Raw genomic sequence first — 57,671 nt, 5'->3', positions numbered from 1 at the left:
GCGGACCCTGAGGGCGAAGCGCCCGCCGCCGCGGACGCGGAAGCCGAAGCCCCGGCGGTCGCGGAGCCGGCGGTGGCTGCCCCCGGCCGTGATGCACGTGGTGCACGTGATGGTAGTGATGGTCGTGACGGTAGTGATGGTCGTGACGCGCGGGCCGACGCGGCCTACCGGCACGGTCTGCGCCGCTCCGTCCTCGCCGAAGTGACCGTCGGTGTCGTGGTGCTGGTGCTGAGCACCGTGCTGAGCGGCACGCTGCCAGGCCGGGCGCAGGCCGAGGCGGCCGAGGCGGGTCCGGCCACGGGCGGACTGCCCACCGCATCCGTGACCAACATCCCGTTCACCGTGGCCGGCGCCTCGGGCAAGGTGCAGATCACCCTCGACCCGGGCCGCACCGGCCAGAACTCCGTGCAGGCCCTCGTCTACGCGGTCGACGGCGGCCTCGCCACGGTCCCCGAACTACGGTTGTCCTTCACGCTGCCGGCCAAGCAGATCGGTCCGATCGACGCCGGGCTCAAGAACAAGGGCGGCTACTGGGGCACGAACGACCTCACCCTGCCGCTGGCCGGCGACTGGCAGATGAAGGCCACGGTCCGGGTGTCCGACATCGACCAGATCAGTGTGACGAAGACGGTGCGGATCGCGGGCTGAGCAGGTCGTCCATGGTCTCGGCGGCGTGTACGGCGGCTGCCGCGCAGCAGTTGTTGAACAGGACGTGCACCTGGTCGACCCGTTCGGCCAGGGCGCGCACCCGCGGTACCCACTCGGCGAGTTCGGCGCGCGAGTAGTCGTAGCGGAAACGCTCCTCCTTGCTACCGCGGCCCCAGGAGGAGCTGCGCCCGTGGAAGCGGACGACGGCCAGCCGGTCGGAGGTGACGGGGGTGACCGGCGGCAGGGAGGCGGGCAGTCCCTGGCGCATGTCGACGGCGACGGCGGCGAAGCCGTACTTGGTCAGCAGCGCACAGGTGAGGTCCTCCTGCTCCTCCTGCCACCAGGACGGATGCCGGAACTCGACCTGGACGGGCCACCCGGCCGTCCGTTCGGCGGTCTCCTCCAGGAGCCGCTCGGCCCGCGCCCCCGGCCGGAACCACGGCGGGAACTGGAACAGCACCCCGCCGAGCCGCCCGGCCTCCCGCAACGGCTCGATCCCGGTGGCGAACCGCGCCCACACCTCGCCCGGAGGGACGTCGGCGAGTGCGGCCTGCCGGGCCGGGTGCCCGGTGAGCACGGCGTACGCCTTCACGTCGAACACGAACTCCGGGGGCGTCCGCTCCACCCAGAGCCGGCTGTTGCGCTCACTGGGCAGGGCGTAGAAGGTGCCGTCCACCTCGACGACGGGAAACCGCCCGGCGTAGAACCGCAACCGCTTCTCCGCGTCCCGCCACCCCGGCGGGTACCAGCCACTGCGGACGAGCGCGGGGTCGGTCCAGGAGCACGTGCCGACAAGGATGTTGGTCATGGACGTCGGGTACCGACTTAGGGTGCGGCCATGACTTCCCAGGCGTATCTCTCCCAACTGTTCTCGCTGGAAGGCCGCGTGGCCCTGGTGACGGGCGGAAGCTCGGGCATCGGCAGGGCGATCGCGGGAGCGTTGGCGCGGGCGGGAGCGAGCGTGGTGATCGTGGCGCGCAGAGAACCCGAACTGGCAGCGGTGGTGGACGAACTGGGCGCGGCGGGCTGCCGATCGGCATGGGTGAGCGGTGACTTGAGCACGAGGGACGGGATCCGTACGGCGGCGGAGGCGGCCGCGGCCGTGTTCGGCGAGCCGGACATCCTGGTCAACTCGGCGGGGGTGAACCTGCGTCCACCGATGAACGAGCTCACGGACGAGGTCTGGGACACGACGATGGCCGTCAACCTGGAGGCCCCTTACCTCCTGGGCCAACGCTTCGGCCCCGGCATGGCGGAGCGAGGCTTCGGCCGCATCATCCACATCACCTCCCAGCAGGCCCATCGCGCCTTCGTCCAGAGCGGCGCGTACGGCGTCTCCAAGGGCGCCCTGGAATCCCTGTCCCGCTCCCAGGCCGAGGCATGGTCCCCCCACGGAGTCACCTGCAACACCCTGGTCCCCGGCTTCGTCCTCACTCCCCTGAACGCCCGCCTGGCAGACGACCCGAACCAGGTGGCCCACCTGGCCACCCGCACCATGACAGGCCGCAACGGCCTCCCGGAGGACTTCGCGGGCGCGGCGGTGTTCCTGGCGAGCGGGGCGGCGGGGTATGTGACGGGGCAGTCGATCTTTGTGGACGGGGGGTTGTCGGTGCACTGAGGCGGGGGCGGTGACGACCGCCGAAACTCGCTGGACTGCGTCTGCCGTGATCGGGCTCTGGGCACCTGGGTGTACCTCGCCTACGAGGTGGTCGACGGACACATGGTGAAACAGGACACCCTTGCGACCGAGTCCTGGGCGGAGCCGCTCGCCACGAAAGACAGCACACCGGGTTGATACTCCGGGGAATCCGACAGATCAGACTGAGACGGAAACGCCGAAGGGCCCCGCTGCGAACAGCGGGGCCCTTCGACATCGTGCCCGGTGAGGCACTGGCGGAGGATACGAGATTCGAACTCGTGAGGGGTTGCCCCCAACACGCTTTCCAAGCGTGCGCCCTAGGCCTCTAGGCGAATCCTCCGCGGCAAACAATACAAGACGTTGAGGAGTGCTCGCGAACTCGTTCCCACCCCCCGCCATCGGGTACTGTTTGGGCAGCCCCTCACGCGGCGCTATCTGACTGAACTCCCCCAGGGCCGGAAGGCAGCAAGGGTAGGTTGGCTCTGGCGGGTGCGTGGGGGGCGTCTGCGTTTCCAGGCCGGGCCCATGGGCGGGCCGAGCAGAGCGGGTCCTGGCGGAGAGCTCGCGAGGGGCTCGTTGTCAGTGGGCGCCTATAACCTCGTATGCGTGTCGTCTCTCGCGCTGTACCGCCGTTATCGCCCGGAGTCGTTCGCCGAGGTCATCGGGCAGGAGCATGTCACTGACCCGTTGCAGCAGGCGCTGCGGAACAACCGGGTCAATCACGCGTACCTGTTCAGCGGTCCGCGCGGGTGCGGCAAGACGACCAGCGCACGCATCCTGGCCCGCTGCCTGAACTGCGAGCAGGGCCCCACGCCGACCCCGTGCGGCGAGTGCCAGTCCTGTCAGGACCTGGCCAGGAACGGGCCGGGTTCCATCGACGTCATCGAGATCGACGCCGCGTCCCACGGTGGCGTGGACGACGCACGTGAGCTGCGGGAGAAGGCCTTCTTCGGGCCGGCGAGCAGTCGTTACAAGATCTACATCATCGACGAGGCCCACATGGTCACGTCGGCCGGCTTCAACGCGCTGCTCAAGGTCGTCGAGGAGCCCCCGGAGCACCTCAAGTTCATCTTCGCCACCACCGAGCCCGAGAAGGTCATCGGGACGATCCGCTCGCGGACCCACCACTACCCCTTCCGGCTCGTGCCGCCCGGCACCCTGCGCGAGTACCTCGGTGAGGTGTGCGGCAAGGAGAACATTCCAGTCGAGGACGGGGTGCTGCCGCTCGTCGTGCGAGCCGGGCAGGGATCCGTGCGTGACTCCATGTCCGTCATGGACCAGCTCCTCGCCGGTGCGCGTGAGGAGGGTGTGACATATGCCATGGCCACCTCCCTCCTCGGCTACACCGACGGCTCCCTCCTCGACTCCGTCGTCGAAGCCTTCGCCACCGGGGACGGCGCCGCCGCCTTCGAGGTCGTCGACCGTGTCATCGAGGGCGGCAACGACCCGCGCCGTTTCGTCGCCGACCTGCTGGAGCGGCTGCGGGACCTAGTCATCCTTGCCGCCGTTCCCGACGCCGCCGAGAAGGGGCTCATCGACGCCCCCGCCGACGTCATCGAGCGGATGCAGGCCCAGGCAGGCATCTTCGGCGCCGCCGAGCTCAGCCGCGCCGCCGACCTCGTCAACGAGGGTCTGACCGAGATGCGCGGTGCCACCTCGCCCCGCCTCCAGCTCGAACTCATCTGTGCGCGCGTGCTGCTCCCCGCCGCCTACGGCGACGAACGCTCCGTGATGGCCCGCCTCGACCGCATCGAGCGCGGCGTGAACTTCTCCACCGGCGCCGGCACCCCCGCGATGGGCATGGGAGCGGGAGTGGGAGCAGGAGTGGGGATGGGGTACGTGCCGGGGCCCGAGGCACATGGGGGAGTGGCTCCCGGCGGCCACGGTGCCCATGGCCCCGCCGGTGCTCCGACGGCTCCGGTCCCGCCCGGCGGCGGCCCGGCTGCGGCCCGCGCGGCGGTGCGAGCCGCAGGGACGGCTTCGGGGGCCCCCGGAGGGCCCGGAGGGTTCCGTGCTGGAGCTGGCACCACCGGTGGACACCCCGGCGCTACGGCCGACTCGGTGCCGCCCGCCGTTCCGTCCACGGCCACCGGCTCGCCCTCGGGGGCGCCCACCGCCCTGGCGCAGAGCTCTCCCGCGGATCAAGGCCCCGCCCCCCAATCGCCGCAAGCCCCGCAAAACCCGCAGTCCAACCAGCCCAGCCCGCCCACTCCGAGTGAGCCCCAGCAGCAGCCGCCCGCCTCCACCTCGCCCCCGGCCCCCGGCGCCTGGCCCGCCGCCGCCCCCGCCGGTGGCGGCCGGCGTCCCGGAGGCTGGCCCACCGCCGCTCAGGCCGGCGGCGGTCAGGCCCCGGCGCCCGCCGCGCAGCGCCCCTCGGCCACCCCTGCGGCACCGGCTCAGCCCGCCCCCGCGGCTCCCGCCTCCAGCGCCTACGCGCCCCCGGCCGGAGGACTCGACCCCCGCCAGCTCTGGCCCAACATCCTCGAAGCGGTCAAGAACCGCCGCCGCTTCACCTGGATCCTGCTCAGCCAGAACGCCCAGGTCACCGGTTTCGACGGCACCACCCTCCAGCTCGGCTTCGTCAACGCTGGCGCCCGCGACAACTTCGCGAGCAGCGGCAGCGAAGAGGTGCTGCGCCAGGCCCTCACCGAGCAGTTCGGCGTCCAGTGGAAGGTCGAGGCGCTGGTCGACCCGTCGGGCGGCGGAGCCTCGGGCCCGGCATCCGGCGGCTTCAGCAGCCCCGGCGGTTACGGCGGAGGCGCAACCCCGGGCAACAGCGGCACCCCCAGCGCCCCCGGCGGCTACGGCACGGGCGGTTACAACTCCGGCGCCGGCCAGGGCCCCAGCAGCCCGGGAGGCTACGCCGCCCCCGCCCCCCAGGCCTCGCCGTCCCCCACGCCCACGGCCCAGCCCACCCCGCCCCCAGCTCCCACCCCGGCCCCCGCGCCCCGTCCCGCCGCCCCGGAACCCCCGCCTGTCTCCATCGAGGACGACATCCCGGAGGACGACGACCCCGACCTCAACGAGTCGGCCCTCTCCGGCTACGAACTGATCGTGCGTGAACTCGGAGCGACGGTCGTCGAGGAATTCACCAACGAGTAGGTCCAGGGGCCGGGGGGGGGGAGCGCCAGTAGCCGCCCCCGCTCGGTGGAGGGCGTGGAGTCGCACAGACCTCGGCCGACCTTGGCAGCCCCCGACCAACCTCGGCGGACCCCAGCGCACCTCGGCGGACCCCAGCGCACCTCGGCGGACCCCAGCGCACCTCGGCAGACCTCAACCGACATTGGCACCCCCGGCCGACCCCCGCGCGCCTCGGCAGACCCCGACCGACTTGGCAGACCCCGGCCGACGCCAGACCCCAGTCCCCGGCCGACGCCAGACCCCAGTCCCCGGCCGCCCTCGCCAGACCCCAGTCCCCGGCCGCCCTCGCCAGACCCCAGTCCCCGGCCGCCCTCGCCAGACCCCAGCTACCCCCGGCCGACCTCGGCAGAACCAGGACACGGCTCACGGCAGTTCACCCCCGCCCGAGGCACAGCACAGCCCCCGACAGCACCCCCTGCCTTGGGTGAACCTACGAGTCCCGACTCCTCCCCCCTTAGGAACCCCCCACAAAAACCCCGTTAGGCTGACCCCCGTGAAGGTCCTCGTCATCGGTACCGGCGCCCGCGAACACGCCCTGTGCCGCTCCCTGTCCCTCGACCCCGACGTCAGCGCTCTGCACTGCGCCCCCGGCAACGCCGGCATCGCCGAGGTCGCCGAGCTGCACCCGGTCGACGCCCTCGACGGTGCCGCCGTGACCGCGCTCGCGCAGCGACTCGGCGTCGACCTCGTCGTCGTAGGCCCGGAGGCCCCGCTCGTCGCGGGCGTCGCCGACGCCGTGCGCGACGCGGGCATCCCGGTCTTCGGCCCGTCCGGGGAGGCCGCGCAGCTCGAGGGCTCCAAGGCGTTCGCCAAGGACGTCATGGCCGCGGCCGGTGTCCCGACCGCCCGCTCCTACGTCTGCACGAACGCCGAGGAGGTCGCCGAGGCCCTCGACGCCTTCGGCGCCCCGTACGTCGTCAAGGACGACGGTCTCGCCGCGGGCAAGGGCGTGGTCGTGACCAGTGACCTAGACGAGGCCAAGGCGCACGCGGCCGGCTGCGAGCGGGTCGTCATCGAGGAGTTCCTCGACGGCCCCGAGGTCTCCCTGTTCGCCATCACGGACGGCGACACCGTTCTGCCCCTCCAGCCCGCCCAGGACTTCAAGCGCGCGCTCGACGGGGACGAGGGCCCGAACACCGGCGGAATGGGCGCGTACTCCCCGCTGCCCTGGGCCGATCCCAAGCTGGTCGACGAGGTCCTCCAGACCGTTCTCCAGCCGACTGTCGACGAGATGCGGCACCGCGGCACCCCCTTCTCGGGCCTGCTCTACGCCGGTCTCGCGATCACCTCCCGGGGCGTCAGGGTGATCGAGTTCAACGCCCGCTTCGGCGACCCCGAGACCCAGGTCGTCCTGGCCCGTCTCAAGACCCCGCTGGCCGGCGTCCTGCTCGCCGCCGCGAGCGGCAACCTCGAGGACCTGCCGCCCCTGCGCTGGAGCGAGGACGCCGCGGTCACCGTGGTCGTCGCCTCGCACAACTACCCCGGCACCCCGCGCACCGGCGACCCGATCACCGGCCTCGACGAGGTGGCCGCCCAGGACGCCCCGCACGCCTACGTCCTGCACGCCGGCACCAAGCGGGACGGCGACGCCGTCGTCAGCGCCGGCGGTCGCGTCCTGTCGGTCACGGCGTCCGGCAAGGACCTCACCGAGGCCCGTGAGCGCGCGTACCGGGCGGTGGCCCGTATCGGCCTCGACGGTTCCCAGCACCGGACGGACATCGCGGCGAAAGCGGCGTCCGAACCCCGGTAAGGCGTCCGAAGCCTGGTAAGGCGTCCGAAGCCTGGTAAGGCGTCCGCATCCCGGTAAGTCGTACGGCCCCGGAAACCGGGGCGAAGCGCCGTCCCCCCGAACAACCCGATCGGCCCCGGATCCGTCTAAGGATTCGGGGCCTGATCTTTGCTGTACGTCATCCACCTTTCCCCAAAGCCATTCCATCGAGTGACCGGGGCGCCATACGGCTGACGGGGGCGCGGGGCCCAACTAGGGTGCGGCGCAAGCGGTCCGGCACTTGGCCCACCGGCATTGCGATGTCAGTGGCGGCTGCCACAGTGGGGGAGTGAGCAACGCCAGGACAGCCGGGCATTCAGGATCGCAGGGAGGGGGTGAGGTCCGGTCGTGACCGGAATCGGTGTGGAGGCAGGCGCGCAGGCCGCGCGCTCCCGGGCCCTCGCCGTGCTGCGCATCCGCAGCCGTGCGCTGGCCGTGGCGCTGCTGCCCGCGGCGGTCGCCGTGGTGCTGCTCGCCGGAGGTTCCACGGGGCATCTCGTGGGTGGGGTCTGGGACGCCGCCCGGCTGGTCATGAGCGTGCTCGGTGTGATCGTGCTGCTCGCGGCCGGGGTCATCGCCCTGGTCGTCGCCCGGGCCCGGCCGGCCGTCAGCCCGACCGTCGCCATCGCCGAGGAGGCCGCGCCCGACCTGTACCGCATGGTGCGCGACCTCGCCGACCGGCTGGACGTCCCCGCCCCCTCCGCGATAGCGCTCACCCCGGACTGCGACAGCTGGCTGGAGGACCGCACCCACCCCGCCCACGGCCCGCCCCCGCAGGAGGGCCGGGACGACGAGATCGCGGGCGCCGGCGGCTCCCACCGCCGGGTCCCGGCGGCGCCGGTGCTGGTCATCGGGTCGCCGTTCCTGTGGTGGATGCGCGTCGGAGAGCTGCGCGCGGTGCTCGCCCCGGTCGTCGCCGGTACGGGACCCTCGGCGCACCCGGACATAGCGGCCGCCCGCCGTTTCGTACGGGGTCTGGACGCCGCGGTGGCCGTCGGCTCCACCCCCGGGCGCTGCCCGCTCACCCGTGTGCTGTGCGCGGGCGTCGCCTCGGTGGCCCGCCTCATGCTGCGCGGCTGCCGGGAGCATGCGGCTCTCATGGAGCGCGGGGTCGCCGCGGCGGCCGCCGAGCGTGCACAGGCTGTGGACTACGGGCTGAGGATCGTCGCGCAGGAGCAGGTGGGTCTCGCGTACGCGGGCTGGGACCGCCTTCTCACCCGGGTCGCGCTGCCCGCCTGGCGGATGGGGCGCTGGCCGTCCCGTCTGGACGCGGGCGTGGTGGCCGCCCTCACCGAGCTGTCCCGGCGCGACCGCCTGGCCGAGGGGTTCGCCTCCCGCCTGGGCGAGCGTCCGGCGTGCGACCTGCTGGAGGAGCCCGGCACGATCGACGAGGCCGCCTCCCTCCTCGCCGCCCGCCTCTTCCACGGCGGGCCCGCGGAGACCGGTCCGGACTGGGCCCCGGTGGACTGGCAGGAGTACCCGGAGGAGGTCGTGGACCGCAAGTGGCGCCTGGACGCGGCCCGTCTCCACCGGGTCCTCGACGCCCAGGGCGTGACCCACACCCCGGGCACCACCGCGCCGGACTCCCACGTGCCCACTCTCGCCCGCGTCCTCACCCACCTGTCGGCCTCCCGCCACACGGTCCCGGAACCCCCCTCGACCCCACAGACGGGCCCGGCCCTCGATGCCTCCCCGCCTGCCGCAACCCCCTCGAACGCCCCCGCAGCCGCCGACGGCGAAACCGCCCCGCAGGGGTCACAACCCGCACCAGACGACGAAAGCGTCACGGGTGGTGCGGGCAGGCACACAGCGGTCGAAGGCGAAGCCGAGACACTCGCCGCCGCACTCACCGCCGAGCTCGCCCGCGAGGAAGCCGGCGCCTCTCACCCCCGCAGCACGCCCGAGGCCACCCCCTGGGACGACACCGCGCTGCCCCTCTTCCCCCTCCAGCCACCCCGCACCGCCCGGGAGCTCCTCACCGACCACGTCACAGCGATGGTCTGCTGCGCCGCGATCGACACCGCGGGCGCCACCCCCGGCCTGGACTGGCTCGACGGGCCGTCCCTCCTCATCAACGGCGAACGCGCGGCGGACCTCATCCCCCGAGTCCTCAGCCTCGTCGAGGACGGCGACCCCGCACCCCTGCGCGCCTGGCTGGTCAAGTCGGGGATACGTCCCGAGAAGCCGGTCCGCCTCGTCTGACCGAGCCGGAACCCCTGCTTCCACTTTCGGTCAATTCGCAACGAATAGTGATAGTCCGCGTGCGGTATGTGATGTGCTGGGACCGATCGCGCACATGGCATGGGCACACGCCATAGGACAGACGCACAAAGCACCGGCACAGCACCAGCACCGCACGACCGAGCCACAGGCACACGCACAGGCACCGCACCGGCCAAGACGGACAACGGGGGCACAGGGAGGGGAGCCACCATGGGCCCAGGACCGGAGCACATCCGCCGTTGGGAGTCAGGAGCACTCGCGCATGCCGTGACGGATCCCTTTGGCCAGGGCCCCGTCCCCTGGCTCCGCGGCACCGAGACCTACTTCGACGACACCGGCCAGGTGGTCCCCTGGTACGTCGAGACGGACCCGGCCCACACCCCCAAGAAGGGCGCCCGAGTCCCCTCCCCCCGCACCGCGCCCACCGGCGGCGCCCCCCGTTCCGCGGACGACGTCCGGCGCCAGATCAAGGGCTTCACCTCCACCGGCGCGGTGGCCCCCGGCGAGGCCGTCGACTTCCACATCACCGTCGATCCGCCCCAGGAGTTCGCGGTCGACATCTACCGCATCGGCCACTACGGCGGTGACGGCGCGGCGAAGATCACCACCAGCCCCCGGCTCTCCGGCATCGTCCAGCCCCCGCCACTGACGGCGGACCGCACGGTCTCCTGTCACCACTGGTGGCTGAGCTGGCGCCTCCAGATCCCGTCGTACTGGAGCATCGGGGCGTACGTGGCGGTGCTCACCACCGCCGACGGCTACCGCTCCCACATCCCCTTCACGGTCCGCGACAACCACCCGGCGGACCTGCTGCTCCTGCTGCCCGACGTGACGTGGCAGGCGTACAACCTCTACCCGGAGGACGGCCGCACCGGCGCCAGCCTCTACCACGCCTGGGACGAGAACGGCCGGCTTCTCGGCGAGGCCGACGCCGCGACCACGGTCTCCTTCGACCGGCCGTACGCGGGCGCGGGCCTGCCCCTGCACGTCGGCCACGCCTACGACTTCATCCGCTTCGCCGAGCGCTACGGCTACGACCTCGCCTACGCCGACGCCCGAGACCTGCACGCGGGACACCTCGACCTCACCCGCTACCGGGGCCTGGTCTTCCCCGGCCACGACGAGTACTGGTCGACGGCCATGCGCCGCGCGGTCGAGGGGGCCCGGGACAGCGGCACCTCCCTCGTCTTCCTGTCCGCCAACACCATGTACTGGCAGGTCGAGTTGGGCCCCTCGCCCTCGGGCGTCCCCGACCGCCTGCTCACCTGCCGCAAACGCAAGGGCCCGGGCAGGCCGGTGCTCTGGCGTGAAGTCGACCGCCCCGAGCAGCAGTTGGTCGGCATCCAGTACGCCGGACGGGTGCCCGAGCCGCACCCCCTGATCGTCCGCAACGCCGGCCACTGGCTGTGGGACGCCACCGGCGCCCACGAGGGCGACGAGATCGCGGGCCTGGTCGCGGGCGAGGCCGACCGCTACTTCCCGCGCACGCCGCTCCCCGAGCACGACGACCGCATCCTGCTCGCCCACTCGCCGTACGCCGACAGCGAGGGCGCCCTGCGCCACCAGGAGACGTCCCTCTACCGCGCCCCCTCCGGCGCCCTGGTCTTCGCCGCCGGCACCTTCGCCTGGTCCCCGGCGCTGGACCGCCCGGGCCATGTCGACCCCCGCGTCCAGCGCGCCACCTCCAACCTCCTGGACCGCATCTGCAAGCGTGACTGACCCCACACCCACGCCCACCTCACGCCCACCCCGCCCACGCCCGCAGCCGCCTGCCACCCCTCCGACCCACCCCGAGTCCAAGGTCGGACCCATATACGGGACAATCGACCCGTTGGACATACCCACGGGGAGGAACCGTGTCCGGATTCGTAGAAAAGCCCGAGCCGCTCGAGGTTCCGGGCCTGGTGCACCTCCACACCGGCAAGGTGCGCGAGCTGTACCAGAACGAGGCGGGCGACCTCGTGATGGTCGCCAGTGACCGCATCTCCGCCTTCGACTGGGTGCTGCCGACGGAGATCCCCGACAAGGGCCGCGTCCTCACCCAGCTGTCCCTGTGGTGGTTCGACCAGATCGCCGACCTGCTGCCGAACCACGTCCTGAGCACGGACGTGCCGGAAGGCGCCCCCGCCGAATGGGCCGGCCGGACCCTGGTCTGCAAGTCGCTCCGGATGGTCCCCGTGGAGGCCGTCGCCCGCGGCTACCTCACCGGCTCCGGCCTGGTGGAGTACAACGACTCCCGCACGGTCTGCGGCCTCGCCCTCCCCGAGGGTCTCACCGACGGCAGCGAGCTGCCCGCCCCGATCTTCACCCCGGCCACCAAGGCCGCCGTCGGCGAGCACGACGAGAACGTCTCCTACGAGGAGGTCGCCCGCCAGGTCGGCGCCGACACCGCGGCCCAGCTGCGCCAGGCGACCCTCGCCGTCTACAGCCGGGGCCGGGACATCGCCCGGGACCGGGGGATCATCCTCGCGGACACCAAGTTCGAGTTCGGCTTCGACGGCGACACCCTCGTCATCGCGGACGAGGTCCTCACCCCGGACTCCTCCCGCTTCTGGCCGGCCGACCAGTGGGAGCCAGGGCACGCGCAGCCGTCGTACGACAAGCAATTCGTGCGCGACTGGCTGACCTCGCCGGAGTCCGGCTGGAACAGGAAGAGCGAGCAGCCTCCGCCGGCGCTCCCGCAGGAGGTCGTGGACCGTACCCGCGCCAAGTACGTCGAGGCGTTCGAGCGACTGACAGGCACCAGCTGGTCGTAACGTGAAAAGCCCCGGCGGAAGCCGGGGCTCAGCACGAAACGCGAAACGCGAAACACACAACGCGAGACGCACCACGCGAAAGCCCCCCGACCAGAGCCGGGGGGCTTTCGAACTGGAGCGAACGACGAGGTTCGAACTCGCGACCTCAACCTTGGCAAGGTTGCGCTCTACCAACTGAGCTACGTTCGCATGCGCCGTGGCGCGGGAACCACTATACCCAACCTCGCTCGCGTGCGAGCCGCACGGCCGCATGACGGTTCTCCGCCCCGAGCTTGGAGACGGCCGACGACAGGTAGTTCCGTACGGTGCCCTGCGACAGCGCGGCCCGTTCGGCGATCTCCGCGACGGGCGCCCCGTCGGCGGCGAACTCCAGCACCTCGGCCTCCCGCGCGGTCAGGGGCGAGTCCCCGGCGGAGATCGCGTCGGCGGCCAACTCCGGGTCGACGTAACGGTTTCCGGCATGCACCGTGCGGATGATCTCGGCGAGTCGCTGCGCGCTGACGGTCTTGGGGACGAATCCGCGCACACCCGCCGCGAGAGCCCGCTTGAGATGTCCCGGCCGCCCGTGACTGGTGACGATCAGCACCTTGCACGACGGCAGCTCGGCGCGCAGCGATGTGGCGACCTTCACACCGTCCGCCCCGGGCATCTGCAAGTCGAGTACGGCGACGTCGGGCCCGTGCGCCCGGGCCATCGCCAGCGCCTCGGGACCGGTGGCCGCCTCCGCGACGACGGCCAGATCGTCCTCCAGGGACAGCAGCGCGGCGAGCGCGCCCCGGATCAGATGCTCGTCGTCGGCGAGCAGCAGACGCACGGTCACGCGACCACCCCGCCGTCGACGACCCCGCCGTCGACGACCCCGCCGTCGACCACCCTGCCGTCGACCACGCCACCGCCGTCGACCACCCTGCCGTCGACGACGGCTGCCGCCACCGGCACCCGCGCCACCAGCCGGAACACGCCCTTGCCCGCCGGTCCTGCCTCCAGCGTCCCGGCCACCGCGGCGAGCCGCTCCCGCAGGCCGGCGAGTCCGGACCCGCCGGAGCCCGACGCCGTCAGCGCCCCGTCGTTCTCCACGGTCAGCACCACACGCCCTGCTTCCTTCCGTACGACCACCTCGCACCGCTTGGCGTCCCCGTGCCGCAGGACGTTGGTGGTGGCCTCCCGCACCACCCAGCCGAGCGCCGACTGCACCTCGGCGGGCAGCCCGGCCGGTTCCCCGGTGATCCGGCAGTCGATCCCCGCCGCGGTCAACACTCCTCGCGCTCCCGCCAGTTCGGCCCCGAGGTCGGCCTCCCGGTAGCCCCGTACGACATCCCGCACCTCGCGCTGGGTCTCCTGGGCGATCCGCTGCACCTCGGTCATCTGGTCCACGGCCTCCTCCCGCCCGCGCCGAGCCAGCTGCACGGCCAGCTCGCTCTTCAGCGCGATCACGGCGAGATTCCGGCCCATCACGTCGTGCAGGTCCCGCCCGAACCGCAGCCGCTCCTCGGCGACGGCGAGCCGGGCCCGGGTCTCGCGGGCCTCGTCGAGTTCGTAGACGGCGGTGAGCAGCCACACCGAGAAGATGGAGGTGAAGGCGAGGAACCCGGCGCCGAGCAGCACGCCCACCATCGCCGCAAGGGTCGCAGGGGCGGGCATCCCGAGCGGGAAGGCGATGACCCCCGCGCCCGCGGCGAACCCCGAGACGATGGCGAGGACCCGATTCCGGGCCCGCACCCCCAGCGCGGTCACTCCGGCACCGAAGATCAGCACGACCGCGAAGATCCCGCCCGCCGCGGTGTCGACGTTCTCCCCGCCGGGTCCGTGTTCGGTGATCGCGACGGCCGTCACCGCGACCGCGAAGGTGAGCGTGCCGAGTATCCACAGCATGTGGACGGGCTGCTCGCGGCGGCCGCGCGTCCAGTCCAGTGCCCGGGACGCGGTCACGGCACAGGTCCCCGCGTGTCCGACCACCATCACCAGCATCAGGACGGTCAGCCAGCCGGGCATCGCCCCGAACAGCGGCAGCCCGACCGAGGCGACCTCGGTCAGCGCGAAGAAGTGGAACGACCACCGCGTGTACGTCTCGACCTTCGCCGGCGTGCTCTTCCGCCGCCACCAGCCCCCCGGCTTGCGCATGCTCACCCCGTACGTCAGCGCCTCGGCTCCCAGCGGAACCACCGTCCCACAGCAAACACCGCGAGCACGGTCCAGGCCAGTGCCGTCCCGAGGGCGCCGAAGGCCTCGTAGACCGACAGCGTGCCCGACCAGCCGCCGCGGATCAGGGTGATCACGGGGGAGAGCGGCAGCAGCTCGCACACCGACGCGAGCCGGTCCGGCAGCATCTCCAGCGGGACGGTGACGCCCGAGACGGCCATCGATACCAGGACGAACGGCAGGGTGGTGACCTGCGCGCTCTCCACGGTCCGGGTCACCGCCGCCGTCACGGCCGCGAGGGCCGCACACATCACCAGGCCCAGCAGCAGCCCCAGGACGGCGAACTGGGGTGCACGCGGCGCGGGCAGGTCGAGCAGCACCGCGCTTCCCGCCGCCACCACCAGGGACTGCACCACCGCGGTCGCGCCGATCGGCAGCGCGGTCCCGCACAGGATCTCGGCGTCCCGCGGCTCCCCCGTGCGCAGCCGCTTCAGCACCAGCTCCTCGCGCCGGGTGGTGTAGATCGCGACGAGGGCGCTGTAGACCCCGAACAGCAGGGAGAAGCCGATCGCGGCGGGCAGCAGCACGAGCCCGACGCTCAGTCCCTCCTTCTGGACGTCCATGTCGTCCACCACGGACCGCAGCGTGAACGGCAGCGCGAGCGGCACCAGCACAGCCGTCAGGAGCGTGGCCCTGCTGCGTCCGAGCAGCGTGAACTCGGCCCGGGCGAGGGCGCCGAGCCGCTCGGCGGGAGTGGTGAGGGCGCTCACGCGGCGACCGCCTCGCGCGATGGGGACGCTCGTGCCGCCATCGGCCCTCGTGCCGCCATCGGCCCTCGTGCCGCCATCGGCCCTCGTGCCGCCATCGCCCCTCGTGCCGCGCTCCGCGTTCACGCCGCCATCCGCACGCATGCCGCGATTCGCGCTCACGCCGCCACCCCCTCACGCGCCGCGATCCCCAGGAACGCCTCCTCCAGCGACGCCGACCGCACATCGAGCCGGCGCAGCTCGACCCCGGCCCGATCGGCCCAGGTCAGCAGCCCGGTGGCGGCCCGCTGGAGCTCGTGCGTGCGGAGCCGTACGACCCTTCCGTCGACCTCGTGCCCGGATACGCCGAGGTCCCCGAGCGGCGGCAGATCCCCCACGAACCAGCCCTCCGGCAGTTCGAACGAGATCCGCGACGGCTGCGCGGCGGTCACCTCGTCCGGTGTCCCCTCGGCCGCGACCCGCCCCTCGTGCAGGATCGCCAGCCGGTCGGCGAGACCCTCGGCCTCCTCCAGATAGTGCGTGGTGAGCAGTACGGTCGTGCCGCCCTCCCGCAGCGCCCGCACCAACTCCCAGGTGTCCCGGCGCCCTTCGGCGTCGAGCCCGGTCGTCGGCTCGTCGAGGAACAGCACCTCGGGGTCGCCGAGCAGCGCGAGCGCCAGGTCGAGGCGCCGCCGCTCCCCTCCGGACAGCTGCTTCACGCGTACGCCGGTCCGCCGGGCGAGCCCGACCAGTTCCAGAACCTCCAGCGGCGGCCGGGCCCCACTCACACAGCCCGCCCACATCCGCGCGGTCTCGCCCACGGTCAGCTCGGAGGGAAAGCCGCCCTCCTGGAGCATCACGCCGGTGCGGGGCCGTACGACGGCCCGTTCGGTATGGGGATCGTGGCCGAGGACGCGGATGCGCCCCTCGGTCGGCCGGGCGAGCCCCTCCAGCAGTTCGACGGTGGACGTCTTGCCGGCGCCGTTGGTGCCGAGCAGGGCGAAGATCTCTCCCTGTGCCACGGAGAAACTGATTCCGCGCACGGCCTCGAACCCGCCCCCGTACACACGCCGCAGGTCGGTGACCTCAATCACGTGTTCGTCGGTGTTCATGAACCCAGCGTCCCGGCGGACGGGAGGCGACAGCAGTGCGTGCTGTCACCACTCCGTGTGACAAATGTCAGACGGAGCAGGAGGCAAGAAAAAACCCCGGTCCAGGGGACCGGGGTCTTCACTCAAGAGCGAACGACGAGGTTCGAACTCGCGACCTCAACCTTGGCAAGGTTGCGCTCTACCAACTGAGCTACGTTCGCATTGCATCCGACCGGCTCTCACCGATCGGCGCGAGCACCATCCTACCTGATCCACAAGGGACCGGGACCGGTGGTGCAGAGCGGGTGACAGGAATTGCACACTGCGCCTTCCTCCTGGAAGGAGGATGTTCTACTACTGAACTACACCCGCACGTAGTCCGTGAGCTGGGCCTTTCGGCCTCGCCCCTCGGCGTGCTCCAGACTCTAGCTGACCGGGTGGGGTGCAACGCAAGTCGGTTGTCCCGAGGGGCGGGTGACCCGGCGTCGACCGGGAGCTACTGCGCCTCGGCGAACGCCTCGTAGACCTTCTTGGGGATGCGTCCGCGGGCCGGGACGTCCATCTTGTTGGCCTGGGCCCAGGCCCGGACCGCCGCCGGATCGGGCGCGACCTCGGTCTGCTTGTACGCCTTGCCCGACCTGGACCGCTTGCGGCCGGCCTCCACGTAGGGCTCGAGCGCCTTACGCAGTTTCTTGGCATTGGTTTGATTCAGGTCGATCTCGTACGACTTGCCGTCGAGTCCGAAGGCGATCGTTTCCGCCGCTTCCGAGCCGTCGATGTCGTCAAAGAGAGTGACCACGACCTTCTGCGCCACGAATATCGGTCCCTTCGTACGGCACGTCATCAATTCATTTGTACCGTGCCAGACAATGCATTGTGAAGCTCGACTAAATCCTTCCGCGTGTCCGAGCGCAATAGGTATCGGGTGTCGATCTGAGATCTTTCCCGGAAATTTTCGCGAACACCGGAGCGGCAGGCCGGCCGTGATGGCCGTCACGTAGATTCCTACAACTCAACGCGCGTAGAAATTTTGTGCGGGTAGTCTGAAGGAACCTGCTCAGCACCACACCACCGGGAGTGCCAGTGGCACGCGTCGTAGTCGACGTCATGCTCAAGCCGGAGATCCTCGACCCCCAGGGCCAGGCGGTCCAGCGCGCACTGCCGCGACTGGGTTTCGAAGGCATCTCCGACGTACGTCAGGGAAAGCGATTCGAACTGGAAGTTGAGGGTCCGGTCGACGAGGCCGCGCTGGCCCGCATCCATGATCTTGCGGAATCCTTCCTCGCCAACACCGTGATCGAGGACTTCACCGTGAAGATCGAGGAAGTCGCGGAGGCCGTGAAGTGACCGCTCGTATTGGCGTCGTCACTTTCCCCGGCAGCCTCGACGACCGGGACACCCAGCGCGCGATCCGCCTCGCGGGTGCCGAACCGGTCGCCCTGTGGCACAAGGACAAGGACCTCCACCAGGTCGACGCGATCGTGCTCCCCGGTGGTTTCTCCTACGGCGACTATCTGCGGGCCGGCGCCATCTCCCGCTTCTCGCCCGTGATGGAGACGGTCATCGAGCAGGCGAAGGCCGGTCTCCCGGTCCTCGGCATCTGCAACGGCTTCCAGATCCTCACCGAGGCCCACCTGCTCCCGGGCGGGATGCTCGGCAACGACCACCTCCACTTCATCTGCCGCGACCAGAAGCTGCGGGTGGAGAACGCGGACACCGCCTGGACCGCCGACTACACGTCCGGCCAGGAGATCCACATCCCGCTGAAGAACATGGACGGCCGGTACGTCGCCGACGAGTACACGCTGGACAAGCTGGAGGCCGAGGGGCGGGTCGTCTTCCGCTACCTCGACTTCAACCCCAATGGCTCGCTCCGTGACATCGCCGGCATCACCAACGAGGCCGGGAACGTCGTAGGCCTCATGCCGCACCCCGAGCACGCCACCGAGCCGCTGATCGGGACGGGCCGCACCGACGGCCTCCCCTTCTTCACCTCGATCCTCAAGAAGCTGGTCAACGCATGAGCCGGACGCCTCTGGACACGGTCGAGCACGCGGCCGCGACCCCCGACGTCGAGCTGCCCTGGGCCGAACTGGGCCTGAAGAAGGACGAGTACGAGCGCGTCGTCGAGATCCTCGGCCGCCGGCCCACCGGTGCCGAGCTCGCCATGTACTCGGTCATGTGGTCCGAGCACTGCTCGTACAAGTCGTCGAAGGTGCACCTGCGCCAGTTCGGCGAGAAGGCTCCCCAGTCGGACGCCCTGCTCGTCGGCATCGGTGAGAACGCCGGCGTCGTGGACGTCGGTCAGGGTTACGCGGTCACCTTCAAGGTCGAGTCGCACAACCACCCGTCGTACGTCGAGCCCTACCAGGGCGCGGCCACCGGCGTCGGCGGCATCGTGCGCGACATCATCGCGATGGGCGCGCGCCCGGTCGCCGTGGTCGACCCCCTGCGCTTCGGTGCGGCGGACCACCCCGACACCAAGCGCGTCCTGCCGGGTGTCGTCGCCGGCATCGGCGGCTACGGCAACTGCCTCGGGCTCCCCAACATCGGCGGCGAGGTCGTCTTCGACGCCTGTTACCAGGGCAACCCGCTGGTCAACGCCGGTGCCATCGGTGTGATGCGGCACGAGGACATCCACCTCGCGAAGGCGTCCGGCGCGGGCAACAAGGTCATCCTGTACGGGGCCCGGACCGGTGGCGACGGCATCGGCGGCGCCTCGATCCTGGCCTCCGAGACCTTCGACGACGCCAAGCCGTCGAAGCGCCCGGCCGTCCAGGTCGGCGACCCCTTCCAGGAGAAGCTCCTCATCGAGTGCACCCTGGAGGCCTTCAAGGAGAAGCTGGTCGTCGGCATCCAGGACCTCGGCGCGGCCGGTCTGTCCTGCGCCACCTCCGAGCTCGCCTCCAACGGCTCCGGCGGCATGCGCGTGACGCTGGACGACGTACCGCTGCGCGACTCGACGCTCTCGCCCGAGGAAATCCTCATGAGCGAGTCGCAGGAACGCATGTGCGCGGTCGTGGAGCCGGAGAAGGTCGACCGGTTCCTGGAGATCTGCGACAAGTGGGACGTCATCGCGACCGTCATCGGTGAGGTGACCGACGGCGACCGCCTGGAGATCTACTGGCACGGCGGCAAGATCGTCGACGTCGACCCGCGTACGGTCGCGCACGACGGCCCGGTCTACGAGCGTCCGTACGCCCGGCCGTCCTGGCAGGACGAGCTCCAGGCCGACGACGCCAACAAGCTTCCCCGGCCCGGGACTTCGGAAGAGCTCAGGCAGCAGGTCCTCCAGCTGGTGAGCTCTCCCAACCAGGCCTCCAAGAAGTGGATCACCTCGCAGTACGACCACTTCGTGCAGGGCAACACGGTCCTCGCCCAGCCCGAGGACTCCGGCATGATCCGCATCGACGAGGAGACCGGCCTCGGTGTCGCCATCGCGACCGACGGCAACGGCCGGTACGCCAAGCTGGACCCGTACGCGGGCGCCCAGCTGGCGCTCTCGGAGGCGTACCGCAATGTCGCCACCACGGGTGCCAAGCCGCTCGCGGTGTCCGACTGCCTGAACTTCGGCTCGCCCGAGGACCCGGCCGTCATGTGGCAGTTCGCGGAGGCCATCCGTGGTCTCGCCGACGCCTGCCAGCAGCTCGGCACCCCGGTGACCGGCGGCAACGTCTCGCTCTACAACCAGACGGGCGAGGCGGCCATCCACCCGACCCCGGTCGTGGCCGTCCTCGGCGTCATCGACGACGTGGCCCGGCGCACGCCGGTCGCGTTCCAGGAGGAGGGCCAGTTGCTGTACCTCCTCGGTGACACCCGCGAGGAGTTCGGCGGCTCGGCCTGGTCCCAGGTCGTCCACGACCACCTCGGCGGCCTGCCGCCCAAGGTCGACCTGGAGCGCGAGCGCCTGCTGGCCGAGATCCTGATCTCCGCCTCCCGGGACGGCATGATCGACTCCGCGCACGACCTCTCCGACGGCGGTCTGATCCAGGCGGTCGTGGAGTCGGCCCTGCTCGGCGGCAAGGGCGCGCGTCTGGTCGTACCGGACGGGCTCGACGCGTTCACGTTCCTGTTCTCGGAGTCGGCGGGCCGTGCCGTGGTGGCGGTCCCGCGCTCCGAGGAGCTCCGCTTCAACGACATGTGCGGCGCCCGGGGCCTGCCCGTCACCCGCATCGGTGTCGTGGACGGTGACTCGGTCGAGCTCCAGGGCGAGTTCGAGCTGTCGCTGGAGGAGCTGCGGACGGCTCACGAGGAGACGATCCCCGCACTGCTCAAGTAGTCGGCAGTCGTACGAGCCGGAAGGCCCCGCCTGTCGTCGTGACGGGCGGGGCCTTCGTCATGGGGGTGCCGGACTAGGCTCTCCGTCATGCCCACGGCCAGGAAGCGCGCCCGCACCTACGACCCCGTCAAGATCCGCAAGGCCGTGGAGGCCCAGCTAGGACACGTACGGGCGGCCGTACGCACGCTGACCCCCGAGCAACTGGCGCTCCCCACGCGGCTGGGCGAGTGGACGGTGCGGGAGCTGGTCGCGCACATCGCGATGGCGGTCACGGCCGTGCACCGGAGCCTGGAGCGGCCCGCGCCCCCGCGGCAGGACGCCACGCTCCTCGACTGGCCCTTCGCCACCGCCCAAAGCGCCCCGGCCATCGACGACTTCACCCGGGGCGTCGCCGAACGGCACCCCGACCTCGACGCCCACCTCGGCGGCGTCGAGCGGACCCTGGCCGAGCTGCTGGACGCCCACCCCGGCACGCGGCTCCTGGAGACCAACGTCGGCGCGCTGCCCCTCGCCGACTACCTGGTCACCCGGACCGTCGAACTCGTCGTCCACACCGACGACCTGAACGCGGCCGTCCCCGGCCTGGAGATCCCGTACGACCGTCAGGCCCTGGCCGCCTGCACCCGGCTCCTTGCCGACGCCCTCGCCGTGAAGGCGCCCGGCGGTTCGACCGAGGTACGGGTGCCGCCGTACGCCGTCGTGCAGTGCGTCGAGGGGCCCAGGCACACCCGGGGCACCCCGCCGAACGTCGTCGAGACCGACCCGCTGACCTGGCTCCGGCTCGCCACCGGGCGGCTCACCTGGCAGGACGCGATCGAGAAGGCCAAGGTCAGTGCGAGCGGGGAGCGGGCGGACCTGGGCGGGCTGCTGCCGCTGATGGCCTGATTCGACGGGTGGGGGAGCGAACCCTTCGCGGGGCTCGTGCGTCCAAGAGGCATGAAGCGGACGACACGTGTGAAATGCGCCGCCCTGGCCGCCGTCGGCACCGCCCTGCTGACGGCCGCGTGCGGCACGCAGTCCGGCGCCGGGAGCGACGGCGTCACCGACCGCGGGAAGGCGTCCCGGCCGGCCGGTATCGCGGACGTCGACTGGTTGCCGCAGAAGGTGACCGTCAACGGCAAGGAGTACGTCCTGCCGAAGGACGCCAAGACCGTCCAGGACGCCCGCATCGTCTTCAAGCCCGACCCCGGCGCCGCCCGTGAGGACGGCGGTGATTCCGGCGGCTCGGTCGGCTGCAACAGCATCGGTGCCGACGCCGAGATCGACGGCGACACCGTGCGGATCACCGACCTGATCCAGACGCTGATCGGCTGCCCCGACCCGCTCGGCACGTTCGAGGCCAAGTTCGTCGAGGTCTTCCAGGGCACCCACAAGGCCAAGGTCACGGTACGGAACGGCGTCAGCACCCTGACCCTGACCACACCGCGCGGCGACAGCATCTCCTTCCGCGAGAAGAAGCCCCCGGCCCTCAAGGGCACCCGCTGGTCCCTGGGCGGGAACGCCCACATCACCCTCACCGAGGACGACACCGTCACCGGCAGCCTCGGCTGCAACACCTTCCACGGCAAAGCCGTCGTCAAGGACGGGACCATCGACTTCGGGTCCCTGGCGACCACGCGCATGATGTGTTCGGGCCCGGTGATGAAGACCGAGCGTGAACTCGCCGGGATCCTCTCCGGCAAGGTGTCCTACCAGCAGGAACGGGATTCTCTGAAGATCACGAACCCGTCCGGCGGAAGCGTTACGGCCCGCGCGGAGTAAGAAAGCCCACTCTCCGCGAATTCGGACCAGTGGTCGATCTCGCCTACACTCGGAGCCGTGCCACGTGGTGACGGTCGACTCAGTCATGATCTGCTCCCCGGCGAGAAGGGCCCCCAGGACGCTTGCGGCGTCTTCGGGGTCTGGGCTCCCGGTGAAGAGGTCGCCAAGCTCACTTACTTCGGGCTCTACGCCCTCCAGCATCGGGGCCAGGAATCCGCGGGTATCGCGGTCAGCAACGGCTCCCAGATCCTCGTCTTCAAGGACATGGGCCTGGTGTCCCAGGTCTTCGACGAGACCTCGCTCGGTTCGCTCCAGGGTCACATCGCGGTCGGTCACGCCCGCTACTCGACCACCGGCGCCTCCGTGTGGGAGAACGCCCAGCCGACGTTCCGCGCCACCGCGCACGGTTCGATCGCGCTCGGCCACAACGGCAACCTGGTCAACACGGCGCAGCTCGCCGAGATGGTCGCCGACCTCCCGAAGAAGGAGGGCGGCCGCACCCCGCGCGTCGCGGCCACCAACGACACCGACCTCCTGACGGCCCTGCTCGCCGCGCAGGAGGACGAGGACGGCAAGCCGCTGACCATCGAGGAGGCGGCCCACTCGGTCCTCCCGAAGGTGCGGGGCGCGTTCTCGCTCGTCTTCATGGACGAGCACACCCTCTACGCCGCCCGCGACCCGCAGGGCATCCGCCCGCTGGTCCTCGGCCGGCTGGAGCGCGGCTGGGTCGTCGCCTCCGAGTCCGCCGCCCTCGACATCTGCGGCGCCAGCTACGTCCGTGAGATCGAGCCGGGCGAGTTCGTCGCCATCGACGAGAACGGTCTGCGCACCTCCCGATTCGCGGAAGCGAAGCCCAAGGGCTGTGTCTTCGAGTACGTCTATCTGGCGCGCCCCGACACCGACATCGCCGGCCGGAACGTGTACCTCTCCCGCGTGGAGATGGGCCGCAAGCTCGCCAAGGAAGCGCCCGTAGAGGCCGATCTGGTCATAGCGACCCCGGAGTCCGGCACCCCGGCCGCGATCGGGTACGCGGAAGCCTCCGGCATTCCCTTCGGTGCCGGCCTGGTGAAGAACGCCTATGTCGGCCGTACGTTCATCCAGCCCTCGCAGACCATTCGCCAGCTCGGCATCCGCCTGAAGCTGAACCCGCTCAAGGAAGTCATCAAGGGCAAGCGGCTGGTCGTCGTCGACGACTCGATCGTGCGCGGCAACACCCAGCGCGCCCTGGTCCGCATGCTCCGCGAGGCGGGCGCCGCCGAGGTCCACATCCGGATCTCCTCGCCGCCCGTGAAGTGGCCCTGCTTCTTCGGCATCGACTTCGCCACCCGCGCCGAGCTCATCGCCAACGGCATGACGATCGACGAGATCGGCACCAGCCTGGGCGCGGACTCGCTGGCCTACATCTCCATCGACGGCATGATCGAGGCGACCACCATCGCCAAGCCGAACCTCTGCCGCGCCTGCTTCGACGGCGAGTACCCGATGGAGCTCCCGGACCCCGAGCTGCTCGGCAAGCAGCTCCTGGAGACCGAGCTGGCCGCAGGGCCCGCCGCCACGGCCGCGGCCGACGCGATCCGTCGCCCGTAGGCAGCCCGTCCCACCTGACGTACGACACGAAAGTTCTCTACTGCCATGTCTGAGACAACTGGTGCCAGCTACGCAGCCGCGGGCGTCGACATCGAGGCGGGCGACCGCGCCGTAGAACTGATGAAGGAGTGGGTGAAGAAGACCCAGCGCCCCGAGGTCCTCGGCGGCCTCGGCGGTTTCGCCGGACTCTTCGACGCCTCCGCCCTCAAGCGCTACGAGCGCCCCCTGCTCGCCTCCGCCACCGACGGCGTGGGCACCAAGGTCGACATCGCGCGCCAGATGGGCGTCTACGACACCATCGGCCACGACCTGGTCGCGATGGTCATGGACGACATCGTGGTGTGCGGGGCCGAGCCGCTGTTCATGACCGACTACATCTGCGTCGGCAAGGTCCACCCCGAGCGGGTCGCCGCGATCGTCAAGGGCATCGCCGAGGGCTGTGTGCTCGCCGGCTGCGCCCTGGTGGGCGGCGAGACGGCCGAACACCCCGGTCTGCTGGGCCCGGACGACTTCGACGTCGCGGGCGCCGGTACGGGCGTCGTGGAGGCCGACCGGCTGCTCGGCGCGGATCGCATCCGTAAGGGTGACGCGGTGATCGCCATGGCGGCCTCCGGTCTTCACTCGAACGGGTACTCGCTTGTCCGGCATGTGCTCCTGAACGAGGCGGGCCTCGCCCTGGACGCCCGGATCGACGAGCTGGGCCGCACCCTCGGTGAGGAGCTCCTGGAGCCGACCAAGATCTACTCCCTGGACTGCCTGGCCCTGATCAGCACGGCCGAGGTGCACGCCTTCTCGCACGTCACCGGTGGTGGCCTGGCCGCCAACCTGGCCCGTGTGATCCCGGACGGCCTGCACGCGATCGTCGACCGCACCACCTGGACCCCGGACCCGATCTTCGACCTGGTCGGCAGGACGGGTCAGGTCGAGCGCCTGGAGCTGGAGAAGACCCTGAACATGGGCGTCGGGATGATCGCGATCGTCCCCGAGGAGTCGGCGGACGTGGCGCTGGCGACCCTGGCCGACCGCGGGGTCGAGTCCTGGATCGCGGGTGAGATCACGGACCGGGGCGACAAGGCGACCGGTGCCGAGCTGGTGGGTGACTACAGCGCCTGACAGGCAGCGCAAAACCCGGTCCGGTGGTGTGGAACCACTCGGACCGGGTCAAGCACAGCTAGAGCGTCAAGCGCCGCGGCGGTGTTGGGACGTGGGACCGGACTCGTCGTCCTCGTCCTCGTCGTCGTTGTAGAGATCCGCGTACTGGGCGTACGGGTCGTCTTCGTCGTCGTCGTCCTCGAACGGCTCGCCATTCGGCGGCTGGCTCGAAGTCGAAGCGCCCAGCTCATTGGCCAGACGCGACAGATCAGTCCCGCCGCTGCTGTACTTCAGCTGGCGGGCGACCTTCGTCTGCTTGGCCTTTGCCCGGCCGCGCCCCATGGCTCGACCCCCTCGGATACGGGGCTCGGTGGCCCCAGAGTCTTGACACGCGTTCATGATCTGGAACGGACTCTCCACAGAGAGTCCGGTCCGTAGGGCTTCCACGGTACCTGAGCCCACGCCCATACGGTACGTCGCCCGCAGCACGGGCCCGGCACCGGCACCCGCGGGGAGCCCCGTCCCCGCTGGTCAACCGCGATTTTAACCACTTCTTCGCGGCCGACCCGCCGACGAACGTGAGAGTTCTCTCTAAGTGTGCGCCGACGGGTACCGGTCAAACGTCAGCGGGCCATGCTCATGACCCCGTTCAGGACCGCGTTCAGGACCCCGTCAGGGCCGCCTCGTGCATCCGCTGCTCGGCGATCCGGTCGGCCGCCGCGGCCGGCGGAATCCCGTCTTCCTTCGCACGTGCGAAGATGGCGAGCGTGGTGTCGTAGATCTTCGCTGCCTTGGCCTTGCACCGCTCGAAGTCGAACCCGTGCAGTTCGTCGGCGACCTGGATGACCCCGCCGGCGTTCACCACGTAGTCCGGCGCGTAGAGGATTCCCCGGTCCGCGAGGTCCTTCTCCACGCCCGGGTGCTCGAGCTGGTTGTTGGCGGCGCCGCAGACGATCCGCGCGGTCAGCGCCGGCACGGTGTCGTCGTTCAGGGCACCGCCGAGCGCGCAGGGGGCGTAGATGTCGAGGCCCTCGGCGCGGATCAGGGTCGCGGTGTCGGCGACCGCCGTCACGCCCGTCGGGTGGGCGGCGAGGATCCGCCCCACGGCCTCCTCGCGGACGTCCGTGATCACGACCTCGGCGCCCTCGTCGCGCAGGTGCGCGACCAGGTGGTGCCCGACCTTGCCGACGCCCGCGATGCCGACCTTGCGCCCGCGCAGGGACGGGTCGCCCCACAGGTGCGCGGCGCTGGCCCGCATGCCCTGGTAGACGCCGAAGGCGGTCAGGACGGAGGAGTCGCCGGCGCCGCCGTTCTCGGGGGAGCGGCCGGTCGTCCAGCGGCACTCCCGCGCGACGACGTCCATGTCGGCGACGTAGGTGCCGACGTCGCAGGCGGTGACGTACCGGCCGCCGAGGGAGGCGACGAAGCGGCCGTAGGCGAGGAGCAGTTCCTCGCTCTTGTCGCGCTCCGGGTCCCCGATGATCACGGCCTTGCCACCGCCGTGGTCGAGTCCGGCCATGGCGTTCTTGTACGACATCCCGCGCGCGAGGTTCAGGGCGTCGGCGACGGCCTCCGCCTCGGTGGCGTAGGGGTAGAAGCGGGTCCCGCCGAGTGCGGGGCCCAGCGCGGTGGAGTGGAGGGCGATGACGGCCTTGAGGCCGCTCCTGCGGTCCTGGCAGAGCACGACCTGCTCGTGGCCGCCCTGGTCCGAGTGGAACAGGGTGTGCAGCACATCGGCAGCGGCGCCGTTTACGTCGGTCACTGTGGTGACTCCTGGGTAAGTCGCGGCGATCGGTGCAGGCTTCCCGTACGGGTGGCGGGGGCCTGTGAGCACGAGATTAGAGCGTGTGGCGCCCCGAGACCGTGCAGTGCTCAGGATCACCTTCCAGTGACCTGCGGGCGTGCGACGATTTGCATAGTTTTCCCGCGCGTTTGTGTGCGGGTTTCGCAGGTTTTCCCGGCAGGCGGCGGGGGAGAGAGCAGGCGTGCCCAAGGTGTCCTCGGTGATCGTCCCGTACGCGACCTATCTGCGCGTGTACGAACCGCTGGCCGCCTTCCCAGAACCGGAGCGCACCCACTGGGCCCGCTACGCCCGCCGTCAGGAGCGCCCTTCGTACCAGGACGAACTGCGTCGCTCGCTGGCCGACCTGCTGCCCACCCCGCCGGTCCCGGTGCCGGTGCACGAGAGCAGCGACGCGTTCGTGCTCGATGTGGACGGCGTGGTGTGCGTGTGCCCCTGGCGCACCCGGCTGCGCGGCTGGCTGGCGATGGAGGAGCTCGGCGAGGAGCTGCCGGGCCCGGTCCTGGACGCCGTGCTGCCCGCGGTCGTACGCCACCAGACGTCCCAGGACTACGAGCGCTGGCTGGCCCGGAACCCGGACGCCAGGCCGTGGATCCGTACGGCGACCTGGCAGGTGCCGCTGCACTGGTTCGTGCTGGTGGGCGACGAGGAGCGGCGCTTCGACAAGGGGTCCGGAGAGGTCCCGCCGATGCTGCGCTACCGCACGCCCATGGTGCAGGCCCGGCGGCGGGTGGCGCGGGCGCTGCGGACCCTGAAGGACGGTGTCGACGAGGGGCCGCTCATCGACGGCCTGATCGACGTGGGGCGCTGGCTGGAGGAGTTCCACCCGCGTTCGCTGGTCGAGCTCGACTACGGCGGGCTGGTGCACGTCCTGCCGCCGGGTGAGCTGGAGGACGACCACTCGGCGGCCGACGTGGCCGAGGGCATCGAGGCGCTGAGGCTCGGTGACGGGGCGGCCGCCGGCGAGGCCTACGGGCGGCTCGTGGAGCGCTGGCGGGCGGTCAGGGACCGGCGCTCGGCGAACTGACGTTTGACGTGACGCCCTTTTTGGGGTTTCGTCCTCGCTCAAGGTGTCACGAGGTTTCGCTGATGTCCCATCAACTAGGGGCAAGCGTGACGGACCGCACGTATCCGGCTCTTGCGTCTCTTACCCCTCCTCATGCCAAAATAGGACAAGGGGCCCGGGGGAGGTTCCGCTTTGGGGGGTCTGGTGACTCCTGATCGCCTCTGTGACTGATCGTCACAGAGGCGTGACTGTCCGCTATGGCATGGTCCATCGGCTTCCGTCGCCGATGAACACCTGGGGGGCAATTCCATCGGTTTGGCCGACGAGGCTGGACGGATGGTGTAGTTGTAGTGCCGAGGACAAGCCGTTCGTCCTATAACCGACTCGACCCGCATCCGCCATTTCGGGCAACGCGGGTCAAGGTGCAGAATTTAGAGGAAAGAACCGAGAAGGTTCGGTTCTCCCGAGGAGGCCGCTCATGACCGCTCGCACCCCTGATGCCGAGCCGCTGCTGACCCCGGCTGAGGTCGCCACGATGTTCCGCGTGGACCCGAAGACGGTCACGCGGTGGGCGAAGGCCGGCAAGCTCACGTCGATCCGTACGCTCGGCGGACACCGCCGTTACCGCGAGGCTGAGGTCCGCGCTCTGCTCGCGGGCATTCCGCAGCAGCGCAGCGAGGCCTGAACAACTCAATAACCGGACAAACCGGCTGGTCCCCCAACTGGTCGCGGCGTCCGAACCCTGGCTCCAAGCGACGCGGGTCCTGCCCCAACAGGGCCCATTCTCAACCCCGTCGTCGATCGCGCTGGACTCCGCCGAGTCCAGCGCGATCTTTTTTGTGCGCGCGCAGGGGGTGGTGGGAGCCGCTGTGAGTGGGCTTGTCGGAGTCTGGGGAGGGGTGTCGGATCTCCTGTGGAGCGGGCCCTGGGGCAGGTCGGATCAGTAGTGCAATTGCACATATTAAATTGACCTGTTGTAGGGGAGGGGTAAGTTCCACCGTTTTAAAAACTCATGCGGTGACTCCCGTCACATGCCAGAGTCCTTGTTGCGGTTGGGACTTGTGCGCTAGAGGGGGCCAGGCCGTGTCATGCCCTGTCACGCCGGGGAGGGGGTCTCGTCCTCCCTCGGCTGTTCTTCCGGTTCCTCCGGGAGTTCGGATGCTCGGGGCGCGGAATCCATCGCCAGGCGCAGGAGGCGATGGCAGATCGGGCAGTGCCGGGTCAGATGCCGATACGACGACGCGGCAGACAGGTGTGCGCGGAGCAGGGCCCGCGTCTCGTGCCTGACCGATGCCGCCATACGCCACCTCCGGGCTCCGTCGGGAACGGGGGCCTGGTTTCTGGGTACCGGGGTCTTGAGGCGCCGTCAAGATGGCGTGGCGCTCCGCGGGGACGCCGTGACACCGCTCAACGCCCGCCCTGCCTCGCTCGGCGCCGCCGTGACCGCCCTGGGGGCTGCCGCCCCCGGCCCCCGCTTCGGCCCTGAACGGGCCTCGTCCTCAAACGCCGGACGGGCTGAGATACCTGGCCCTGCGTACCCAAAGAAGAAGGCCCGCGCCCCGTTGCCGGGATGCGGGCCTTCTCTTTACTGCGGTCCTGACGGGATTTGAACCCGCGGCCTCCACCTTGACAGGGTGGCGAGCACTCCAAACTGCTCCACAGGACCAGGTTTCGCGGCGCTTATCGGTGCGTTGCGCTGCGAGAAGGACTGTACAGGAGCAGGGACGTCCTGGTCGAACTCACCCTGTGTGAAGGTGTCGTCACGGAGCCAGCGTGTCGATCGTCTTCACGATCCGCTTGTCCGAGATCGGGTACGCCGTGCCCAACGCGTGGGCGAAATAGCTGACCCGGAGCTCCTCGATCATCCAGCGGACGTCCAGGACCTGCTGCGGCACGGGCCGGCCCTGCGGGAGCTGCTCCAGGAGCCAGGCGTACTCGTCCTGCATCTCGTGGACCTTCTCCATACGGGTCGTGTCCCGCTGGGCGTTCGCCGGCATCTGCTGGAGCCGCCGGTCCGCCGCCACCAGGTAGCGCATGAGGTCGGGCAGGCGCCGCAACCCCGTCTCCGTGACGAAGCCGGGCCTCACCAGGGCGTCCAACTGCTTGCGTACGTCCGCCAGGTTCGCCAGCAGCGCGGGGCTCCGTACGGCCTTCAGGCGGCGCTCACAGGCCTGCCAGGCGGCGAGTACCTGCTGCACCTGGCCGACCGTGCGGACCGTGGTGTCGACGATCTCCGAACGCACCTTGTCGTACAGCTTCCGGTACGACTCCTCGTCCCACGCCGGCCCCCCGAAGTCCCCGATCAGCTTGTCCGCCGCCGCGGTCGCGCAGTCGTCGAACAGGGCCTGGATGGAGCCGTGCGGATTCGCCGACAGGGCCAGCTTCTGGGGGTTCGTCAGCTTCTCGGACGCGAACTTCGCCGGGTTCACCGGGATGTTGCGCACGATGAGCCGCCGGGTGCCCTTCCACATCGCCTCGGCCTGCTCGGCCTCGGTGTCGAAGAGGCGCACGGAGACGGTGTCGCCGTCGTCCACCAGCGCCGGGTACGCCTTCACCGGCTGCCCCGCCCGGCGGGTCTCGAAGACCCGGGTGAGGGAGCCGATCGTCCAGTCCGTCAGGCCCTTGCGCTCCAGGGACTCGCCACCCTCGCGGGAGGCCGTCGCGGCGGCCGCCTGGGAGAGCGCCTGGCGCGCCTTCGGCTTCAGCTGGACCCGAAGCGCCTCCAGGTCCTTGGCCTCCGCCAGTTTCCGCCGCCGCTCGTCCACGATCCGGAACGTGATCCGGAGGTGGTCGGGGATCCGGGACTGGTCGAAGTCCTCCGCGTCGAAGGGCACGCCGACCATGCGCTTCAGCTCGCGGGCCATGGTGACCGTCAAGGGCTCCTGCAACGGCACCGCCGTGTCCAGGAACCGTTTCGCGAAGTTCGGCGCCGGCACGTAGTTGCGGCGGATCGGCTTGGGGAGGGAACGGATCAGCTCGGTCACCAACTCCTCGCGCAGGCCCGGGATCTGCCAGTCGAAGCCCTCGTCCTTGACCTGGTTCAGGACCTGGAGCGGGATGTGGACCGTCACACCGTCCGCGTCCGCTCCCGGCTCGAACTGGTACGTCACCCGGAACTTCAGCTGGCCCTGCCGCCACGAGTCGGGATAGTCGGCCTTGGTGACCGCCTCCGCCGACTCCCGGATGAGCATCTCCCGCTCGAAGTCGAGGAATTCAGGCTCCTCGTGCCGCTTGCGCTTCCACCAGGAGTCGAAGTGGGCGCCGGAGACGACGTGTTCGGGCACCCGCTGGTCGTAGAAGTCGAACAGGGTGTCGTCGTCGACCACGATGTCCCGTCGCCGGGCCCGGTGTTCGAGCTCCTCGACCTCGCTCAGCAGCTTGCGGTTGTCGGCGAAGAACTTGTGGTGCGTGCGCCAGTCACCCTCGACCAGGGCGTTGCGGATGAAAAGCTCGCGGGAGGACTCCGGGTCGATCCGGCCGTAGTTCACCTTCCGCTGGGCGACGATCGGCACGCCGTAGAGCGTGACCTTCTCGTACGCCATCACCGCGGCCTGGTCCTTCTCCCAGTGCGGTTCGGAGTACGTCCGCTTCAGGAGGTGCTCGGCGAGCGGCTCGACCCACTCGGGCTCGATCTTCGCGTTGACCCGGGCCCACAGCCGCGAGGTCTCCACCAGCTCCGCCGACATCACGAACCGCGGCTGCTTCTTGAAGAGGGACGAGCCGGGGAAGATCGCGAACTTGGCGTTGCGGGCGCCCAGGTACTCGTTCTTGTTGCCGTCCTTCACGTCCTTCATCCCGATGTGGGAGAGAAGGCCGGCGAGGAGGGAGACATGGACCGACTGGTCGGCCGCGTCCTCCTCGTTCAGATGGATGCCCATCTGCTTGGCGACGGTACGCAGTTGCGTGTAGATGTCCTGCCACTCGCGGATGCGCAGGAAGTTGAGGTACTCCTGCTTGCACATCCGGCGGAAGGACGACGAGCCCCGCTCCTTCTGCTGCTCGCGGACGTACCGCCACAGGTTCAGGTACGCCAGGAAGTCGCTGGTCTCGTCCTTGAAGCGGGCGTGCTGCTGGTCGGCCTGGGTCTGCTTGTCGGCCGGGCGCTCGCGCGGGTCCTGGATGGACAGCGCGGCGGCTATGACCATGACCTCGCGGACACAGCCGTTCTTGTCGGCCTCCAGGACCATGCGTGCCAGGCGCGGGTCGACGGGCAGCTGCGCGAGCTTGCGGCCGGTCTGGGTGAGCCGCTTGCGTACGTCCTTCTCGGAGGGGTCCAACGCGCCCAGTTCCTGGAGGAGTTGGACGCCGTCGCGGATGTTGCGGTGGTCCGGCGGGTCGATGAAGGGGAACTTCTCGATGTCGCCGAGGCCGGCCGCGGTCATCTGGAGGATGACGGAGGCGAGATTGGTCCGCAGGATCTCCGCGTCCGTGAACTCCGGGCGGGCCTCGAAGTCCTCCTCGCTGTAGAGGCGGATGCAGATGCCGTCGGACGTACGGCCGCAGCGGCCCTTGCGCTGGTTGGCGCTGGCCTGCGAGATCGCCTCGATGGGCAGCCGCTGCACCTTGGTGCGGTGGCTGTAGCGGGAGATACGGGCGAACCCGGGGTCGATGACGTACTTGATGCCCGGGACGGTCAGGGAGGTCTCGGCGACGTTGGTCGCCAGAACGATCCTGCGGCCGGTGTGCGGCTGGAACACGCGATGCTGCTCGGCGTGCGAGAGCCGCGCGTAGAGCGGGAGGACCTCGGTGAAGCGGTAGTTCTTCTTCACCAGGGCGTCCGCGGTGTCGCGGATCTCGCGCTCGCCCGAGAGGAAGACGAGGATGTCACCCTTGCCCTCGCCCTGGAGCTCCTCGACGGCATCGCAGATCGCGGTGATCTGGTCGCGGTCGGAGTCCTCCGAGTCCTCCTCGAGGAGCGGTCGGTAGCGGACCTCGACGGGGTACGTCCGGCCGCTGACCTCGACGATCGGGGCGTCTCCGAAGTGCCGGGAGAAGCGCTCGGGGTCGATGGTCGCGGAGGTGATGACGACCTTGAGGTCGGGGCGCCTCGGCAGCAGCTGGGCCAGGTAGCCGAGCAGGAAGTCGATGTTGAGGGACCGCTCGTGGGCCTCGTCGATGATGATCGTGTCGTAGGCGCGCAGCTCGCGGTCGGTCTGGATCTCGGCGAGCAGGATGCCGTCCGTCATCAGCTTCACGAAGGTCGCGTCCTGGTTCACCTGGTCGGTGAACCGCACCTTCCAGCCGACGGCCTCGCCGAGCGGGGTGTTCAGCTCCTCGGCGACGCGCTCGGCGACCGTGCGGGCGGCGATCCGGCGGGGCTGGGTGTGCCCGACCATGCCCTTGACGCCCCGGCCGAGCTCCAGGCAGATCTTCGGGATCTGGGTCGTCTTGCCGGAGCCGGTCTCACCGGCCACGATCACGACCTGGTGATCACGGATGGCGGCCGCGATCTCGTCCTTCTTCTGGCTGACCGGGAGCTGCTCGGGGTAGGTCACGGCGGGTACGCGTGCACGGCGCGCGTGCACCCGCTCCTCGCCCTTGCCGACCTCCACCTCGATCTCGGCCAGCACGGCGGCGCGCGCCTCCGGCTTGCGGATCCGGCGCGCGCCTTCGAGCCTGCGCCCGAGCCGTTGCGCGTCACGCAGGGTCAGCTCGGTCAGGCGGGCGGCGAGATCCCCGAAAGCGGGGGTGCCGGGGGCGGGGGCAGGATGCGTAGACATACGCGATCCAGGATCTCATCCCCGGGAAATTACTGGCGAACGGTTTTGTCCCGGGCGGCGCAGCCTGGTGGATCAGAGGGCCGGCGGATCGGAAGCCCGGCGGATCGGATGGCCGACGGGTCGGAAGGCCGGCGGATCGGAAGCCCGGCGGATCGGATGGCCGACGGGTCGGAAGGCCGGCGGATCGGAAGCCCGGCGGGTCGGAAGTCCGCCGGATCAGGGGAGCCGCGGGGCCGGAGCCGACCCCGGTGCTCCCGATGCCGCCGGTGCGGGTTCCGCTTCGGGAGCGGCAGGAGCCGGTGCCGGAGCCGACGCGGCCGGAACCTGAGCCGGAACCGAAGCCGCCGCCGGAGCCGCCGCCGACGTGCGCTCGTGCCTCTCGCCGAGGGCGATGGACCGCGCGGTGTTCGAGACCGCCTTGATGCCGAGATAGGCGGTGGTCATGCTGCTCACCGCGGTGAACGCGGCAGTGAGGACACCGACGATCACCGCCTTGTCGCCGTCCAGTCGCCAGACCCCGACCACCGCCACCCCGGCGATCGCCAGATTGCTCGCCAGCACCGCGAACAGCCCGTATCTCGCGCGGGCCAGCTCCAGACCGTCGTCCTGACTCATCGTCCCCACCCCTGTCCACGACAGATACAACAAGACCCCGATCCGGAGATCGGGGTCTGTGCTGTGGCTGGGGCCGGGGTCGAACCGGCGACCTACCGCTTTTCAGGCGGTCGCTCGTACCAACTGAGCTACCCAGCCGAGAGGCTTCCGGGGAAACCTCAGCGGTCCTGACGGGATTTGAACCCGCGGCCTCCACCTTGACAGGGTGGCGAGCACTCCAAACTGCTCCACAGGACCAAGCGTTGTGCACGAACAGTGTCGCACACGGTTTTGCGTGCCCCCAACGGGATTCGAACCCGTGCTACCGCCTTGAAAGGGCGGCGTCCTAGGCCGCTAGACGATGAGGGCTATCGGCCCGCCTGGGCGCTTCTCAGCGCGTCGGGGACGTGAGAAGCATATGGGATGCCGGGAGGTATCGCCAAAACGGTTTAGGGGCTGCCCGTGGGCGAGGCCGACGGCGAACCGGTCGAGGACGTGGTGGACGACGTGGTCGGTGACGGCGTCGCTCCCGGCTGGTTGTCCTGCGGGAGGTGCCGGCTGACCTCCGCCGTCGTCAGGCCCAGGCCGCCGAGTCTGATCTCGTCCCAGGCCTGGAGACGGCGGGTGTCGCGGTCCAGGTAGAGGATCGAGGCCTCGATGGGGTCGGGGTACTTGCCCTCGACGGCCCGGAGACCGCTGCCGCCCGTGGAGCCCTCGACGCGCAGCCGGGTGCCCTTCTTCAGGACCTCCATCTCCTGGTGGTGGAGGTGCCCGGACAGGATCATCGGGACCTCGCCGTCGACCTCGCGGGCGGCCGAGGGCTCATGGGCGATGGCGAGGTCGACCGGGGTCCCGGCGGCCCGCTGTGCGCGCAGGGCCGCGGCCAGGCGGGCGCCCGCCGCCTCCTCGGACGCGTCGGTGCCCGGGTTCGTGGAGCGGTCGGGGGTGAACTGGGGGTCGCCCATCCCGGCGAACCGCAGCCCGGCGATGGTCTCGGCCTTGCCGTCGTCGAGGACGTGGACCCGCTTGAGGCCCTCCATGTAGCGCTGGGTGGTCAGGGAGTCGTGGTTGCCGCGGACCCAGACGTACGGCGCCCCGAGGTCCGGGATCGGGTCGAGGAAGCCGTTCTCCGCCGCCGTACCGTGATCCATGGTGTCGCCGGAGTCGACGATCACGTTGACCTTGTACTGCTCCACCAGCGAGGCGATGATCTTCCAGCTCGCCGGGTTCAGATGGATGTCGGAGACGTGCAGGACCCGGATGGTGGTGGGGTCCGGCTGATAGGCGGGGAGCGTGGACGTGACGTCGTAGAGCTTCGTCACGTTGGTGACCAGGCGGGCCAACTCCTTCTGGTAGACGTCGAATTCGGTGACGATGCTGCGCGCGTTGCCGACCAGGGACGGGGCCGAGGAGAGCAGGCCCGAGAACTTCGGCTCCAGGACCGATTCGGGGTTCCAGGTGGCGTAGGCGGTGCCGCCGGAGGCCGCCAGGAGGGTGAGGGCGAGGCCGCCGGCGGCGAGGGCGCGGCGCGGGCGCCGGTAGACGGCGAGGCCGAGCGCGGTGGCGCCGGCGACCACGGCGACGCAGGAGCGGACCGCGAGATCGAGGGTGCCGTGCTCGACGTCCGACGCGACCTCGTCCTGGAGGCCGGAGAGCCGCTCGGGGTGGTCCACGAGGGCCTGGGAGCGTTCCGGGTCGAGCTGGTCGACGTTGACGTCGAGGCGGACCGGCGCGTGGTGGCTGTCCAGCTCGAGGGCGCCCAGCGGAGACACGTTGATCTTCGTGCCGCCGGTCAGGGACGGGCGCAGGGTCATCGTCGTGTTCATGGGCCCGACGGGCACCCGAACGTTGCCGACGATCAGCAGGCCCAGCCAGGCACCCAGCAGGACGACGGCGACGAGGCCGAGGGCTCGGGTCCAGGGATGAGCCGGATGGACGAGTTCGACGGACGGGTGGGAGCGACGACCGGCGTAGTGCCGGGTGAGGGCGTGCGGTGCCTTCCTTACGGCGGACAGGATCTTCCGGGCGGCGGCGGGGACGCGGGCCATTGATCCCGTATGCCCAAGTCCGCGCGCGGATATGCGGGCGCGCTCCCCCCTCTCGTACGGCGGGGTCGTACCGGAGAATGGACATGTGCTGGAGATGACGCGCGAGGAGTTCGAGGAACTGGTCGCCGAGGCGCTGGACCGGATTCCGCCGGAGTTGACGCGGCTGATGGACAACGTCGCGGTGTTCGTCGAGGACGAACCGCCGGCGGACGACCCCGAGCTGCTCGGGCTGTACGAGGGCACTCCGCTGACCGACCGGGGCGAGTGGTACGCCGGGGTGCTGCCGGACCGCATCACGATCTACCGGGGTCCGACGCTCAGGATGTGCGGGACGCGGGACGAGGTGGTCGCGGAGACCGAGGTGACGGTGGTGCACGAGATCGCCCACCACTTCGGGATCGACGACGCGCGGCTGCACGCACTCGGGTACGGATAGCCGGTTCGCGTGTCCTCTTGCGGGCGGCGGGAGTTGGACAGGTTGACTTTCTGACGACCGCCCTCGGAGGTGGCTGCTCGTGCGCCCCTTGTACGTACCCGTCCGTCTGGCCGCCACGGTCATGGCCGTCGCCGCCGCAGCGGGCTGCATGAGCGTGGGCGGGGACGACGGAGGCAGCGGTGCCAAGCCGTCGCACTCCGCCGGTGAGCGGGGCGGTGCCGGACCCGACGGGGGCTCGGCGGGCTCCGGCGGTTCCGTGGGGCTCGGCAGGGCGGCCGCGGACGGCAAGCACGGGAAGAAGAAGGGGAAGCACGGCGAGGAGTCGGCGTCCCCGTCGGCGTCCGCCTCGGCGAGCGCGTCCGCCTCCGCGGGGGCGCGGCCGGGGAAGTCGGCCAGGCCGGCGCCCTCGGCGACGCACGACGACCCGCCCCCCACGCGCACGCCCGATCCGGAGCCGCCCGCGTCGAGCGAGCCGCCCGCCTCGCCCACCCCGTCGCCGCCGCCCGCGGAGCCGTCGTCGTCCGCGCCGCCGGAGACGGGACCGCAGCTGAGCCAGCGCGAACCGGCGCCCACGGCGGGTGCGCCGGTGTGACGCGGCGGCCGCCCACGTGACCTCCGCTACACCGGCAGGCATTGGTTTGCCTTGGGGGGTGGGGGGTGCGTATGGTGGTAGATCGTTTGATCCCATTGCCCGGCGCCATTGCAGAGAGCGCCGTGTGGCGCGTTCTCTCCCTTGCCGTGGCTGACCGCATAGAGGCGGTCGTATTGCGAAATCACGGAGTTGACGGGCGCGTGCCGACGAGACTCCGGAAGGTTTCGCTTACGCATGTCCATTTCCAGTACTGATCACGCCGTCATGCCCGAGAACGAGGGCACCGAAGGCACTCCCGAGGTCACCTTCGCGGACCTCGGTCTCCCCGAGGGCGTGGTGCGCAAGCTCGCCCAGAACGGCGTGACCACCCCCTTCCCGATCCAGGCCGCGACCATCCCGGACGCCCTGGCCGGCAAGGACATCCTCGGCCGTGGCCGCACCGGCTCCGGCAAGACCCTCTCCTTCGGTCTGCCGGTCCTGGCGCGTCTCGCCGGCGGCCGCACCGAGAAGCACAAGCCCCGCGCGGTCATCCTCACCCCGACCCGTGAGCTCGCGATGCAGGTCGCGGACGCCCTCCAGCCCTACGGCGACGTCGTCGGCCTGAAGATGAAGGTCGTCTGCGGCGGTACGTCGATGGGCAACCAGATCTACGCCCTGGAGCGCGGCGTCGACATCCTCGTCGCCACCCCGGGCCGACTGCGCGACATCATCAACCGCGGCGCCTGCTCCCTGGAGAACATCGAGGTCGCCGTCCTCGACGAGGCCGACCAGATGTCCGACCTGGGCTTCCTGCCCGAGGTCACCGAGCTGCTCGACCAGGTCCCGGCCGGCGGCCAGCGGATGCTGTTCTCCGCGACCATGGAGAACGAGATCTCCACGCTGGTCAAGCGCTACCTGGTCGACCCGGTCTCGCACGAGGTCGACAGCGCCCAGGGCAACGTCACGACGATGTCCCACCACATCCTGATCGTGAAGCCCAAGGACAAGGCGCCGGTCACCGCGGCCATCGCCTCCCGCAAGGGCCGCACCATCATCTTCGTCCGCACCCAGCTGGGCGCCGACCGCATCGCCGAGCAGCTGCGTGACGCCGGGGTGAAGGCCGACGCGCTGCACGGCGGCATGACCCAGGGCGCGCGCACCCGCACGCTGGCCGACTTCAAGGACGGGTACGTCAACACGCTCGTCGCCACCGACGTCGCCGCCCGCGGCATCCACGTCGACGGCATCGACCTGGTCCTGAACGTCGACCCCGCCGGTGACCACAAGGACTACCTGCACCGCGCGGGCCGTACCGCTCGCGCCGGCCGTACCGGCACCGTCGTCTCCCTCTCCCTCCCGCACCAGCGCCGGCAGATCTTCCGGCTCATGGAGGACGCGGGCGTCGACGCCGGCCGTCACATCATCAACTCCGGTACGGCCTTCGAGCCCGAGGTCGCCGAGATCACCGGCGCCCGTTCGATGACCGAGGTCCAGTCCGAGTCCGCGGCCAACGCGGCTCAGCAGGCCGAGCGTGAGGTCGCCCAGCTCACCAAGGAGCTGGAGCGGGCCCAGCGCCGCGCGACCGAGCTGCGCGAGGAGGCCGACCGCCTCGTCGCCCGTGCCGCCCGCGAGCGCGGTGAGGACCCGGAGACCGCGGTGGCCGCGGCCGCCGAGGCCGTCGTGGCCCAGGAGGCGGAGATCCGCGCCGAGGCCGTCGTCGCCGAGCAGCCCGCCGAGCGTCCCGCGTTCCGTCGGGACGACCGTGGTGGTCGTACGTTCGAGCGTCGTGACGACCGCGGTGGCTTCAACCGTGACCGTCGGGACAACGACCGTGGCGGCTTCCGCCGCGACAACGAGCGTCCGGCCGGCCGTTCCTTCGAGCGCCGTGACGAGCGTGGCGGCCACCGGGGCAGCGACCGCCCGTTCAACCGTGACCGCCAGGGCGACCGCCCGGGCTTCCGCTCCGGTGGCCACGACCGCCCGAGCCACGACCGCCCCTACGGCCGTCGTGACGACCGCAGCGGCACCGGCACCGGCTCCTTCGGCCGCCGCGACGACAAGCCGCGCTGGAAGCGCAACGGCTGACACAGCGTGAGGTGAGAAGGGCCCGTACGACTTCGGTCGTACGGGCCCTTCTCGTATGCCTATTCGACTACCGGAGTCTGTGGGGCAGTTGTTAGCATCCGGGGATCGCGCTGTGGAGTGTGGCCGAGGGGGAACACCAGGCCTGCCGCCGCGCCTTTTCTGACTTCCCTGGGGAGGGACCCTTGACCCGGCGTGCCCGGATCGCACTCACTCTTGCCTCGCTGGCCGCTCTGAGCGCCGGCACCCTGACGTCCGCGGGCCAGGCGGCCGCGGACACCAGCCCGACCCCGATCGCCACGGACGGCGTGTGGGGCATCGACTACGCGGGCGGCTATCTGACCAGCGTCGAGTACCGGCCGGACGGCGACCAGTACGTGGTGGGCCGGCAGCTCTCGGCCGACGGCTCCACCGTGCTGGAGCAGGCCACCCGCGGGTTCGCCGGCGTGTACGCCAACGGCACCCATCTTCAGCGGGTGCCCTGCGACGCGGGCGACTGCGTGCCGCTGCGGTCCACCGGTGAGCAGAGCGTCGGCTACTTCCGGGTCGACGAGTCCGGCAAGGAGCGCGCTCAGATCTGGGTGGAGCCGAACAGCTACCACGGCACCGAACCCGATGTCACCGGCGGGCGGTTCGTGGACGCCACCGGCCGCTACTACGTCTACAACGCGGCCTCCACCGGCAAGCAGTACGTCGACGCGGTGAACCGGTACCGCGACGAGGACGTCCGGCTGACCCGTTCCGTCACCGCCGCCTCCGTGTGGGGCTCGGCGCTGTGGGCACCGGGTTCGGGCAACGGCGTCGTCACGCAGTACGACCTGGAGGGGAAGAAGACGGTCGCGACCGTCTCCACCGGGGCCCCCTGCACGGTCAAGGAACTCCAGGTCGTCGGCCGCTGGATCTACTGGAACTGCGGTCCGACGGGCGCGGCGGGCGTGTACGACCGTACGGCGAAGAAGAACATCACGGTGCCCTCGGGCCCCGCGCTCGTCGGCGACGGCTATCTCGTCCAGCACGACCGGAGCGCCGGCAAGCTGATGCTGACGGACTACCACTCCGGTACGGCCGCCGCCGCGCGCGCGATCGCCGACCTGCCGGCCGGGAACACCGCCGACCAGCGGCGGCTGACGTGGTCGGTGGACAAGTTCGGCGGGGGTGTCGCCTATGTCGACGCCGACCGCACGATCCGGATCGTGCCGAGCGGGGTGCCCGCCCAGTCGCTCGGGAAGGTCGAGTCCGACCTGGACAACCCGTACTTCGACGCCTCGGGCCGCAACGGCGGCAACATGGCCTGGATGAGCACCTGGCAGCTCAACAAGCCCGCGGACTGGACCTTCACGGTGAAGGACGCCCAGGGCCGCACCGACCGCACCCTCAAGGGCAGCGGTACGGCCATGGACCTCCAGTGGGACGGCACGACGAACTCGGGCGCCTACGCGTACAACGGCCAGAAGACCTGGACGCTGACCGCGAAGGCCGCCGACGGCGTGGGCACGTTCACCACCACCGGCAAGATCGCGCTGAGCGGCGGCCGCCAGGGCCACCACGACCAGGGCGGGTTCGCCTACGGCGAGCTGGCCACCCTCGACTCGTCGGGCACGCTGAGCCTCCAGTACACCAACGGCGGCGGCCGGTTCGACCGGAAGCAGAACGGCTCCGGCTGGCCCGCCGGGACCGTCGCCGTGCCCTTCGGCGACATGGGCAAGGACCGCTGCTCCGAGATGCTGGTCCGGATGCCGAACGGCGAGCTGCGCCGCTACGCGGGCAAGTGCGGGGAGGGTTCCTACGCCCCGACGAGCAGCCACACCTCGCTCGGCACCGGCTGGAACGCGTACAACGTCCTGACCGCCCCCGGCGACCTGACCGGCGACGGCCGGGTCGACCTGCTGGCCCGCAAGGCGTCCACCGGTGACGTCTACCTCTTCGCCAACGACGGCGCGAGCGGGCTCAAGCCGGGCGTGAAGATCCGCAGCTGGGCCACCTACAAGAAGATCGTCGGCGCCGGTGACCTCAACGGCGACGGCTTCGGGGACGTCCTGGTGCAGGACAAAGCCGGAACGCTGTGGCGCTACGACGGCACCGGCACCGGGCAGGTCAAGGAGCGGGTGAAGGTCTTCTCCAACTGGGGGACCTCCTACAACGTGGTCGTCGGCGTCGGTGACATCACCGGGGACGGCAAGAACGACCTGGTCTCCCGGGACACGGCAGGCAACCTGTACCGCAACAACGGCAACGGCAAGGGGTCGTTCGGGGCGCGGGTGAAGATCGCGAGCGGCTGGCAGGGCTACAAGGGCCTTTTCTAGAGGGGCACTTCCCGGCCAAGTTGTGACGTGTGTCACGCCCTCGGGATGGGAATCGCTGGGGGCATGACAGATGACGACATACCGAGAGGGCTCTCCGACGAAGAACGGCTCGCCCAGCTCGGCTACACGCAGGTCCTCGCCCGCCGCATGTCGGCGTTCTCCAACTACGCGGTCTCCTTCACCATCATCTCGGTGCTGTCGGGATGTCTGACGCTGTACATGTTCGGAATGAACACCGGCGGCCCCGCCGTGATCACCTGGGGCTGGGTCGCCGTAGGCCTGATGACGCTGTTCGTCGGTCTGTCGATGGCCGAGATCTGCTCGGCCTACCCGACCTCGGCAGGCCTGTACTTCTGGGCGCACAAGCTGGCCCCCACGCGGACCGCGGCCGCCTGGGCCTGGTTCACGGGCTGGTTCAACGTGCTGGGCCAGGTCGCGGTGACGGCGGGCATCGACTTCGGCGCCGCGTCCTTCCTCGGGGCGTACCTGAACCTCCAGTTCGACTTCAAGGTGACGGCCGGCCGGACCATCCTGCTGTTCGCCGCGATCCTGGTGCTGCACGGTCTGCTGAACACCTTCGGCGTCCGGATCGTCGCGCTCCTCAACAGCGTCAGCGTGTGGTGGCACGTGATCGGCGTGGCCGTCATCGTCGGCGCGCTCACCTTCGCCCCCGACAAACACCAGTCGGCGTCGTTCGTGTTCGGCGAGTTCGTCAACAAAACGGGCTGGGGGAGCGGGGTGTACGTCGTCCTCATCGGTCTCTTGATGGCCCAATACACCTTCACCGGCTACGACGCCTCGGCCCACATGACCGAGGAGACGCACGACGCTTCCACGGCGGGCCCGAAGGGCATCGTCCAGTCGATCTGGACGTCGTGGATAGCGGGCTTCGTGCTCCTGCTCGGCTTCACCTTCGCGATCCAGTCCTACGACGGCGCCCTGAACTCCCCGACGGGCGCGCCCCCGGCCCAGATCCTGCTCGACGCGCTCGGTGCCACGGCCGGCAAGCTCCTGCTCCTGGTCGTCATCGGTGCCCAGCTGTTCTGCGGGATGGCGTCGGTGACCGCCAACAGCCGCATGATCTACGCCTTCTCGCGCGACGGCGCGCTGCCGTTCTCGCACCTCTGGCACACGGTCAGCCCGCGCACCCGCACCCCGGTGGCGGCGGTGTGGCTTGCCGCGGGCGGGGCACTGCTGCTGGGCCTGCCGTACCTGATCAACTACGCGGCCTACGCGGCGGTGACGTCCGTCGCGGTGATCGGCCTCTACATCGCCTACGTCATCCCGACGCTGCTGCGGCTGCGCAAGGGCGACGCCTTCGACCGGGGGCCGTGGCATCTGGGCCGCTGGTCGCGGGCGATCGGCCTGGTGTCGGTGGGGTGGGTCGGTGTGATCACGATCCTCTTCATGCTCCCGCAGGTCTCCCCGGTCACCTGGGAGACCTTCAACTACGCCCCGATCGCCGTCCTGGCCGTCCTCGGCTTCGCGTGGATCTGGTGGGCGGCCTCGGCCCGGCACTGGTTCCTCAACCCGGAGCACGAGCGCACCAAGGCCCGCGAGGCGGCCCGCGCGAACGCCCCCGAACCGGTCGATCCCTGACCTTTCCCACTCCCCGGCCCTTCTGACACGGCCGTGTCCCCGATACCCGATCGGAGACACGGCCACGTCCGGCTATGCTCGTGGGGGCAACATCGCCTGGGCCCTTAGCTCAATTGGCAGAGCAGTGGACTTTTAATCCATTGGTTGTGGGTTCGAGTCCCACAGGGCCTACGGGTTGCGGACGGGGGTAACTCCTCCGACCTGCTGTGCAGCGCCTGAGTCGGCTTCGGTCGGGTCGGGCGCTGTCTGCGTTTCGCGGGGCGCGGCCCGCGGCTCCCCACCGTCAGAGCAGGTGCCGGTTCGGGGTCTTCGCCTCGTCCTCGTGGCCGCTCAGGACCACCACGTCGACCCCCTGCCCGGTGAGCAGGCCGGTTCCGTCCGCCCCCGTCACGAACGTGTCCGGCTCCCGCCACGCCGTCACCACCCGCCGTACCCCCGCGTCCAGGATCAGCCGGGCGCAGGAGGCCGGGCGGGAGGCGCGCTGGGTGCAGGGTTCCAGGCTCGTGTAGACCGTGGCGGACGGCAGCCGCGGGTCGTCCGGGGCGATCTTCGCCAGGGCCGCCTCCTCCGCGTGCACGACCGGGTCGCCGGACTCGCGGGAGTGGCCGCGGGCCAACTCCGTGCCGTCGGCGGCCACCACCACCGCTCCCACGCTGAACGCCGTGCGGGACGGCGGGCACTGGGCGGCGAGTTCGCAGGCCAGCGTCAGCCAGTGGTGGTCCGCTGCGGCGGGGGTCGGGCCGGTGCCCGGTGCCGTGGGTTCGTAGCGCATCAGGACCACGTCCTCGATACGACGGGTCTCCACCAGCCGCAGCCGGCCGCCCTGGTAGCCGCCGGGGCCGAACAGCCGCGGGGCCTGCGGATCGCCGACGAACAGCGGGGCCAGCACCAGCTGCACCTCGTCCGCCAGGCCCTGCTGGAGGAGCTGGGTGTGGATACGGCCGCCGCCCTCGACCATGAGCCGCTCGACGCCGTACACCGCGTGCAGATGCTCCAGCAGGCGGCGCCAGTCCAGCGCCGGGCCGAGGGCGACCACGTCGGCCGCCAGGCCCAGCTCGCGGGCCCGGTCCGCGCCCTTGTCCGTCGTGTAGAGGACCTTCTCGCCGCCCGTGTGCCAGAAGTTCGCCGCGGGGTCCAGCTCGCCCGAGCCGCTGACCGTGACCTTCAGGGGGTACGGCGGCTTCCCGGCGGTGACCCGGGTGGCCCGGCGGGCCTCGGAGTTGACCAGCAGGCGGGGGTTGTCGGCGCGGATCGTGCCGGCGCCGATGAGGATCGCGTCCACCGAGGCGCGGACCTCGTCGACGCGGTCGAAGTCGGCCGGGCTGGAGAGAAGGAGCCGGTCGGAGCCGGTGTCGTCCAGGTAGCCGTCGAGGGAGACCGCGGCGGAGAGGAGGACGTGGGGGTGGGGCATCGGCGCGGTCCCTCTCGAAAAAGGATGGCGGGGCTTGGTTCAAGTTTGAAGCAAACCTACACTGGTGGCATGACGACCCGCTGGCTCAGCCCCGACGAACAGCGAGCCTGGCGTGCCTACATCGCCGCCTCGCTCCTCCTGGAGGACACCATCGACCGGCAGCTCCAGCAGGAGGCCGGCATGCCCCACCTGTACTACTCCATCCTCGCCAACCTCTCCGAGACCCCGGAGCGGCGGCTGCGGATGACCGATCTCGCCGAGGGGCTGAAGATCACCCGGCCCCGGCTGACGTACGCGGTCGCCCGGCTGGAGAAGGACGGGCTCGTGCGGCGCGAGAGCTGCCAGTGGGACAAGCGCGGCAGTGTCGCGGTGCTGACCGACGAGGGTATGGCAGTGCTGGAGCGGGCCGCGCCGGGCCATGTGGAGACGGTTCGCGCCGCGCTCATCGACCGGCTCACCCCGGAGCAGGTGCGGCAGTTGGAGGAGATCTTCACCAGCGTGACCGAGGGGCTCCTGGGGGAGGAGGGTGCCTCCGGGGAGATGCCGTGGCGGCGCCGGTCGTCCCCGTCGTGCTCGTGAGGGCCGAGCGCTGAGGGCCAAGTGCTGAGCGCCGCTGTCCGCGTGTGATGCGTGCCATAAATCCGTTGCTTCAAATTTAAAGCATGGGGTAGGGTCTCGATCAGTAGATCTGCTTCAAATCTGAAGCAGATATGCCTACGGACCGGAGTACCCGCATGACCGACCTGCCCGCCGCCACCCAGCGCTCCCGCGTCCGCGTCCCGCTGCGCTTCGGTGACGGCTACCGCGTGGACGCCGAACTCGTCACCTTCCACGGCCTGGCCGACGGACAGGAGCACCTCGCCGTCGTCCTCGGGAACCCCGCCCCCGGTGCCGTGCCGCTGGTGCGCCTGCACTCCGAGTGCCTGACCGGGGACGTCTTCGGCTCCGCCCGCTGCGACTGCGGGCCCCAGCTGCGCGAGGCGGTCGAGCGGATAGCCGAGCGCGGCGGTGTGCTGCTCTACCTCCGCCAGGAGGGCCGCGGTATCGGTCTCTACAACAAGCTCGACGCGTACGCCCTTCAGGACCAGGGTCTCGACACCTACGCGGCGAACACCGCGCTGGGCCTGCCCGAGGACGCCCGGGACTACACGGCGGCCGCGCAGATGCTGACCGCCCTCGGGATCGACGAGGTCGATCTGCTCTCCAACAACCCGGACAAGGCGGGCCAGTTGAGGGACCTGGGGATCGCCGTCCACGACCGTGTCCCCACCGGGGTGTTCACCACCGCGCACAACGTCCGCTACCTGCGCGCGAAGGTCCTCCAGACCCAGCACACGCTGCCGCTCGGGGAGTTGACGGAGCTCGGGGTCGGCTGAGCGGGCGAGCGTCTGCCGCTGGAGCCGTGCCGGGTGCGGGGTTCGGTGACGACGACCTCCCGTCACGCGTGTACGCGGACTCCCAGGTCGTCCCGCCGGATCTCCAGCACCTGGCGGTACGGCAACACCCGCCACGCCCCGACCGGTTGGGGCACCCCGCTCGACGCGACGACCACCCGGTCGCCCTCCGCCCGGTACCGCAGCCGGAAGAAGTCGGGCCCGCGCCGCCGGCTCACCTCGGAGTCCGGGTCCTCGTCGGCGTACGCGTACAGCGCCTCCTCCGTCAGCAGCAGGCAGTTCAGGCTCGCGAAGGACGCGCGGGCCCGGATGTCCTCGGCGGCCCGCGCGAGCGCGTCGACCGGGTCCTGGTCCCGCAGCAGCGTCAGCACCCGCAGGAAGAACCGCTCGGAGTCGGTGCTCCCGCCCGCCGCCGCGAGGAGACCGGGGTTGATGAGCTCGTCGAGGGCGCCGTACGGCGAGAAGAAGCCGTTGTGGGCGAAGGCGAGGCCGTCCGCGATGAACGGATGGGTGTCGCCCGGCACGACCGGCAGCCCGGGGCTCGCCATCCGCAGATGCAGTACGGCGGCGTCGGCACGCGTCCCGGCGAGGGCGTGCTCCCACAGCCAGTCCCCGGCGGCCGATGTGATCCCCCTGACCACCCGTGGCCTGCCCCCGCCCGCCCCGGGCCAGGCGGCGATCCCCCACCCGTCACCGTGCTCCCGGCTCAACTCCGTGAAGGGAAGAGCCAGTTCACCGAGGGCGGCGGTGAGCGGAAGAGGTGCGCGGGTGACCACGCCCAGGAGACGGCACATGGGCGTGACAGTACTAAGAGGGCTGGTTCCAGCCATCCAGCGGCGTGAAAGGGCAGGTCACAGGCGCTGGGCGGTAATGCGTGCGGGAGTCGCTCCCGGATGGCGTATGCTGGTTTCACCGACGCGGGGTGGAGCAGCTCGGTAGCTCGCTGGGCTCATAACCCAGAGGTCGCAGGTTCAAATCCTGTCCCCGCTACTCACGGCTCAGGGCCGGAGTCCAGTCATTGGGCTCCGGCCCTGAGTGTTTCCCGGGGCGCGCTCATGACCTGGCCTGAGCGATGCGGTCAACTCGCCCGTTTTTCACCGGTCATGGGCCGTAAGTCCTGCGGGATTTCGTTAATGATCAAGCGGAACGGCTTGGAATCGGACCCCCGGGTCTATTAACGTTCGATAACGCAGCGCGGTCGTCCCAGCCGTCACAAGAGACGGCTCCGTGCTCACGCGCCGAATTCCGCAAGGGAACCGGGGAACCACCACCTTGGGGTGAATCGCTCGTAGTCCGCCGTGGCCACACGGCGGGTATACGCGCGTAGGAGACCTTCCTGCTCCGAACCCGTCAGCTAACCCGGTAGGCGAGAAGGAAGGAAAGGAGCGCGCCCACGTGGCGTCCAACCCGCCTGCCCCCGAGGCCCCGTCCGTACCCCGCAGCACTCTCGTGTACGGCGGCTACCGCGCCGACGACGAGGCCCCCCTCGGCGAGTGGAACCCGACCGCGGACTCCTTCGCCCCCGTGCGAGGCCGGCACCGCGTGGCCAAGCAGCGCGGCGGCGGATTCGCCCGCAGCTCCACCGTTCTCGGCGTCGGTGTCATAGCCGCTGTCAGCGCCGGCGGCATGGCCAGCGCCAACACCGGCAAGCCGCCGGTCTCCATCTCGATGCCCGACCTGCCGAACGTCGGCTCGCTCATCTCGGACGACTCCGACTCCGGCGCCGCCGACACGAGCGCCTTCAGCAGCGTCGGCACCGCCACCGTCGATACCGCCAAGGGCACCTCGGACGCCGGTGAGGCGCTGCGCTCGCGCATCCTCGCCCAGGCCGAGACGCAGCAGGACCAGCTCGACACCAAGGCCGCCCAGGCCGTCGCGGAAGCCGCCCAGAAGGAGGCCGACGCGGCCGCCGCCAAGGCGGAGAAGGAAGCCCAGCAGCAGGCCGCCGCCGCGAAGAAGAAGGCGGAGGAGGCGGCCGCGAAGAAGGCCGAGGTCGCGCGTCTGGCCGAGCTCGCCAAGCAGTACACGCTGCCGACCTCGTCGTACACCATCACGGGGACCTTCGGTCAGGCCGGTTCGCTGTGGTCCTCCGGCTACCACACGGGCCTCGACTTCGCCGCCCCCACGGGCACCCTCATCAAGGCGATCCACAGCGGCACCGTCACGGAGGCCGGCTGGGCCGGTTCCTACGGCTACCGCACGATCCTCACCCTCGACGACGGCACCGAGCTGTGGTTCTGCCACCAGTCCTCGATCAGCGTCAGCGTGGGCCAGAAGGTCGGCACCGGTGACGTCATCGGCCGCGTGGGCGCCACCGGCAACGTGACGGGCGCGCACCTGCACCTGGAGGTCCACCCGGGCGGCGCGGCGACCGGCATCGACCCGATGGCGTGGCTCCAGGGCAAGGGGCTCAACCCCTGAGACTCCCTGAGGCTCTCTGAGGTTCGGAGGGGCTAATTCCGCTTGTTTGCGAGGATTTTGCGGCCGTGGCGGAAGATCCTCGTCGGGCGGGGGCGTTGACGTATCACATGACTTCTCTCCGCAAGCTCGGCTCCTCCGACCTCGAGGTCTTCCCGCTCGCCCTCGGCGGCAACGTCTTCGGCTGGACCGCCGACGAGGCCACGTCCTTCGCCGTCCTCGACGCGTACACCGCCGCGGGCGGCAACTTCGTCGACACGGCCGACTCGTACTCCTCGTGGGTGGACGGTAACTCCGGCGGCGAGTCCGAGACGATCATCGGCAAGTGGCTGGCCGCCCGCGGCAACCGCGACGACGTCGTCATCGCCACGAAGGTCAGCCAGCACCCCGACTTCAAGGGGCTGACCGCCGCCAACATCAAGGCCGCCGCCGACGCCTCCCTGAAGCGCCTCGGCACCGACCGCATCGACCTCTACTACACCCACTTCGACAAGACCGAGGTGCCGGTCGAGGAGATCATCGGCGCGCTGGACGAACTGGTGAAGGCGGGCAAGGTGCGCGCGATCGGCGCGTCCAACATCTCCGCCGCGCGGCTCTCGGAGTCCCTCGCCTTCTCCGACCGCGAGGGCCTGGCGCGCTATGTCGCCCTCCAGCCCCACTACAACCTGGTCTCACGCGACACGTACGAGGGCGAACTCCAGGCCGTCGCGTCCCGGGCGGGCCTCGCCGCCGTGCCGTACTACGCCCTCGCGTCCGGCTTCCTCACGGGCAAGTACCGCCCCGGCACGACGGTGGAGGGGGCGCGGGCGGCGGGAGCCGGCAAGCACCTCGACACCGACCGCGGCCGGAAGGTCCTCGCCGCCCTCGACGACATCGCCGAGTCCCACGCGGCCCCGGTCGCCACGATCGCCCTCGCCTGGCTCGCCGCCCAGCCGACGGTCACGGCCCCCATCGCCTCCGCCCGCACGGTGGAGCAGCTCCCGGCGCTGCTGGGGGTGGCGGACGTGACCCTGACGGAGGAGGAGCTGGGGCGTTTGACGGAGGCGTCGGCGTAAGGGGACGCGTCCGATCGAACCCGTCGGGCAGGGGACGGGCCGGTTCGACCCCGTCGGGCAGGGGGAGGGCCGGTTGGACCCCGTCGGCCTTCGGCGCAGGCCTCGCAGTCTCGCAGCGCTCGCAGCCCTTGCAGTCCTAGGTCCGATACGGGTTGTACGCGGGATACGGCGTCGGCTGGACCGGCTGGGACTGGACCGGCTGTGCCGGCTGATGCTGGACCGGCAGCGCAGGGTGGCCCGGCTGGGGCGGGTAGCCGTACACCCCGTACACGCCATACCCCCCGTACCCCGGCCAGGGCGGCGCGGCCACCGGCGGGGCCGTCACCCGGGCCGCGTGGTCGAGGGCCGGCCGGGCCACCTCCCGGCGCCGCCACAGCTCCTGGAGCAGTTCCCGCTCCCGTACGACGAAGTCCGCGTTCGCCCGGCCGAGCCGCCCCCGCCGCCGTAGGAAAGCGAGCGAGGTCGCGTACGCCTCGTACTGCGCGACCGCCCGCCCCGCGGGCCGCCCGCCGAACTGCCGGCGCGCGTACTCCCGAGCCACCCGCCGTGCCCGCATCGAGCCGAGTGCGTACGGCTCGGCCGGTGTCAGCCAGCCGGTGGCGGCGTAGGCGGGGAGCTCCTCGCGGACGGTCTTCAGCTCCCGCTGCCGTGTCCAGATCACCAGCCAGGTCAGCAGCGCGAACGCCGGCACCATGAACATCGCGTACACCGCGAAGAAGCCGTACTCCCCGAACGTCGACGAGCCGTTCCACGTCGCGTGCATGCCCATCGCGAGCAGCAGTCCGGACAGCGGGAAGAGCACCCGACGGATGTGCTGGCGTTCCGCCGAGAGCGCGGAGATGCCGAAGCCGATGCCGGTGAGGACGGTGAACAGGGGGTGCGCGAACGGTGACATCACCACGCGCACGAAGAAGGTCGCGGCGGTGACGGAGGCGATGCCGCGGTCGCCGGTGAGCTGGTCGGTGCCGAAGGCGGTGCCGAGGTAGAGGATGTTCTCGGTGAACGCGAACCCGGTCGCGGTGATCCCCGCTATCACCACCCCGTCCACGATCCCGGTGAAGTCCCGTCTGCGGAACAGGAACACGAGCAGTACGGCGGCCGCCTTCGCCGACTCCTCGACGATCGGCGCTATCACCGTCGCGCCGAGGGTGTCCGCGCCGGAGGGGTCCGCGGTCGCCGTTGCTATCCACTTCGTGGCGAAGCTGTTGGCGATGATCGCTATCAGCGCGGCCGCGCAGGCGCCCCAGGCGAACGCGAACAGCAGATTGCGCCAAGGGCCCGGCTCGACCCGGTCGAGCCAGCGGAACGCGGCTATGAGCAGCGGTACCGGCAGGACGGCGAGCCCCAGACCGACCAGGAAGCCCTCGCTGCCGGTCTGTTGACGCACCAGCGCGAGGATGACGAGCCCGGACAGCGCGAGAAGCGTGATCAGGGCGCCGTAGCGCACCCACTTCCGCTGCCACCAGTGCGCATGCCGCAGCGGGGCACCACCGGTGGGCTCACCGGAGTACGTCGGATACGGGGGAATGGTGGCCACGGCATCGACCTTAACGAGACGGAGGCACCGCCCGCAGCCGGGCTGGAACCTAGGCGCCGGAGGGGGACTGGTCGGTTCGGTCGCCGTGCTGTACGCGGCGGAACAGCAGGTCGTTCACGACATGTCCCTTCTCCAGTCCCTGGCCCTCGAAACGGGTCAGCGGCCGGAAGTCGGGACGCGGCGCGAATCCGCCGTCGGGCTGGGTGTTCTCGAAGTCGGGGTGCGAGGTGAGCACGTCCAGCATCTGTTCGGCGTACGGCTCCCAGTCGGTCGCGCAGTGCAGCAGCGCGCCGGGCCGAAGCCGGGTCGCGGCAAGGTCCAGGAACTCCGGCTGGATCAGCCGCCGCTTGTGGTGCCGCTTCTTGGGCCAGGGGTCCGGGAAGTAGACGCGCAGCCCGGCGAGTGCGTCCTTGGCGAGCATCTCGCGCAGCAGGATGATCGCGTCGCCGTTGCCGACCCGGACGTTGGTCAGCTGCTGCTGTTCGGCGAGGCCGAGGAGATGGCCCTGGCCGGGGGTGTGCACGTCGACGGCGAGGATGTTGGTGGCGGGGTCCGCGGCGGCCATCCGCGCGGTGGCCTCGCCCATCCCGAAGCCGATCTCCAGCACGACGGGGTGGTCGTTGCCGAACATCTCGCCGAGGTCGAGGACGCGCCGCCCGTCGATGTCGAGCCCCCACGTGGGCCACAGCCGCTGCAACGCGTCGGCCTGTCCCGCGGTCACCCGGCTGCGCCGCGGCTGGAAACTCCGGATCCGCCGCTCGAAGTGCGACCCCGCGGGATCGGCACTGGGACCGTCGGGAAAGCGCGGCTCCCCCTTGACCCGGGTGTGCCGCACGGAGACACCGGGGGTGTGCGGGGTGGAGTCGCCGGAGTCGACGGCGTCGGGAGCGTTGAGGGAATCAGACACAGTGGGGCCGATTTTACGTGAACCCGGCCCAGCGGGGTCCGGGGCGGACCCCGGCCCGAACCGGTGCCCCTGCGCCGGCCCCCTCACACGCCCCGCAACGCCTCCAGAGCCCGCCGGGCCACCTCGCGCCCGATCGGCAGCGAGGCCGTCGCCGCCGGTGAGGGCGCGTTCAGCACATGCACCGCCCGGGCCCCCTCCCTGATCAGGAAGTCGTCCACCAGCGTGCCGTCCCGGAGCACCGCCTGGGCGCGCACGCCCGCGGGCGAGGGCACCAGATCGTCCGCGTTCGCCGCCGGCAGCAACCGCCGCACGGCCGTGGTGAAGGCCCGCCGGGACACCGATCTGTGCAGCTCACCGGTGCCGTACCGCCAGTGCCGCCGGGCTATCTGCCACGACCCCGGCCACGCCAGCGTCGCGCCGAGCTCCCGGGGCCGTACGACACCCCAGTCGTACCCCTCCCGGGCCAGTGCCGGCACCGCGTTGGGTCCGATGTGGACGCTTCCGTCGATCCCGCGGGTGAGATGCACGCCGAGGAACGGGAACGCCGGGTCCGGCACCGGATACACCAGCCCCCGCACCAGCTCGGGTCGCGCCAGCGTGTAGTACTCGCCTCGGAACGGCACGATCCGCATCTGCGGGTCGTCCCCGGTCAGCCGGGCGATCTCGTCGCAGTGCAGCCCGGCGCAGTTCACCAGCACCTTCCCGCGCACGACCTCACCGGTGCCGGTGAGCACGGCCACCCCGAGCTCGGGCCGCCGGTCGATGCGCCGCACCTCGGCGCCGTAGCGGATCTCCGCCCCGGACGCCTCGGCCAGCTGCCGCGCGACCCCGACGAAGTCGCAGATCCCGGTGGTGCCGACGTGTATGGCGGCCAGGCCCTCCACCTCGGGTTCGTACTCGGCGATCTGGGCGGCGCCCAGCTCCCGCACCGGGATGCCGTTCTCCCGGCCGCGCTGGACCAGGCCGTGCAGCCTCGGCAGCTCGTCGCGCTCCGTCGCCACGATCAGCTTGCCGGTCACGGCATGGGCGATGCCGTACTCGGCGCAGAACTTGACCATCTCGGCGGCCCCGCGCACGGCGTACCGGGCCTTGAGCGATCCCGGGCGGTAGTAGATCCCGCTGTGGATCACCCCGCTGTTGCGCCCGGTCTGATGCCGGGCGGGCCCGCTCTCCTTCTCCAGCACGGTGACCCGCGTCCCCGGCGCGGCCCGCGTGATCGCGTACGCCGTCGACAGTCCGACGATGCCCCCACCGATCACGAGCACGTCACAGTCGTAAGCGATCCCCGACGGCACCTGCACCACCTCCCACCTCGATAGTGCACTGCGCCACTGACAGTCGCTTCAAACGCGGGACGTGGTGCTGCTCTCCTTGACTTATGCGGGCGCCATCAGCAAGGGCCGGGCCCGCTCCCGCAGCTCCACCACCCGGGGCTCGTCGCCGTACGGCTCCAGTCGGTGCAGGAGATCCTTCACGTACTCGGTCGTGCGCGCCGAGGAGATCCGGCCGGCCACCTCCACCGCCCGCACGCCCTGCTCGCAGGCCGCGTCGAGATTGCCCGACTCCAGCTCCGCGACCGCCGAGACGACCAGCCGCAGCCCGTGCGAGCGCACGAACTCCTCCGTCGGCTTGGACAGCGCCTGCTCGGTGAACCGCCGCACCTGACGCGGCGCCTTCAGATCCCGGTAGCACTCGGCCGCGTCCGCGGCGAACCGGTCGTAGGAGTAGAACCCGAGCCAGGACGGATCGTTGTCCCCCTCCCGGGAGCGCTCCAGCCAGCCCTCGGCCGCCTTCAGCGCCGCCCCGGCCGCCGCCGCGTCCCCCGCACGCGCGTGTGCCCGCGCCTCGACGAGCCGGAAGAAGCTCATGGTGCGGGCGGTCGCGAGTCCGCGGTTGCGCTCCAGCGCGGCCTGCGCGAGATCGACGCCCTCGTCACCGAAGCCCCGGTAGGTCGCCTGCAACGACATCGACGCCAGCACATACCCGCCGAGCGGTACGTCGGCCGCCGCGCGGGCCAGCCGCAGCGCCTGGATGTAGTACCGCTGGGCCGCCTCCTGCTGACCGGTGTCGAAGGCCATCCAGCCCGCGAGCCGGGTGAGCTCGGCGGACGCCCCGAACAGCGCCCGGCCCACCTCGTCGGAGTACGAGCCGAGCAGCAGTGGTGCCGCCTCCACCCGTAAGCACTCCGGCACCATGGACGAACGCCAGTCGCCGCCTCCGTACTTGGAGTCCCAGCGCCTGGCGTCGTCGGCGGCCTCCCGCAGCTTCTGCACATCGCTGTGGCCGACTTTGAGCGGTGCGCCGGAGCCCTCGGAGTGGTTCGTCTCCCGCGCGACCGAACTGTCGGCCGGGGTTATCAGCCACCGTGAGGCGGGCGTTGCGTATGCGCTCACTGCGAACGAACCGGCGAGGGACTGCCAGATGCCGCCGGTGCCGGCCCGACGGCCCGCGAGGTCCAGTCGGTAGAGCTCGGTGGCCGACCTGACGGCCTGTCCGACGTCCCTGGGGAAGGCGAGGCCCACCTCGGGTGCGGGGTCCGCGTCCGCCAGGCCGATCTCGTGGAGCGGCACCGGGCGGCCGAGCTTCTGGCCGATGGCGGCCGCGATGAGGTGCGGCGCGGCGCCCTGCGGCACCATGCCCTTCGACACCCAGCGCGCCACCGACGTCTTGTCGTAGCGAAGAGTCAACCCGCGTTGGGCGCCAAGATCGTTGACGCGACGCGCGAGTCCTGCGTTGCTGATTCCCGCGAGGGCGAGAACGGCGCCGAGTTTTTCGTTCGGCCCGCGTTGCTCCCTGGACATGCGCCACCCCTCGACACAGACGGCTGCCGCGCTGGCATAACCACGCGGCATTCGTAAACCCAGCGTAGTTCGCCGCATCCCAAGCGTTAAGGGGCATTGTTCCGGATGGCGGGATTGTGGTCCGTACTGAAGTACGGGTCCGATACGCGCAGTTGCGACGTGCTCCGGCCGTGTGGCCGTGCGCCCGTGTGTGCGCTCTTCTCCGGCCATGGGTGGAGCGCTTCGATGGATGCTGCGTGGGTCGGCCCGCTGTACTGGATCCAGTGGGCTGGGGGACACCGCCGCCTACATCCCCGCGGGCGGCGGAACGGCCCGGGGGGCGAAGTGGCGCCTCCCGGGCTGCGCGCCTGTCGTGCGGCGCGCGGGCTGTGTACGGAGCGTGCGCGAGCCTGTCCTCATGGCGCCGATTTGGCTGAAAACCGACCCCCGTTCTCACGGGCGATCAGCCCTCCTACCATGGCAGTTGAGGGCGCGTTAGGTGTGATGGGGGAGCGTATCGGGGGCGCATTCACGTCGCGCACCACCTGCTCCGCGCGGGCCCCCGCAGGCGTACGCGGGTGGTCACGGGGGCGTGTTCCCCGTATGCCGAGCGGCTCCACCGCCCCTCCGTCAGGCGTCCTTCATGGCAGCATGGTGACCGGTTCGAGCGGTGCACTGGTTGTCCACAGCCTGTGGAGGCGTCGATGCGGTGGTTGGTGGGATGGAGCAGCACCGCCGCGGGTGTCTCCGAAATCGGTGCGGCGGGGGCGACCGGAAGCGACGGCGAGACCGTGCACCCGGTGGGGTCCCACCTCCTGTGGGGCGACCCGGACCCGCTGTGGGCGGTCGGCGACTGGCGGCCCGACGAGGTGCGCGTGGTGACGGTCGACGCGCAGACCCGGATCGCGGTCTTCGGTATCTGCGGAGCCTCCGACGAACAGCTGCGAGTGGGACTGCTCGCCGCGCGCGGAGGGGCCCTTCGGCATCTGACGGCCTGGCCGGGCGCGTACACCGCGGTGGTCCAGGCGGGCCGCCGGATCACCGTGTGCGGCGATCTGGCGGGCGCGCGGCCGGTGTTCCACACCCCCTGGGCCGGCGGCACGGCCTACGCGACCGCGGCCCTGCCCCTCGCCGATCTCATCGAGGCCAACCTCGACTTCGGGCACCTCGCCGCGCTGCTCGCCGCCCCCGACGTGCCGGCCGCGCTGCACGACTCCACCCCCTACGAGGGCGTACGGCGCATTCCGCCGGGACACGCGCTGATCCTGCGCAACGGCGCCCGCGAGATCGCCGGGTACGAGCCCGTCGCCTCCCTCGCCGTCGCCGCGCCCACCGCCGACGCGGACAGCGCGGTCGACGGCGTGCGGGACGCGCTCGTCGAGGCGGTGCGGGCCAGGCTGTCCGCGCCCCGGCACGTGCCCGACATCGACCCCGGTCCGGTGCCCGGCATGGGGCCCGCCGAACGGCGTGCCGCGCGCGGGATGCCGGCGCCGGGCATCGGGGCCGACCTGTCCGGGGGGCCCGCCTCCGGGACGCTGGCGCTGCTGGCCGCCGGGCTGCCCGGAAGGCCCGGGACCGTACTGGGACACGGCACGGGCGCCGGTGAGCGGCTGCTCGCGGTCACCTTCAACGACCTTGTCGTGGGCGGCCGGGAGGCCGAGGTGCAACGGGCGGGGACCCTCGCGGCCAATCCCCGGCTGCACCACGTGGTGGTGACGGGCGGCGAGGAGACCCTCCCGTACGCCGAGCTGGACGGGCCGCTGACGGACGAACCCGGGGCGACCCTGGTCACGGCCGCGCGGCACCGGGCCAGGCTGGCGGCGGGCAGCGCGGACCACTTCACGGGGTACGGGGCCCGCCAGGTGCTGGACGCCCATCCGGCGCGCCTGGCCGACCTGTTGATGGACCGCAAGCGGCGCCATCTGGTCCGGCCGGTGGCCGCGTTGGCGAAGGCGGACGGCTCCGTGTTCGTCCCCGCGCGCGTGTACGGCGCGGCGCGACGGCTGGCCCGTACGCCGTACCGGGTCGGTCTGGAGATGCTGGCCGACCGGCTCATGCACCAGCGTTTCGACGAGCCCGGGGGTGCGGTGGGGGCGTCCCTCGCCGCGCTCACCTGGGCGAGACCGGGGCCGGCGGCGCGGTGGCTGACGGGGGAGGCGCTCGCTGAAGTATCGGTTCGCCTCCAGGGGGCGACACAGCGCTCCGGGGTCGGTCCCGGTCAGCATCCCGGCGACTTCCGCGCGCGTGCGGCGCTCACGCGGCACGCTTCGGATCTGCGGGTCCTGGAGCAGGCCGCGGAGATCCGGTCGCAGCGGCTGCACGCGCCGTTCCTGGACAACCAGGTGGTGCGGGCCTGCCGGGCCCTTCCCGAGGCACTGCGGGTCCAGCCGGGGGCGCGGGCCGAGATCCTCCGTACGGTGCTGGAGGGGGCGGGGGTCTCCGACCTTCCCCCCGGTTGGGGTGCGCCCTCGCACGCCTCCTCGGCGGCGGCGACCCGGACGGGGTTGCGGGTGGCGGCGGACTCGCTGATGTCGCTGTTCGGGACGCCGTTGCTGGCCCAGGCGGGGTTGGTGGAGGCGCGGGTGGTGCGCAAGGCGCTGCGGGGGGCGGCGGAGGGCGAACCGCTGCCGCTGGACGGGCTGGCCGACCTGGTCTCGCTGGAGCTGTGGCTGGGGCGGCTGCTGGCCCGCCGGGGGACGTGCTGGACGGGGACGCCGGCGCGGGCTCGGGCGGTGCCGGGGGGGATTCGGGGGGCGCGTGGCGCGTTGGCCTCCGGCGGTTGAGCCGTTTTTGTCTGCGGGTTCGGTGGGGGTGGGCGTTTTTGCGCAGTTCCCCGCGCCCCTGAAATGCCTGCGGCGGCCCGTGCGGCTTCGGTGGGGGCGTGTGTAGCGCGTGCGGGTGGGTTGTGGGTCGGTGCCGGGGTGGGGGGTGTCCGTCCTCGGTCCGGCGCCTCGGTCCCTTGATCAGTGGCCCGGTTCCGGACGCCGGCCGCTGCGGGCGGACACCCCCACCCCGTCCCCTGCGCGCCGTACGCGGCCAACGGTTCGATGGGGCGGGCGCGCGCGGCTGACGGTCCCGTCGTGGCGCAGGTGGACTGCAACTCCCCAGGGGCGCGGGGAACTGCGCGACCAGCCACGAC

44 protein-coding genes, 10 tRNA genes, 1 other RNA gene and 1 riboswitch (1 of these 56 running past the window's edge) are annotated in these 57,671 nt (G+C 70.9%); of the genes, 29 read left to right on the top strand and 26 right to left on the bottom strand.

The window, feature by feature from the left end; all coding sequences use genetic code 11:
• On the top strand, positions 1-648 hold the end of the coding sequence (locus tag IF54_RS0116645; RefSeq protein ID WP_030319233.1) for a copper resistance CopC/CopD family protein. The gene continues 1,299 nt to the left of window position 1, outside the view; 648 of the gene's 1,947 nt are visible here — the last part of the coding sequence; its start codon lies beyond the left edge, outside the window; its stop codon occupies positions 646-648.
• Here IF54_RS0116645 and IF54_RS0116640 read toward each other — a convergent pair.
• Complete coding sequence (locus tag IF54_RS0116640; protein ID WP_030319231.1) at positions 614-1,456, bottom strand: DUF72 domain-containing protein; 843 nt, start codon at positions 1,454-1,456, stop codon at positions 614-616. The genes IF54_RS0116645 and IF54_RS0116640 overlap by 35 nt on opposite strands.
• A gap of 30 nt (positions 1,457-1,486) precedes the next feature.
• Between IF54_RS0116640 and IF54_RS0116635 the strand changes: the two genes are divergently transcribed.
• Positions 1,487-2,266, top strand: coding sequence for an SDR family NAD(P)-dependent oxidoreductase (locus IF54_RS0116635; RefSeq protein ID WP_030319229.1), 780 nt, complete (start codon positions 1,487-1,489; stop codon positions 2,264-2,266).
• Between the two features lie 273 nt (positions 2,267-2,539).
• Here IF54_RS0116635 and IF54_RS0116625 read toward each other — a convergent pair.
• Positions 2,540-2,627 (bottom strand) — tRNA-Ser (locus IF54_RS0116625).
• Between the two features lie 72 nt (positions 2,628-2,699).
• Here IF54_RS0116625 and ffs point away from each other — a divergent pair.
• The 6 genes from ffs to IF54_RS0116600 all read left to right on the top strand — a co-directional run bounded on the left by ffs (position 2,700) and on the right by IF54_RS0116600 (position 12,175).
• An RNA gene (ffs, locus tag IF54_RS40760) (signal recognition particle sRNA small type) lies at positions 2,700-2,796 on the top strand.
• Positions 2,797-2,893: 97 nt separating this feature from the next.
• Positions 2,894-5,389, top strand: coding sequence for a DNA polymerase III subunit gamma and tau (locus IF54_RS0116620; RefSeq protein WP_030319226.1), 2,496 nt, complete (start codon positions 2,894-2,896; stop codon positions 5,387-5,389).
• Between the two features lie 532 nt (positions 5,390-5,921).
• On the top strand, positions 5,922-7,178 hold the full coding sequence (gene purD / locus IF54_RS0116615) for a phosphoribosylamine--glycine ligase (protein ID WP_030319223.1): 1,257 nt from the start codon (positions 5,922-5,924) through the stop codon (positions 7,176-7,178).
• 366 nt (positions 7,179-7,544) lie between these two features.
• Entirely contained in the window at positions 7,545-9,398 is a 1,854-nt protein-coding gene (locus tag IF54_RS0116610) for a membrane protein (RefSeq protein WP_030319220.1), read from the top strand.
• A 231-nt stretch (positions 9,399-9,629) separates the two neighbouring features.
• Positions 9,630-11,138 (top strand): N,N-dimethylformamidase beta subunit family domain-containing protein, encoded by a 1,509-nt coding sequence (locus tag IF54_RS0116605; RefSeq protein ID WP_030319218.1) that lies wholly within the window; start codon positions 9,630-9,632, stop codon positions 11,136-11,138.
• Positions 11,139-11,275: 137 nt separating this feature from the next.
• The gene (locus IF54_RS0116600) at positions 11,276-12,175 is read left to right on the top strand and encodes a phosphoribosylaminoimidazolesuccinocarboxamide synthase (protein ID WP_030319215.1); all 900 of its coding nucleotides are present in this window, start codon (positions 11,276-11,278) and stop codon (positions 12,173-12,175) included.
• Between the two features lie 113 nt (positions 12,176-12,288).
• On the opposite strand, the gene IF54_RS0116595 is transcribed toward IF54_RS0116600, so the two are convergent.
• The 8 genes from IF54_RS0116595 to IF54_RS0116560 all read right to left on the bottom strand — a co-directional run bounded on the left by IF54_RS0116595 (position 12,289) and on the right by IF54_RS0116560 (position 16,965).
• A tRNA-Gly gene (locus tag IF54_RS0116595) sits at positions 12,289-12,364 on the bottom strand.
• A gap of 22 nt (positions 12,365-12,386) precedes the next feature.
• Positions 12,387-12,995: a response regulator transcription factor gene (locus IF54_RS0116590; RefSeq protein WP_030319213.1), complete on the bottom strand. Its 609-nt coding sequence runs from the start codon at positions 12,993-12,995 to the stop codon at positions 12,387-12,389.
• On the bottom strand, positions 12,992-14,296 hold the full coding sequence (locus IF54_RS0116585; RefSeq protein ID WP_234438991.1) for a sensor histidine kinase: 1,305 nt from the start codon (positions 14,294-14,296) through the stop codon (positions 12,992-12,994). Before IF54_RS0116585 ends, IF54_RS0116590 begins: the two co-directional genes overlap by 4 nt.
• Before the next feature lie 14 nt (positions 14,297-14,310).
• Complete coding sequence (locus tag IF54_RS0116580; protein WP_030319207.1) at positions 14,311-15,084, bottom strand: ABC transporter permease; 774 nt, start codon at positions 15,082-15,084, stop codon at positions 14,311-14,313.
• A 155-nt stretch (positions 15,085-15,239) separates the two neighbouring features.
• The gene (locus IF54_RS0116575; RefSeq protein WP_030319205.1) at positions 15,240-16,172 is read right to left on the bottom strand and encodes an ABC transporter ATP-binding protein; all 933 of its coding nucleotides are present in this window, start codon (positions 16,170-16,172) and stop codon (positions 15,240-15,242) included.
• Positions 16,173-16,299: 127 nt separating this feature from the next.
• Positions 16,300-16,372, bottom strand: a tRNA-Gly gene (locus tag IF54_RS0116570).
• Between the two features lie 79 nt (positions 16,373-16,451).
• Positions 16,452-16,523: transfer RNA gene (locus IF54_RS0116565), tRNA-Gly, on the bottom strand.
• A gap of 124 nt (positions 16,524-16,647) precedes the next feature.
• Positions 16,648-16,965, bottom strand: coding sequence for a histone-like nucleoid-structuring protein Lsr2 (locus tag IF54_RS0116560; RefSeq protein WP_030319203.1), 318 nt, complete (start codon positions 16,963-16,965; stop codon positions 16,648-16,650).
• Between the two features lie 269 nt (positions 16,966-17,234).
• Here IF54_RS0116560 and purS point away from each other — a divergent pair, with 269 nt between their 5' ends.
• From purS to purM, 7 genes are all read left to right on the top strand, one after another.
• Complete coding sequence (gene purS / locus IF54_RS0116555) at positions 17,235-17,498, top strand: phosphoribosylformylglycinamidine synthase subunit PurS (RefSeq protein ID WP_020133955.1); 264 nt, start codon at positions 17,235-17,237, stop codon at positions 17,496-17,498.
• Entirely contained in the window at positions 17,495-18,175 is a 681-nt protein-coding gene (purQ, locus tag IF54_RS0116550) for a phosphoribosylformylglycinamidine synthase subunit PurQ (RefSeq protein WP_030319200.1), read from the top strand. Before purS ends, purQ begins: the two co-directional genes overlap by 4 nt.
• A complete protein-coding gene (gene purL, locus IF54_RS0116545) occupies positions 18,172-20,430 on the top strand; it encodes a phosphoribosylformylglycinamidine synthase subunit PurL (protein WP_020133953.1) in 2,259 nt (752 codons plus the stop codon). The genes purQ and purL overlap by 4 nt, the downstream gene beginning before the upstream one ends.
• A gap of 87 nt (positions 20,431-20,517) precedes the next feature.
• Positions 20,518-21,315: a maleylpyruvate isomerase family mycothiol-dependent enzyme gene (locus IF54_RS0116540; RefSeq protein WP_030319197.1), complete on the top strand. Its 798-nt coding sequence runs from the start codon at positions 20,518-20,520 to the stop codon at positions 21,313-21,315.
• A gap of 51 nt (positions 21,316-21,366) precedes the next feature.
• Positions 21,367-22,191, top strand: coding sequence for an META domain-containing protein (locus tag IF54_RS0116535; protein ID WP_030319194.1), 825 nt, complete (start codon positions 21,367-21,369; stop codon positions 22,189-22,191).
• A gap of 57 nt (positions 22,192-22,248) precedes the next feature.
• On the top strand, positions 22,249-23,778 hold the full coding sequence (purF, locus tag IF54_RS0116530) for an amidophosphoribosyltransferase (RefSeq protein ID WP_030319192.1): 1,530 nt from the start codon (positions 22,249-22,251) through the stop codon (positions 23,776-23,778).
• A 45-nt stretch (positions 23,779-23,823) separates the two neighbouring features.
• The gene (gene purM, locus IF54_RS0116525) at positions 23,824-24,891 is read left to right on the top strand and encodes a phosphoribosylformylglycinamidine cyclo-ligase (protein ID WP_030319189.1); all 1,068 of its coding nucleotides are present in this window, start codon (positions 23,824-23,826) and stop codon (positions 24,889-24,891) included.
• Positions 24,892-24,957: 66 nt separating this feature from the next.
• Here the strand turns inward: purM and IF54_RS0116520 are convergent, their stop codons facing one another.
• Both IF54_RS0116520 and IF54_RS0116515 read right to left on the bottom strand, forming a co-directional pair.
• A complete protein-coding gene (locus IF54_RS0116520) occupies positions 24,958-25,212 on the bottom strand; it encodes a DUF3073 domain-containing protein (RefSeq protein ID WP_030319187.1) in 255 nt (84 codons plus the stop codon).
• A gap of 319 nt (positions 25,213-25,531) precedes the next feature.
• A complete protein-coding gene (locus IF54_RS0116515; protein ID WP_030319185.1) occupies positions 25,532-26,632 on the bottom strand; it encodes a Leu/Phe/Val dehydrogenase in 1,101 nt (366 codons plus the stop codon).
• 223 nt (positions 26,633-26,855) lie between these two features.
• Here IF54_RS0116515 and IF54_RS0116510 point away from each other — a divergent pair, with 223 nt between their 5' ends.
• Both IF54_RS0116510 and bldC read left to right on the top strand, forming a co-directional pair.
• Complete coding sequence (locus tag IF54_RS0116510) at positions 26,856-27,698, top strand: hypothetical protein (RefSeq protein ID WP_030319183.1); 843 nt, start codon at positions 26,856-26,858, stop codon at positions 27,696-27,698.
• Positions 27,699-28,155: 457 nt separating this feature from the next.
• On the top strand, positions 28,156-28,362 hold the full coding sequence (gene bldC, locus IF54_RS0116505) for a developmental transcriptional regulator BldC (RefSeq protein ID WP_003949541.1): 207 nt from the start codon (positions 28,156-28,158) through the stop codon (positions 28,360-28,362).
• Positions 28,363-28,773: 411 nt separating this feature from the next.
• On the opposite strand, the gene IF54_RS43400 is transcribed toward bldC, so the two are convergent.
• The 8 genes from IF54_RS43400 to IF54_RS0116470 form a co-directional block, all read right to left on the bottom strand.
• A complete protein-coding gene (locus tag IF54_RS43400; RefSeq protein WP_078851996.1) occupies positions 28,774-28,977 on the bottom strand; it encodes a DUF6274 family protein in 204 nt (67 codons plus the stop codon).
• Between the two features lie 291 nt (positions 28,978-29,268).
• Positions 29,269-29,343: transfer RNA gene (locus IF54_RS0116500), tRNA-Asp, on the bottom strand.
• A 94-nt stretch (positions 29,344-29,437) separates the two neighbouring features.
• Positions 29,438-33,397 carry an ATP-dependent RNA helicase HrpA gene (hrpA, locus tag IF54_RS0116495; RefSeq protein ID WP_030319181.1) on the bottom strand — a complete coding sequence of 1,320 codons (3,960 nt, stop codon included), beginning with the start codon at positions 33,395-33,397 and terminating at the stop codon, positions 29,438-29,440.
• Positions 33,398-33,613: 216 nt separating this feature from the next.
• Positions 33,614-34,012, bottom strand: a complete 399-nt coding sequence (locus tag IF54_RS44185; protein ID WP_234438990.1) for a hypothetical protein — start codon at positions 34,010-34,012, stop codon at positions 33,614-33,616.
• A gap of 64 nt (positions 34,013-34,076) precedes the next feature.
• A tRNA-Phe gene (locus IF54_RS0116485) sits at positions 34,077-34,150 on the bottom strand.
• A gap of 24 nt (positions 34,151-34,174) precedes the next feature.
• Positions 34,175-34,249 (bottom strand) — tRNA-Asp (locus IF54_RS0116480).
• Positions 34,250-34,287: 38 nt separating this feature from the next.
• Positions 34,288-34,360, bottom strand: a tRNA-Glu gene (locus IF54_RS0116475).
• Positions 34,361-34,440: 80 nt separating this feature from the next.
• Complete coding sequence (locus IF54_RS0116470) at positions 34,441-36,039, bottom strand: metallophosphoesterase family protein (protein ID WP_030319178.1); 1,599 nt, start codon at positions 36,037-36,039, stop codon at positions 34,441-34,443.
• Between the two features lie 85 nt (positions 36,040-36,124).
• Here IF54_RS0116470 and IF54_RS0116465 point away from each other — a divergent pair, with 85 nt between their 5' ends.
• The 6 genes from IF54_RS0116465 (at position 36,125) to IF54_RS0116440 (ending at position 43,201) form a co-directional block, all read left to right on the top strand.
• Positions 36,125-36,475 (top strand): metallopeptidase family protein, encoded by a 351-nt coding sequence (locus IF54_RS0116465; RefSeq protein WP_030319175.1) that lies wholly within the window; start codon positions 36,125-36,127, stop codon positions 36,473-36,475.
• Positions 36,476-36,554: 79 nt separating this feature from the next.
• Positions 36,555-37,067 (top strand): hypothetical protein, encoded by a 513-nt coding sequence (locus tag IF54_RS0116460; RefSeq protein WP_030319173.1) that lies wholly within the window; start codon positions 36,555-36,557, stop codon positions 37,065-37,067.
• Between the two features lie 234 nt (positions 37,068-37,301).
• The gene (locus tag IF54_RS0116455) at positions 37,302-39,131 is read left to right on the top strand and encodes a DEAD/DEAH box helicase (RefSeq protein ID WP_030319171.1); all 1,830 of its coding nucleotides are present in this window, start codon (positions 37,302-37,304) and stop codon (positions 39,129-39,131) included.
• A gap of 182 nt (positions 39,132-39,313) precedes the next feature.
• Positions 39,314-41,431 (top strand): FG-GAP repeat domain-containing protein, encoded by a 2,118-nt coding sequence (locus IF54_RS0116450; protein ID WP_030319168.1) that lies wholly within the window; start codon positions 39,314-39,316, stop codon positions 41,429-41,431.
• 63 nt (positions 41,432-41,494) lie between these two features.
• Positions 41,495-43,030 carry an amino acid permease gene (locus IF54_RS0116445; RefSeq protein ID WP_030319166.1) on the top strand — a complete coding sequence of 512 codons (1,536 nt, stop codon included), beginning with the start codon at positions 41,495-41,497 and terminating at the stop codon, positions 43,028-43,030.
• A 98-nt stretch (positions 43,031-43,128) separates the two neighbouring features.
• Positions 43,129-43,201, top strand: a tRNA-Lys gene (locus IF54_RS0116440).
• A gap of 112 nt (positions 43,202-43,313) precedes the next feature.
• Here IF54_RS0116440 and IF54_RS0116435 read toward each other — a convergent pair.
• The gene (locus IF54_RS0116435) at positions 43,314-44,441 is read right to left on the bottom strand and encodes a dihydrofolate reductase family protein (protein WP_030319164.1); all 1,128 of its coding nucleotides are present in this window, start codon (positions 44,439-44,441) and stop codon (positions 43,314-43,316) included.
• A 69-nt stretch (positions 44,442-44,510) separates the two neighbouring features.
• On the opposite strand from IF54_RS0116435, the gene IF54_RS0116430 reads away from it, so the two are divergent.
• A complete protein-coding gene (locus tag IF54_RS0116430; protein WP_030319161.1) occupies positions 44,511-45,020 on the top strand; it encodes a MarR family winged helix-turn-helix transcriptional regulator in 510 nt (169 codons plus the stop codon).
• A gap of 155 nt (positions 45,021-45,175) precedes the next feature.
• Positions 45,176-45,817, top strand: a complete 642-nt coding sequence (locus tag IF54_RS0116425; RefSeq protein WP_030319159.1) for a GTP cyclohydrolase II — start codon at positions 45,176-45,178, stop codon at positions 45,815-45,817.
• A 62-nt stretch (positions 45,818-45,879) separates the two neighbouring features.
• Here IF54_RS0116425 and IF54_RS0116420 read toward each other — a convergent pair whose 3' ends face one another.
• The gene (locus tag IF54_RS0116420) at positions 45,880-46,629 is read right to left on the bottom strand and encodes a class II glutamine amidotransferase (RefSeq protein WP_030319157.1); all 750 of its coding nucleotides are present in this window, start codon (positions 46,627-46,629) and stop codon (positions 45,880-45,882) included.
• 122 nt (positions 46,630-46,751) lie between these two features.
• Here IF54_RS0116420 and IF54_RS0116415 point away from each other — a divergent pair.
• The 3 genes from IF54_RS0116415 (at position 46,752) to IF54_RS0116405 (ending at position 49,308) form a co-directional block, all read left to right on the top strand.
• Positions 46,752-46,825 (top strand) — tRNA-Met (locus IF54_RS0116415).
• 236 nt (positions 46,826-47,061) lie between these two features.
• Positions 47,062-47,219: riboswitch (cyclic di-AMP (ydaO/yuaA leader) on the top strand.
• 11 nt (positions 47,220-47,230) lie between these two features.
• Positions 47,231-48,256 carry a M23 family metallopeptidase gene (locus tag IF54_RS0116410; RefSeq protein WP_030319154.1) on the top strand — a complete coding sequence of 342 codons (1,026 nt, stop codon included), beginning with the start codon at positions 47,231-47,233 and terminating at the stop codon, positions 48,254-48,256.
• A 107-nt stretch (positions 48,257-48,363) separates the two neighbouring features.
• The gene (locus IF54_RS0116405; RefSeq protein WP_030319152.1) at positions 48,364-49,308 is read left to right on the top strand and encodes an aldo/keto reductase; all 945 of its coding nucleotides are present in this window, start codon (positions 48,364-48,366) and stop codon (positions 49,306-49,308) included.
• 136 nt (positions 49,309-49,444) lie between these two features.
• Here IF54_RS0116405 and IF54_RS0116400 read toward each other — a convergent pair whose 3' ends face one another.
• The 4 genes from IF54_RS0116400 to IF54_RS0116385 form a co-directional block, all read right to left on the bottom strand.
• A complete protein-coding gene (locus IF54_RS0116400) occupies positions 49,445-50,845 on the bottom strand; it encodes a PrsW family intramembrane metalloprotease (RefSeq protein ID WP_030319150.1) in 1,401 nt (466 codons plus the stop codon).
• A gap of 49 nt (positions 50,846-50,894) precedes the next feature.
• Positions 50,895-51,752 (bottom strand): tRNA (guanosine(46)-N7)-methyltransferase TrmB, encoded by an 858-nt coding sequence (trmB, locus tag IF54_RS0116395; RefSeq protein ID WP_030319148.1) that lies wholly within the window; start codon positions 51,750-51,752, stop codon positions 50,895-50,897.
• 83 nt (positions 51,753-51,835) lie between these two features.
• Positions 51,836-53,056: an L-2-hydroxyglutarate oxidase gene (gene lhgO, locus IF54_RS0116390; RefSeq protein WP_030319146.1), complete on the bottom strand. Its 1,221-nt coding sequence runs from the start codon at positions 53,054-53,056 to the stop codon at positions 51,836-51,838.
• Between the two features lie 72 nt (positions 53,057-53,128).
• Positions 53,129-54,553 carry a hypothetical protein gene (locus tag IF54_RS0116385; protein ID WP_030319143.1) on the bottom strand — a complete coding sequence of 475 codons (1,425 nt, stop codon included), beginning with the start codon at positions 54,551-54,553 and terminating at the stop codon, positions 53,129-53,131.
• Positions 54,554-55,236: 683 nt separating this feature from the next.
• Here IF54_RS0116385 and IF54_RS0116380 point away from each other — a divergent pair.
• A complete protein-coding gene (locus tag IF54_RS0116380; protein WP_030319141.1) occupies positions 55,237-57,315 on the top strand; it encodes an asparagine synthase-related protein in 2,079 nt (692 codons plus the stop codon).
• Positions 57,316-57,671: the final 356 nt, after the last annotated feature.

The sequence above is a fragment of the Streptomyces sp. NRRL B-3229 genome, from assembly GCF_000719505.1.
GTDB classification, from domain to species: Bacteria; Actinomycetota; Actinomycetes; order Streptomycetales; family Streptomycetaceae; genus Streptomyces; species Streptomyces griseorubiginosus.
Note: the sequence above shows the minus strand (reverse complement) of the source record. Positions and strands in the feature narration are given on the sequence as shown.

Excerpts from the sequence above, each read along its gene's own strand:
- IF54_RS0116605 (WP_030319218.1), top strand. The coding sequence starts at position 9,630 with ATGGGCCCAGGACCGGAGCACATCCGCCGTTGGGAGTCAGGAGCACTC.
- IF54_RS0116425 (WP_030319159.1), top strand. The coding sequence starts at position 45,176 with ATGACCGACCTGCCCGCCGCCACCCAGCGCTCCCGCGTCCGCGTCCCG.
- IF54_RS0116470 (WP_030319178.1), bottom strand. The coding sequence starts at position 36,039 with ATGGCCCGCGTCCCCGCCGCCGCCCGGAAGATCCTGTCCGCCGTAAGG.
- IF54_RS43400 (WP_078851996.1), bottom strand. The coding sequence starts at position 28,977 with ATGGCGGCATCGGTCAGGCACGAGACGCGGGCCCTGCTCCGCGCACAC.
- hrpA (WP_030319181.1), bottom strand. The coding sequence starts at position 33,397 with ATGTCTACGCATCCTGCCCCCGCCCCCGGCACCCCCGCTTTCGGGGAT.
- IF54_RS0116435 (WP_030319164.1), bottom strand. The coding sequence starts at position 44,441 with ATGCCCCACCCCCACGTCCTCCTCTCCGCCGCGGTCTCCCTCGACGGC.
- IF54_RS0116385 (WP_030319143.1), bottom strand. The coding sequence starts at position 54,553 with ATGTCCAGGGAGCAACGCGGGCCGAACGAAAAACTCGGCGCCGTTCTC.
- IF54_RS0116520 (WP_030319187.1), bottom strand. The coding sequence starts at position 25,212 with ATGGGGCGCGGCCGGGCAAAGGCCAAGCAGACGAAGGTCGCCCGCCAG.
- IF54_RS0116420 (WP_030319157.1), bottom strand. The coding sequence starts at position 46,629 with ATGTGCCGTCTCCTGGGCGTGGTCACCCGCGCACCTCTTCCGCTCACC.
- IF54_RS0116575 (WP_030319205.1), bottom strand. The coding sequence starts at position 16,172 with ATGAACACCGACGAACACGTGATTGAGGTCACCGACCTGCGGCGTGTG.
- IF54_RS0116445 (WP_030319166.1), top strand. The coding sequence starts at position 41,495 with ATGACAGATGACGACATACCGAGAGGGCTCTCCGACGAAGAACGGCTC.
- IF54_RS0116430 (WP_030319161.1), top strand. The coding sequence starts at position 44,511 with ATGACGACCCGCTGGCTCAGCCCCGACGAACAGCGAGCCTGGCGTGCC.
- purL (WP_020133953.1), top strand. The coding sequence starts at position 18,172 with ATGAGCCGGACGCCTCTGGACACGGTCGAGCACGCGGCCGCGACCCCC.
- IF54_RS0116380 (WP_030319141.1), top strand. The coding sequence starts at position 55,237 with ATGCGGTGGTTGGTGGGATGGAGCAGCACCGCCGCGGGTGTCTCCGAA.
- IF54_RS0116640 (WP_030319231.1), bottom strand. The coding sequence starts at position 1,456 with ATGACCAACATCCTTGTCGGCACGTGCTCCTGGACCGACCCCGCGCTC.
- purM (WP_030319189.1), top strand. The coding sequence starts at position 23,824 with ATGTCTGAGACAACTGGTGCCAGCTACGCAGCCGCGGGCGTCGACATC.
- IF54_RS0116635 (WP_030319229.1), top strand. The coding sequence starts at position 1,487 with ATGACTTCCCAGGCGTATCTCTCCCAACTGTTCTCGCTGGAAGGCCGC.
- bldC (WP_003949541.1), top strand. The coding sequence starts at position 28,156 with ATGACCGCTCGCACCCCTGATGCCGAGCCGCTGCTGACCCCGGCTGAG.
- IF54_RS0116455 (WP_030319171.1), top strand. The coding sequence starts at position 37,302 with ATGTCCATTTCCAGTACTGATCACGCCGTCATGCCCGAGAACGAGGGC.
- IF54_RS44185 (WP_234438990.1), bottom strand. The coding sequence starts at position 34,012 with ATGAGTCAGGACGACGGTCTGGAGCTGGCCCGCGCGAGATACGGGCTG.
- IF54_RS0116405 (WP_030319152.1), top strand. The coding sequence starts at position 48,364 with ATGACTTCTCTCCGCAAGCTCGGCTCCTCCGACCTCGAGGTCTTCCCG.
- IF54_RS0116585 (WP_234438991.1), bottom strand. The coding sequence starts at position 14,296 with ATGCGCAAGCCGGGGGGCTGGTGGCGGCGGAAGAGCACGCCGGCGAAG.
- IF54_RS0116540 (WP_030319197.1), top strand. The coding sequence starts at position 20,518 with ATGCCCACGGCCAGGAAGCGCGCCCGCACCTACGACCCCGTCAAGATC.
- IF54_RS0116535 (WP_030319194.1), top strand. The coding sequence starts at position 21,367 with ATGAAGCGGACGACACGTGTGAAATGCGCCGCCCTGGCCGCCGTCGGC.